Raw genomic sequence first — 57,671 nt, 5'->3', positions numbered from 1 at the left:
CCGCGTCCGGCGGTGCAGTCCTTCGCGGGCGGGCAGGTGCCGCTGCGCGTCGACGCCGCCACACACGCCGCGCTCTCGGATCTCGCCCGGGCGCACGGCGCTACGCTGTTCATGGTCGTGCACACCGCCCTCGCGGTGTTGCTCGCGGAACTGTCCGGCACCGACGACATCGCGGTCGGCACCCCCGTCGCGGGTCGCGGTGACGCCGTGCTGGACGACCTGATCGGTATGTTCGTCAACACCCTGGTCTTCCGCACTCACGTGGATCACGACGCCGATTTCACCGAACTCCTGTCCCGCCAACGCGATTCCGACCTGCGCGCCTTCGCTCACGCCGACATCCCGTTCGAGCGCCTGGTGGAAGTGCTCAACCCGGCGCGTTCCACCGCGCGGCACCCGCTGTTCCAGGTGGGCCTGTCGTTCCAGAACCTCGCCCTCGCGCCGATGACGCTGCCCGGCCTGACCGTCTCCCCGTGGGAGACCGATCGACGACTCTCGCAGTTCGATCTGCACGTGATCGTGGCCGACGGCTACGACGAGCAGGGGCGCGCGATGGGCATCACGGGCCACATAACCTACGCGACAGCACTTTTCGACGAGTCGACCGTGCGAGAGTTCGCCGATCGATTCACCAGGCTGCTGGAGATCGTCGCGGGCCGACCGCGCGTGCGCGTGGGTGACATCGACCTCCTCACCCCGCGCGAGCGCGCCCTGATCCTCACCGATCGCAACCGCACCGCGCACCCGGTCCCCGCCGCCACCCTGGTCGCCCTGCTGGACGCGACGGTCGCCGCGACGCCCGACGCGATCGCGCTGGTGGCGGCCGACGGCACCGCGACCGCCTACGCCGATCTGGACGCGCGGGTGAATCGCCTGGCGCGCTACCTGATCGCCACGGGCGTCCGCGCCGAATCGCGAGTCGCGCTCGCGCTGCGGCGCTCCGCGGACCTGGTGATCGCCATGTACGCGGTGAGCAAAGCGGGCGGCGCGTACGTGCCGATCGACCCCGACCAGCCCGCGCTGCGCCACGACCACATCCTCGAGACGGCCGAGCCGATCTGCGTGCTCACCGACGCCGACGCCGCGTTCACCACCGCGCGGGTCCCCGTCGTGCGCCTCGACCGGCTGCATCTCGCGGCGGTGGACGCCGGCCCGGTCACCGACGCCGACCGGCTCGTGCCGCTGCGGCAGGCACACACGGCCTACGTGATCTTCACGTCCGGTTCGACCGGCCGCCCGAAGGGCGTCGCCGTTACGCACGAGGCGATTGTCAACCAGTTGCGCTGGAAGACAGCCGAATTCGGCATGACCGCTGACGACGCCGTGCTGTTGAAGACGGCGGCGACCTTCGACCTGTCGGTCTGGGAGTTCTGGTCGGCGGCGGTGTGCGGCGGACGGGTGGTGCTCGCCGCGCCGGACGGCCACCGGGACCCCGAGTATCTGAACGAGCTGATGGCGCGCGAGGACGTCACCACCCTGCACGCCGTGCCGTCCATGCTGGACGCCCTGACAGCGGGCGCGCTCCCGAAGTCGCTGCGACGCATCCTCGCGATCGGCGAGGCGCTGCCGCCGGTGCTCGCGGAGCGAGTCGCCCGCGTCGCGCCCGACGCCGCGCTGTACAACGTGTACGGTCCCACCGAGGCGGCCGTGTCGATCACCAGCCATCGCGTGCGGTGCCCCGGCAACCTTCCGATCGGGACGCCGGTGTGGAACAGCCAGGTCTACGTGCTGGATGCCCGCCTGCGCCCGGTGCTGCCCGGCGTTCCCGGCGAGTTGTACGTGGCCGGTGCGCAATTGGCGCGCGGCTACTTCGGCAGGCCCGACCTCACGGCCGAGCGGTTCGTCGCGAACCCGTTCGAATCCGGCGCGCGGATGTATCGCACCGGCGACATGGTGGTCTGGAATGCCGAGGGCGAGTTGGAGTATCGCGGTCGCGCCGACTTCCAGGTGAAGATCCGCGGGTTCCGCATCGAGCTCGGCGAGGTCGACGCCGTGCTGTTCGACCACCCGGACGTCGCGGTGGCCGTAACCGTCGGACGCGAGAATCAAGCGGGTGCAACGGTTCTGGTGTCCTACGTGGTGCCCGCTCCCGGTCGCGCGCTCGAGGGCGATGAGCTGCTCACCTGGGCGGCCCGCAGTCTGCCCTCCCATATGGTGCCCGCCGCGATCGTCGTGCTCGACGAACTCCCGTTGAACTCCGTCGGCAAGCTCGACCGTGCCGCGTTGCCCACGCCGCCTCTGGCCACCCGCGCCTACCGCGCTCCCGGCACCGCGCTGGAGATCGCGGTCTGCGCGGCCTTCGCGGACGTGCTGCGGGTGGATCGGATCGGCCTGGACGACAACTTCTTCGAGCTGGGCGGCACGTCACTGCTCGCGACCACGCTCGCCGCTCGGTTGAGTGATGTTGTCGCCGAACGGGTTCCGGTCTCCCGGATCTTCACCGCGCCCACTCCGGCGGCCATCGCGGCCGAATGCCGCTCGACAGCACCGGACTCGGCATTCGACATCCTGCTGCCCCTACGCCCGTCCGCCACCGGGGAACCGCTGTTCTGCGTCCACCCGATCGGCGGGATCGCCTGGTCGTTCGCGGGTCTCGCCGCCCACCTGGACCGCCCGATCTACGGACTCCAATCCCCGGCGCTGGGATCGGAAGCGCCCCTGCCGGATTCGATCGAGGACTGGGCGCGCGTCTACGTCGACCACCTCCGCACCGTGCAGCCGCACGGTCCGTACCACCTGCTGGGCTGGTCCCTCGGCGGCGTACTCGCCCACGCGATGGCGGTTCAGCTCCAGGACGAGGGCGAACAGGTCGCCCTACTGGCCATGCTCGACAGCCGCCTGCGTCACGTCGGCGACTACACCGCCACCGGGGTAACGCTCGCGGACCTCCTGGGTGGCCTGGCGGGAGTCGGCGTCCCCGGCTCCCCCGTCCGCGATGTGTCCCTCTGGGATCTCCGGCGCACTCACGGGGGCGCCTGCTCCGATCTGGAAGCCGCCGACGTGGGACCGTCGGATGACCCTGGCGCCGAAAGCATTCCGGCGACGGTCGCGCGAGTCGTCTCCCGGCGTCTGCCGGAACCGTTCGCGTCCATGGACCCCGCCCATCTCGAGCGCATCGTCACTGCCGCGCTCGCCTCGGCGAGCCTCGATGCCGAGTACCGCCCCCGTCCCTTCGACGGCGATCTCCAGTTCTTCACGGCGGCCGCCGACCCGCCGGCCGACCCGCCGGCCGATTCGTGGCGATCCTCGGTGACCGGTCGAATCCACGACCACCCACTCCCGGTCACCCACTGGCAGATGACTTCCCCGACAGCATTGGAGCGGATCGCCCGAGTGCTGGCGGGCATTCACGACCGCTGAACGACCGGTCCGCCCGCGCCGAGGCCGGATCGGCGTGGTGACCGCGACGCGCGCTGCGCGCCGACGCCCCGGCCGCGTCTCGCGTCAGTCGCCGGACATCGGCGGGAAGCGCGGCCGGAGCCCGCGTGAGAAGCGGCGGCCCGCCCTGGTGACGGTCGGCTGATATCCGAGAACTCCTGGTCACGTCACGGTCACCTTGCCGTCCGTCAGTCGGCTACGCAGATCGCGGTGTCGAAGACCCTTTGGGCGGTGGCGGTGATGGCGGGGTCCTCGGGGCGCAGATTGGCGATGACGGTGACCGCGCGGCCGGTCGGCGTGACGCCGTTGAAGGTACGGAAACCGGGCACGGAACCGCCGTGACCCCAGACTTCCAGCTCGCACGGGACCGGGAGACGGGACAAGCCCAGACCATACGCGTAGCCGGGACGGTTGGTCAGCGGGCGAGGGTCGGCGCGCATGTCGGCGAGTTGGTTCGGCGCCACCAGGCTTCCGGTCAGCAAGGCGGTGAAGAATCGGTTGGTCTCGGATCCGGTGGAGATCAGTGCGCCCGCGCTGCCGGCCCAAGACGGGTCGAAATGTGTCAGGTCGAGGGGTCTTCCACCGACCTGTTCGTAGCCTTGTGGATGCGGGCTGCGGATTCCAGTATCACCGGCGGCGGGGAAGTACGTTTCGCGCAACCCCAGCGGGTCGGTGATGCGGCGAGCGACCTCGTCGGCGATCGTATGGCCGGTCACGCGCTCCACCAGCAAGCCGACTACGAGGTAGTTGGTGTTGGTGTACTCCGCTCGGTCGCCCGGCCGGAAACGCGCGGGCATGGCCATGGCGCGGCGGACCAAGTCGGCGGTATCGAAGTATCTGGTCAGCAGGTCATCCGAATCACCCTGGAGCTCCGGCAATTCGAGATACTCCGGCAAACCGCTGGTGTGTTGCATGAGGTTTCGCACGGTGATGCGATCGCCTTCGATACCCTCGCCCTCGACGACGCCGGGCAGATAGCGCGCGATGGGTGCATCCAGCTCCACCGAGCCCTCCGCCACGAGTTGCAGCACGACAGCGGCGACGAACGCCTTGGTGTTGCTGCCGATTCGTACGTGCGCGTCCGCGGGAAACGGGGCCGCTGTGGCGAGGTCGCCGACTCCTGCGCTCGTGCTCCACTCCCGCCCCTGCTGTGTGACGACGATCTGAACCCCCGGGATTCCGGCTTCTACCGCGGCGTCCAGCACCTGCCGCACCGCCGCGCGCGCGGTGTCCGACAGCGGCCCGCGAGATGGCGATGCCGGACTCGCATCACAGGCCACCGCCCCGCCTGCCAAGCCGATGACCGCGATGAGCGGCATGATGCGACGAAACGCCATAGATGCCATGAACTCTTCTCCACTGTCGTCAACACGAGACTCCCCGGTCGCCCGGTCGAGCGGGGATATCGGACGCGGGCCCGCAGTCTCCATCGACCGAACGGTAATTCGCCGGACGGCCGCTGGGCATCGCCCGCGAGACGCACACCGGATCATTCGCCAGATGTAGCCCCGGTCAGGGAAAACCCGCGCTGAGCGGCCCGTCCGCCGTACCCGCACCCCTTCGGTCGCTCCCGGCGGCAGATCTGCCGACCACGGCCGATGTGACCGAACGGCACCGTGCCGGTCCCGGTGATCCGCGACATGGTCCGCTCCCACGAGCCATTCTGTTGCGGGTGATCAGGTGTGCAGGTCGCGACGGTGGTGGCCGATCAGCCCGAGGATCGTCAGCGCCGCGGCGACGGCGGTCAAGGACAGGGTGGCGATCCACTCCGGCGCATCGTCGGGCACGGCCGCCAAGTGCGCGAACGGGGTGACCGCCCGCGCCCAGGCGGGCGCGTCGATGCTGTGAGCGAGGACGTCGTAGAGGAAGCCGCCGACTACGGGCAGCGCGCCGACGGCGGCGGCGGCTCTCGGGTACCAGCCGTACGCGGCGGTCGCGGCACCGAGTCCGAGCCAGGCGACCGGGGCGGTGTTGAGTGCGCCGGCGAGCGCGTCACCCGACGTCAGCGAAGTCCCGGCCACTCCTGCCCCCACCCACATGCTCAGTGCCGCGGTCAGCAGAAGCGCGACGACGCCGATGGCGGTGACCAGGAGCTCGGCGCCGACGACGTGCGGACGGCCCACAGGCAGCGAGTAGACAGTCGTCCAGCGGCGCGCCTTCTCGTCGTCGGCCAGGACGGCCACGCGAGTGACCGCGTAGAGGCCTACGGCGACGGCGAGAAGACCGAACATCGCCGCGGCGAGCCCGGTGGCTGAGTCCAGCCCGGCGAATCCAGCGTCGGCGGCGAGTTCGGCGAAGCGCGGGTTCTCGCCCAGGAAGGTCACGATCGAGGCGATGAGCACGCCGACCAGGCCGAAGTACACTGCGACCCCGATCGCCCACGCGGTGGTGGGTGCGAGGGCGCGGCGCAGCGCGAATCCGGTGAGTGAGCCGAGTAGACGCGTCCTGGGCGGCCGGGTGCCGGACAGTGCGATCACGCCGCCGCCGAGATCGCGCCGCCGGGCGATGAACATGGCCGCGGCCGCGGCCGCGATACCCGCGACGATCAGCAGGACCACGGGTGCGTACCGATTCCCCGCGTAGGGTGCCGAGAGCGCGTGGAGCCCGAAGGGCGACAGCCACCCGGCCCACGCCGCGGCGGGAATCCCGTCGGCGAGCATCCGGACGAGCAAGCTCGTGCCCACGACGGCGGCGAGGGCGGTGACGGCCGCGGTGCGGGCGGCGAACAGCTGCGCGGCGAGCAGTCCGAGCGCGGCGAAAGTGAGGGCGGTGCCGAACATCCCGGCCGCATGGATAAGGGCGCCGGTGGCGTCGGTGCCGGCCGCGACGAGCGCCGTGGCGACGGCGATCGCGATCACCGACGCGGCGATGGTCAGGGTGATCAGACACGCGCGGACGAGATCGGTGAGGCGTACCCGGCCACCGGCCAGCAGTTCCCAGCGCCCGGCCGCTTCCTCACCGCGGCTGATCCTGGTGCCTACGAGCAGTGCCCAGACCGCGACCAGCACGAGTAGTGGCGTACCGGTGCGCCAGACGGTGAACCCGCCGGGGTCGTCCAGGGCCAGCGGTGCGCCGAACAGGGTGCGGATCGCCGGGTTGTCGGCCAGCGCCCGGATCGAGTTCTGATCCAGCGCTTCGGCGAAGGTGGTTCGATACTGGGCCGCGACGAGCGCCGACATTCCCGCGGCGACGACCGTGACCAGCGACGTGCTCACCCAAACTTGCCGCATGCACGCGCCGATCACCGCCCGAACCGGATCGCCGAGCCGTGCCGAGGCGGTCATGGGCGCGCCTGACCGTAGTAGCCGAGAAAGATCTCTTCCAGCCCCGGTTCACGCAGCGACAGGGCGGTGACCTCGGTGTCGGCGAGTGCGCGCAGCATAGGCGCCGGTGGTCCGTGGAGGGTGAACCGCAGCCGGTCCTCATCGAGCTGTTCCACGTCCTGTACGCCGTGCGAGTCCGCCAGTCGCGGCGCGCTGCCGCGGTAGGTGACCTCAACGACGGTGCGGCGCAGTTCACGCAGTTCGGGCAGCCCCGCGATCTCCACCAGCCGCCCGCTCCGCAGGATCGCGACGCGGTCGCACACCGCTTCGACCTCGGCGAGCTGATGGGAGCTGAGGAACACGGTCTGACCGCGGTCGCGGGCTTCGCTCAGGCAGTGCCGGAACTCCCGCTCCATCAGCGGGTCGAGGCCGCTGGTGGGCTCGTCCAGCACCAGCAGCGGCGCGCGGGTGGCGAACGCCGCCACGAGGGCGACCTTCTGCCGGTTCCCGGTGGAGTAGGCGTGGCCGGGCTTGTCCACGTCGAGGGCGAACCGATCGATCAGCTGGTCCCGATACCGGACGTCGACATCCGGGCCGACCCGGGCGAGCAGCTCCAGGGTTTCGGCGCCGGTGAGCCGCGGCCACAGCGCGACATCGGCGGGCACGTACGCGAGCAGCCGGTGCGCCATACGGACGTCTCCGGCGTCCACGCCGAACACACGGACCGCGCCTCGGTCCGGGCGGATGAGCCCCAGCACCACCCGGAGCGTGGTCGACTTACCCGCGCCGTTGGGGCCGAGGAAGCCGAACACCTCACCCGGTCGCACCCGGAAGGTGACGTCGTCCAGCGCGACAGTCCGGCCGAAGCGTTTGCTCACGTGCTCGACGCTGACGGCGTCGGCCGATGTGGTCTTGCTCGGATCGATGGCCACGGCGGTCCTTTCGATGGAAGGTGACGTCGGACGAGGTGGCGTGGTGCGCGTCCGCTCGGCCGAGCGGACAGGCTGGTTCGACGGGCTACTTCATGTCCAGGTCTCGTCGGCCGAACCCGGCGCGACCCGCCGCCGCGGCGGCCGCGGCGAGCGCCGTCAGGGTCAGCGGCCCCTGCCACCGCATCGGCTCCATCGGCAGCCGCGCGACGTGCTCGAGCGGCGAGAGGCCGGACACCCAGGCGGGCAGGTCCATGATCGGTCCGAAGAACCCGAGAATCATGCCGAAGCCGAGCAGCGCCCACGTCACTCCGATGCCCGCCGGGGCGACACCGTAGAGCAGCGCGGCCACACCCGCGATCAGCAGGACGGCGGGCGCGTACACCACATGGGCCGCGATGGCCTCCCACAGGTAGTCCGCGTCGCCGACCGACAGCGCGATGCTCGAGCCCAGTACCGCACCGGTGACCAGCAGGAGTGTGACGACTCCGGCGGCGGTGACCAGGAGATGGGAGGTGAACCAGCTCCGGCGGGAGACCGCGGTGGCCAGTACCGGCTCGGCTCGCCCCTTCGTCTCCTCGGTGCGTAGGCCCTGTACGGCGAGAATCGCGAAGACGGCAACCAGCAGAGCGTCGAACAGCGCCATGGTGCCGACGTATCCGTCGAGCATTCGGCTCGCGTCCCCGCCCATGACGGCGACGACTTCCTCGGGCAGATCGTCGAACGAGTCGACGACGGCGTCGCCGATGCCGCCGTAGAGCGCGCCGCCGGCGGCCAGCGCGGCTCCCCATCCGAACAAGCTGGCACGCTGCAACCGGAAGGCCAGCGCGACAGGGGAATTCAGCCACCGCGCCGCAGTCGGCGACCCGGGCCGCGGGGGCACCAGACCCGCGCCCAGATCGCGCCTGCGCGACAGGGCGTACGCCAGCGCCGCAGCGCCGAGGGCGAGCGCCACCGACAATGCCAGTGGCCACCAGCGCCCGTCGGCATAGGCGCGCGTCTGCTGCGACCAGGCCAGCGGCGACAACCACGACAGAGCACTGCCGCCTTCGCGCAGTGCGTCACCGGCGGCGCGGATCACGTAGGCGCCCCCGAGCGCCGCTCCCGCCAAACCGGCTGCCGCGCGCGAGTATTCGGTGATCTGCACGGTGACGGCGGTGATGGCCGCGAACACCAGTCCCACCGCGCCGACGCCGGCGCCGAAGAGCAGGGCGTCCGCGCCCGACGCGCCGGTGAGTGGGAAGACCGCCGCGATCGCAAGGGCCAGCAGCGCGTTCGCGAGCGCCGCGACCAGCAGGGCGGCGGTGAGCTGGGCGTGGCGACCGACGACGTCGGCGCGCACCAGTTCGGCCCGGCCGCTCTGTTCCTCCACGCGCGTGTGCCGCGAGACCAGCAGGATGTTCATGAGGGCGGCGAGCAGCAGGAAGTACAGCCCGTAGATGCCGACGATCACGGATTCCACGCTGGGATCGGACAGACCGTAGCCGGGCCCGGAAACCAATGCTCCGACCACGCCCTGGCCGAACCGACCGACCGCGCGCAAGTCCTCGTCGGTGCGGTAGATCTGGGGAAGTGCCGCGGCGTAGTACAAGCCCATGAACGCGATGCCGGCGATCCACGCGGGCAGCTTCACGCGGTCGCGGCGCAGCGCGAACCGGACGAGCACGACCGTGCCGGTCAGCGCTTCCTCCTCGGTGGGGAGCCTGCGCCGTGCCGCGCCGGGTGCGAAGGTGGTGGTCATTTGCCCGCTCCGTTGCCACTCGCGGCGAGTTCGTCACCGTAGTGGCGCAGCATGAGTTCCTCGAGAGTCGGGGGATGGCTGGTCAGCGACCGGATGCCGGCCGCACCGAGTCGTGCGATCGCCTCGTCGAGCGCGGCGCCGTCGACGTCGAAGCGGATACGGTCGTCCTCCGTCACGACGCCGTACACCCCCGCGAGTGCGTCCAGGTTCTCCACCGGGCGCGCGGTGACCGCCTCGACGGAGGTGCGGGTGAGATGCCGCATCTCGGCGAGGGTTCCCGACTGCACCGTGCGCCCGCGCCGGATGATGCTGACCCGGTCGGCGAGCTTCTCGACCTGGGCGAGAATGTGGCTGGACAGCAGAACCGTGGCACCGGCGGTCTTCAACTCGTGCACCACGTCCTGGAACACCACCTCCATCAACGGGTCGAGGCCCGCGGTAGGTTCGTCGAGCAGATACAGCTCGACCTCGGCAGAGAGCGCGGCGATCAGCGCCACCTTCTGCCGATTGCCCTTGGAGTAGGTGCGGCCCTTCTTGGTGGGGTCGAGGTCGAAGCGCTCGATCAGCTCCTCGCGTCGCGCCGCGTTCTGCCCGCCGCGCAGCCTGCCGAACAGGTCGATCGCCTCACCGCCGGTGAGGTTCGGCCAGAGCTCGACGTCTCCGGGAACGTACGCCAGCTTGCGGTGCAGTGCGACCGCGTCCGCCCACGGGTCGCCGCCGAGTAAGTTCACCGATCCGGAGGTCGGCCGCAACAGGCCGAGCAGGGTGCGGATGGTCGTGGTCTTGCCCGCCCCGTTGGGGCCGAGGAAGCCGTGCACTTCGCCACGAGCGACGTCGAGATCGAGTCCGTCGAGGGCCACCGTCGAACCAAAGGACTTGTGCAATCCGGAGATTGCGATCGCGGTATCCATGAGAGTCAACGCTACAGTCTTTTCACGAATTTGTGAACTATCTGAACTGTATGATGTACCTGCACGCATCGGTGGATCGGGACGGAGGCGCAAGCGTGGACCAGCAGGAGGAGGCCGTCCTCCGCTTCGTGGAGCAGTTCGCGCTGCTGCTCACCGAATCGGGCATGCCGCGGATGTCCGCCCGGGTGTTCGCGTACGTCCTGGCTGATGACGCCGACCGCTACACCGCGCAGGAGCTGGCCACGGGGCTGCGGGTCAGCGCCGCCGCCATTTCGGGTGCGGTACGCCACCTGGTGCAGATCGGTTTGCTGGGTCGCGAGCGTGAGCCTGGCGCGCGCACCGACACCTACCGCGTGTACGACGACGACGTCTGGTACGCCATCACCATGCACCGCCAAGAGGCGCTCGATCGTTCGATCCGTTTCTTGAGCGACGGGGTGGAACTTCTCGACCACGCGCGACCGGGTGGCCAGCGGGTACGCGAGACGCTGGAGTACTACCGTTTCATGCGGGCGGAGGTCCCCGACGCGATGCGCCGCTGGCAACGGCGGCGCGCGGAACTGTTCACTGACACACCCGGTTGACGAAAGGCGCTGGCATGGCGGACGACACGGGCTCACCTACCTCCGACGACCGGGTGCGGTTCATCGAGAAACTGGCCCTCGGTCTGGCCGAGATGGGGTGGCCGCGCACGCCGGCGCGGGTCTTCGCCGCCATGATCGTCGCCGACAGCGGCCGGCTCACCGCGGCGGAGCTGGCCGAGACGCTGTCGATCAGCCCGGCCGCGGTCTCGGGTGCGGTGCGCTACCTCGACCAGGTCGGCATCGTCGCCAGGGAACGCGTCCCCGGGCAGCGCCGGGACAGCTACCGCCTGTACGACGACCTCTGGTACGCCAGCTTCGTCAAACGAGACCGCCTGATGAAGATGTGGGCGGAAACCGCCTCGGAGGGCATCGGACTCGTGGGCGCGGACACCGATGCGGGGCACCGGCTGGCCGACATGCGCGACTTCTTCGAATTCTTCGCCGCCGAGTTGCCCGTCATGTTCGATCGATGGCACGCCCAGCGGCCCAGTCGCGATCGGTGACAACGGCGTTCGTCGCCGGGGCGGTTTCCTTACGCCATCCTTACGCGCGAAAGCGTCAGTGTTGCGGTAGCGTCGCCTCCGGTGTGCCGGGAAGCCTGGTCGGCGAGGTTCTGCGCGAGAACGAACAACCGAGACCGATCGAGGGAGGTGCGCGTGCGCCACGGCGGTATCGCCCGGGCCTGGGGGCCACGGTACGACGGGGTCCACGCGGGATCGGCCGAACCACCTCTCGGCAGCCGTGTCTCGGCGCCCTGAGTCCGGACCCGGGACGACGGCCCCGGACCTCACCGCCGGGCAGGGGCTGCTGCGAATCCCGGATGCCCAAGTCAATCCGGTGCGCGCCATCGTGCGCAGACTCGGTTACGCGCTCGCCGCGCTGGGCCTCGCGACCCTCGCCGTCTACCTCGACCGCGACGGTTACACCGACCACGACGACCACGTGTCCCTGCTGGACGCGGCCTACTACTCGACCGTGTCGCTGTCGACCACCGGCTACGGGGAGATCGCGCCGTTCACCCCGCGAGCGCGACTCGTCAACGTCCTCGTCGTCACCCCGTTGCGCCTGTTCTTCGTGATTGTGCTGGTGGGCACCACTTTGGTCGCCCTGACCGAGAACTCGCGCGCGGCGTATCGAATCCACCGGTGGCGCGGGAGGATTCGCGATCACACCGTCATCGCGGGTTTCGGGACGAAAGGCCGGGCCGCCGCCGATGCCATCATGCTCGACGGTGCCGACCCCTCGCGAATCGTGGTCGTCGACCCCGACCCCGATGCCGTGGAACGGGCGACCGCGCGCGGATTGATCGCGATCCACGGCTCCGCGGCGGCCATCGAAGTGCTGCGTCTCGCGGGCGCCGACACCGCTCGCAGTCTGATCGTTTGCCCCGATCGCGACGACACCGCCTTGCTGATCACGTTGACGGCGCGGCAATTGACCGTCACCGCGCGGCTGGTGTCGGTGGTGCGCCACGCGGAGAGCGCCCGTCACTTGCGACGGGCCGGCGCCGACGCCGTGGTAGTGGGTTCCGAAACCGCGGGTCGCCTGCTGGGGGTGGCGATATCCAACCCGCACGCGGTCCAGATCATCGAGGACCTGCTGACGCCCGCCTCCGGGCTCGCTCTGGGAGGCAGGCCTGTCGAACCGGGCGAAATCGGCGATTCGGTGGACAATTCGGACGACACAGTCCTCGGCGTCGTCCGTGCCGAGCGTTTGCTGAGGGTGGGTTCGCATGAGATCGGGCCCCTGCGAGCCGGTGATCGACTCCTGGTCGTCCAATACGCCGATACCTCGCGCGCGACCGGCGAACGCGGAGTATGACGTCGCCGGGCCGGGGCGCGCCCACCCGGTGGCAGCGGCGCGGGTGCTCTCCGGCGCCGGACACACTGTGAAGCCGAGCGGGGGCCGCGTACGCCGTCGTGACGTGGAGCACAACTGACCATCCGGTTTGCGCATCGACCGATGTATACGGCATCTTTACAGGCGGAGCGCCGGGAAGTCTGGTCGGCAACCCGACCCGAGACGGGCCCGGGTAGGACTGGCGAAAGGTTGTTCATGGCCATCACGGGCGCATCTCGCGCGTTGTCCGCCGAACCCACGACTCGACGCCTCGCATGAATCGACCTACTTCTCGCCCACGTCTCTTCGCGCCGGGCTCCTGGCCCGAAGCGCAGCGCGTCGCCGCGATCCTGCGCACCGAGACCGTCGGTGGCGCGCTGCTGATCGTCGCCGCCGCCGTCGCCTTGATCTGGGCGAATACGCCGTGGTCGGCCGCCTATGACACGATCCGCGACATCCGCGTGGGACCCGAGAGCCTGCACCTGGACCTCACGCTGGGCACGTGGGCCGCGGACGGCTTGCTGGCCATCTTCTTCTTCGTCGTCGGGCTCGAGCTCAAACGCGAGTTCGTGGCGGGCGATCTGCGCGATCCCCAGCGCGCGGCGCTGCCGATCGCGGCCGCGGTCGGCGGCATGATCGTCCCGGCTCTCATCTTCGTCGCGATCAACCTGTCCTCCGAAGGGGACGCGCTGTCCGGGTGGGCCGTGCCCACCGCGACCGATATCGCCTTCGCGCTGGCGCTTCTCGCCGTTCTCGGTTCGCACCTCCCCGCCGCGCTGCGGACGTTCCTGCTGACCCTGGCGGTGGTGGACGACTTGCTCGCCGTCACCGTCATCGCGGTCTTCTACACCGACGACCTGAACACCACCTATCTGGCGCTGGCCGTGCTGCCCCTGGCCGCGTTCGCGGTCGCCGTGCAACGTCGTATCTCCAGCCCGTGGCTGCTGATACCGTTGGCGGCGCTCACGTGGTTCCTCGTCCATGAGTCCGGTGTTCACGCGACGGTGGCCGGGGTGTTGCTGGGATTCACCGTGCCGGTCCTCGCCCGCGACGGCGGGGAGGGCACGGACCAGCACCACGGCTTGGCCGAGCGCTTCGAACACCTCATCCGCCCGTTCTCCGCGGGCGTCGCCGTTCCGGTGTTCGCGTTCTTCGCCGCCGGCGTCACCATCGGCGGTGCCGACGCGTTCGTCACGGCGCTCGGCGACCGCATCACCCTGGGCATCATCGCGGGTCTGGTGCTCGGCAAGGCCATCGGCATCACCCTCACGACCTACCTCGCCGCCAAACTCACCCGGGCTGAACTGGACGACGACCTCGCCTGGGTCGACATCATCGGCATCGCGTTGCTCGGCGGCATCGGGTTCACCGTCTCCTTCCTCATCGGCGCGCTCGCTTACGATGACCCGACCCGCGGCGACTACACCCGAATCGGCGTTCTCATCGGCACTCTCACCGCCGCGGCCTTGGCCGCCGTCGTCCTCACCAGTCGCAACCGCACGTACCGCCGCATCACCGAGCGTCAATCTCGCGACGACGACCACGACGGCATCCCCGACGTGTACCAGAAGCCCTGAGCGGGTTCGTCTCTCGTTGCACTGCGCCGGGATGGCGCCGGCGTGTGCTTCGGTGTCGAAGTGCTCCGGATCGGCGACGCCGCCGGTATCCTTGCCGCGGTGTCGCGTGCCGGTCCGATCGGATGATCCGACCGAGTTCGTGATGTCCGGGCGACTCCTTTCCGGGTCGCCACTGCTGTCCCATGCACCGCCCCGTTCATCGCCCGACCGAGGAGGACATCAGCATGAGTACCGGCGGACCCACCCTGGCATCCGAATACGCGACCCTGTCGCCCTTGCAGGTACGGATCGACACCCACCGCGAACACAGCGAGCGCCCGGACGACCCGGTGTCGGCGGTGCTGGGTGCGTTGGCGCTGAAGGGATCCGAGGCGCTGGCCGATATCGGCTGCGGTGACGGACGATTCCTCGCCGACCTGCGCGAGCGGGGGCACCGGGGGCGGCTGGTCGGCCTCGACAGCTCCGCCGCGATGGTGACGGCCACCGCGCAGCTGCCCGACGTGCGGGCTGTGCTCGGCGAGGCCGAGGCGCTGCCGTTCGATGACGCCGAGTTCGACGCCACCACCGCCCGCCACATGCTCTACCACGTCCCCGACCCGCAGCGCGCCCTGCGCGAGCTGCGCCGCGTCACCCGGCCGGGCGGCCGCGTGGTGGTGGTCGTGAACCACGCCGGAACCTGCGCCCGCACAAGGCAACTCGTCCTCGACCGGGCGGCCGAACACGGCATCTCGCCCACCCCGGGCCTGCTCAACGCCGTCGACTCGACCACCCTGCCCGACATGATGGGCGAGGTGTTCACCGACCTGCACATCCGCCGCTACGACAACGCCCTCGTCTTCCACACCCCCGACCCCCTCCTCCGCTTCGCCGAAGCCCTCTTCTCCTTCTGCGGCATCACCCCCGACCACCCCCACCGCAGCGCCATCCTCGCCGCCCTCACCACCGACATCCACACCTGGTTCACCACACACCCTGGTCAACCCTGGCGCGACCCCAAGGGGTATACGGTGGCTACGGCGACCGTCGAATAGCCTTCCCCAGCAGGGGAATTCGACTGCATCGAGGCCACTGGACCCGGTGGCTTCCTCGGGGCGCCAACACCTCGTCCGCCGCGCGCCCGGCCTGATCGCGGCCTCGGCGTCCCTCCGTGAGCACAGCGGCCGCCGCGGGCGGGGCGGGCGCGCTACCCGCGGGCACGCTGACGCCACTGCTGAACACCTTGCAGGCCAAGCGAATTGTCGCGGCGGACGTGCCCCTGTCCACACATCCCGACGGCAAGAACAAGCGTTATCGAATAGCGGACTCCTACCTCAGATTCTGGCTGGCCTTTCTGGCACGCGGGATTCCGCTCGTCGAACGTGGTCGCGGGGATGTGGCGCTGGAGCGGATCGAGCGGTCCTGGACATCGTGGCGCGGCCGCGCGGTGGAGCCGGTGATCAGGGAATCCCTGCTCCTCCTCCTGCCCGACGCCCGCTGGCCGGAGACCGAAGCGGTGGGCGGCTGGTGGAACCGGCAGAACAATCCGGAGATCGATCTGGTGGGTGCCGACCGCGAACCCGTCGCCGGCTCAGTGCATTTCGTCGGATCGATCAAGTGGCTGGAGGACCGGCCCTTCGATCGCCATGACTACGACGCCCTGACCCGCGGCGTACTCTCGGTGCCCGGCACGCGGTACGAGACACCGCTGGTGGTGGTCTCGCGCTCCGGGGTGGAGGAGGGCCTGCCGATCGCCGCGCACTGGGGGCCAGAGGACCTGCTCCGCGCTTGGCCGTGAACCCGATCGAAAAGTCTTGTGCTGTAGTCGTTTACGCGCGGACGCGGTGTCCGAGTTTTGCTCAGGTCGGGCAGCCGACGGCCGAGGAAGACCCGGTCGTCAGGGCGGCGACGAGCCCGGCGAGCAGCCCCGCGGCGCATTCGGCGGAGTAGGTGGCGAGGTCGGTGGCGGCGGGGGTCACCGGCACCGCCGGTTCGGCCGCGGCCGTGGGCGCGGCGGTGAGCACCGCCCCGATCACGAGTGCCCCGGCGGCGATCGCTCGGATCCTGGTCATCGGCTCGCTCCCTCTGTCGGTCCCTGCGCGCTATCCGGGTCGGCTCGTCGCACCGACGCTATCCCGGTGAGCCGGACCCGCGGCAGCCCACAGTTATGAGGGGCGAAACGTCGCTTCCCCACGGACGCTCCACAGGGGCTACGGTTGTGATGGTTCTGACGGTTTCAGGGCGCGAAACGCGGCGAAATCGCAGGTAGGCACCGCTGGCCGGGTCGCGCGCGCGGCGGTGTGACGCAGTCCCCACCGGCGATCGGGCGAAGGGGACGTTAGGCTAGGCTATGCTTAGCCGACTTTGGGGTCGGTTTTCCGCCGGCACCCCGTCGGCTCGGTTCCGCGCGGTAACTCCCGCGCCGGCCAGGGCGGTCGCTCAACGGACGAGAGACGAAGTCACGCTGGGTGCGCCGTTCGCGGCGCTGGGTGAGGAGTACGTCGTTTGCAGGGACTGTATGACCGGGATCAAGAGAAGAGCAGCTGTGGTGTCGGGTTCCTGACCCGCAAGGACGGCGTCCAGACCCACGAGGTGATCCGCAAGCTGCACGAGGCGCTGTGCGCGGTGCCGCACCGCGGCGGTATGTCCTCCGAGGGCGTCGGCGACGGCGCGGGCGTGAATCTGGATCTCTCGGTGCGCTTCTTCTCCGAGGTCACCGGCCACGAGCTGCGGCTCGGGCACTTCGGCGTGGGCAATTTCTTCCTGCCCACCGACACCGCCTACCACCCCGAGGCCGAGGCGGTCATCGAGGACGCGCTGCTGGCGCAGGGTTTCGCGATCCTGGCCAAGCGCGACGTGCCCGTCGACAACACCGCCATTCGCCCAGCGGCGGTCAAGTACCAGCTGCCCATCCGGCAGTGGGTCTTCCGCGCCGACTCCGACCGCAAGATCCACGACGCGCTGATGGACATCGAAGCCGTCGCCTACACGCGCCCGGAATTGCTGGGGCTCTACCCGCTGTCGCTGAGCGCGCGCACGCAGGTGCTCAAGGGCCGTCTCAACTCCCACGAAGTGGTGCCCTACTTCCGCGACCTGTCCGACCCGCGGATGGAAGTGCACTCGATGTTCTTCCACACCCGGTTCTCCACCAACACCGCGCCCAACGCGACCATGGCGCAGCCGTTCCGCCTGATGGCCCACAACGGCGAGCTCAACACCGACAAGAAGAACCGGCTCTCCGAGAACGCCCTCGCGCGCGCTCGCAACCGCGCCATCGTGCGCCCGGTCGGCCAGTCCGACAGCTGTCGTCTCGACCAGACCTTGCAGAACCGGGTGCTCGAGGAGGACCTGGACCTGGTCACCGCAGTCGTCGCGATGATGCCGCCCGCGTGGGAGAACGACAGGACGCTCTCGCCGCGCGTGACGGCCATGCTGGAGTACTTCAGCCTCTACGAAGAGAAGAACGACGGCCCCGCGGCGCTGATCTTCGGCGACGGCACCATCATCGGCGCGCGCCTGGACCGCCTGGGCCTGCGCCCGCTGCGCACCGTGGAGACGGCCGAGTACTTGGGCGTCATGTCCGAGGCCGGTCAGGTGTACTTCTCGCCGGAGGAGGTGGTGCAGCGCGGCCGCATCGAGGCGGGCGGCATGCTCTACTACGACCACGCCGAGAGCCGCTCCTACACCACCACCGAAGCGCTGGAGATGCTCGCCGCCCGGCACGACTACCCGGCCATGCTGGCCGAGGCGCGGGTGAACATCGCCGATCTGCCGCCCGTGCCGCCCGCGAACCAGGGTTCGCCCGCGCGCTACGACGGCGATCTGGACCGCCACCAGCGCTACGTCGCCTACTCGCTCAACCAGGAGAGCTTCAAGTTCCTGATGGATCCGATGCTGGCCACCGGCCAGGAGAAGATCTCGGCGATGGGTTACGGCGCGGCGATCAACGCGCTCTCCGATCAGGAAGGCGGTGTCGCCAAGTACTTCTCGCAGCGGTTCGCGCAGGTCACCAACCCGCCGCTGGACAGCATCCGCGAGGCCGACGGCATGACCCTGCGAGTCGCGCTGGGCGCCAAGCCCAACAGCGGCGCGAAGCCCGCGCCGCAGATCGTGGTGCCCTCGCCGATCCTGACGCACCTGGACATGCTCGGGATCCGCGAGCAGGACCACACCCCCGTGCGCCGGTTCGGCATGCGCTACCGGGTGGACACCACCGACCCCGCCGCGAACGCCGAGGCGCTGGTGCGCGCCATCGACGAACTCTGCGACGAGGTGGAGGCTTTCGCGCGCGAGACCGGCGGCATCGCCGTGGTCACCGACCGCCACGTGTCGCGCGAGCGGGCCGCCATGCCGCTCATCATGGTGATCTCCGCGCTCAACCAGCGGTTGATCGAAGAGGGCCTGCGCCTGCGGGTTTCGGTGATCGCGGAGAGCGGCCAGTTGTGCTCCTCGCACCACGTCGCCGCGGTGCTCGGCTTCGGCGCGTCGGCGGTGTATCCGCTGGCGGTGCGGATGCGCGCCGAGGAGAAGTACGGCGCCGAGGCCGATCAGGCGTTCAAGCATTTCGCGAAGGCGGCCGAGAAGTCGCTGATGAAGACGATGGGCCGGGTCGGGCTCTGCACCGCCGAGAGCTACATCGGCGGCGAGTTCTTCGAGCCGAACTACCTCGACACCGCGGATCCGGTGCTGCACAAGTACTTCCCGAACGTCATCTCGCCCGTCGCGGGCGTCGGGTTCGGCACCATCGCCGCCGCCGTGGCCGACTGGCACGCCCGCGCGCTCGAAGTGACGGGGGAGAAGGACGTCCCGCTGCTGGGCCTGTTCAAGGAGCGCGCGGAAGGCGCGGGCCACTCCTACGGCACCACCGCCGTGCGCGGATTCGTGGACATGACCGAGGAATCCATCTCCTTCGGCGACGAAGCGCGCCCGGACAACCCGGATATGGCCGACGCCACCTTCCTGCGGCTGCTGCCGCTCAATCAGCTCGAGGGCGCGTTCGGTCTCGACGACGACGCGTACCGCAACACCAGTTTCGACGAGCTCACCCCGCGCGCCATCGACAGCTTCGACATCACGCCGGGCTACCGGAACTTCGTGCGGTCGATGAACGCCGAGCGCGCCCGCCGTCCCGCGGCGCTGCGCGACGTGCTGGCGCTGCCCGCCGACGTGAACTTCGTCCACACCGCCGACGAATTCCGCAGCGAGATGGGGCACTTCGCGCGGTTCGGCAATAACGACTTCCAGGCGCGCGGCCTGTCCTGTGAGAACCGCGAGGGCGCCTTCGTACTGCGGCTGAGCCACGGCCCGGAACGCCTTGCGGCGCTGGCGCATTCGCTCGAGGCGCGGTTCGGCGACGAGATCCAGAGCTTCGAGATCGTGGACGCCGAGCTGCGGTTGCACGCGACCGGTCAGGCCGAGCGCTACCTGGCGAAGATCCGCACCGCGCCGGATTCCATTCCGCTCGCCCAGGTGCAGCCGGCCAGCGAGATCACCCGCACCCTGGCCTCAGGCGCGATGAGTCACGGCGCGCTGGTGGCACCGGCGCACGAGGCGGTGGCGCACGGCACCAACATGGTCGGCGGCATGTCGAACTGCGGTGAGGGCGGTGAGCACCTCACCCGCTACGGCACCATTCGCGGTTCGCGCATCAAGCAGTTCGCGTCGGGCCGGTTCGGTGTGTGGGCGGGGTATCTGGCCGACCCGATGCTCGAGGAACTCGAGATCAAGATCGGCCAGGGCGCCAAGCCCGGTGAGGGCGGCCAGCTGCCCGCGCCGAAGGTCACCGTGGAGATCGCGGCCGCGCGCGGCGGCACACCCGGGGTCGAATTGGTCTCGCCCCCACCGCATCACGACACGTATTCGATCGAGGACCTGGCTCAGCTCATCCACGACTGCAAGGCCGCCCGCGTGCGGGTGATCGTGAAACTGGTGTCCTCCGAAGGCATCGGCACCATCGCGGTGGGTGTGGCGAAGGCGGGCGCCGACGTCATCAACGTCGCGGGCAACACCGGCGGCACCGGCGCCGCGGCCGTGACGAGCCTCAAGTACGCGGGCCGCTCCGCCGAGATCGGTGTGGCCGAAGTGCATCAGGCCTTGTGCGAGAACGGTATTCGCCAGAAGGTGACCCTGCGATGTTCGGGCGCGCACCAGACCGCCAGTGATGTCGTGAAATCGGCGCTGCTGGGCGCCGACAGCTTCGAGTTCGGCACCACCGCGCTCATGATGCTCAAGTGCGTCATGGCGAAGAACTGCAATATCAAGTGTCCCGCCGGGCTCACCACCAATGCCGAAGTGTTCGAAGGTGATCCGCGCGCGCTCGCGCAGTACTTGCTCAACATCTCGCACGAGGTGCGCGAGATCCTGGCCACGCTCGGCCTGCGGTCGCTGCGCGAGGCGCGCGGGCGCAGCGACCTGCTGCATCTGCTGGACCACCCGTCCAGCATCGGCAGGCTCGACCTGCGCCGGATGCTCGCCGTCGCCGAGGAATTCGTCGTCGAGAACCCGATCTACATGGAGAAGGACTACTCGATCGACGACGCGTTCCTCGCGCGCCTGGACTTCGGTGGCGTGGACCTGCCCCCGGTAGAGCTGACCAACCGGAACAAGAGCGTCGGCGGACAGCTCGCCATCGATATCGAGCGGATGCTCAATCACGAAGGCGCGGACGGTCCCGCCGTCGCCACCGACGATCGCGGGCGCCGCTACCTGCTGCCCGACAGCGTGCGGATCACCACCACCGGATCGGCGGGCCAGAGCTACGGCGCGTTCTGCAACGACGGAATGGTGCTCACCCACACCGGTACCTGCAACGACGGCGTCGGCAAGGGCGCGGGCGGCGGCACCATCGCGGTGCGCTCGCCGGGCGGCGGCTCGGACGCCCACGGCGGCAACGTGCTCATCGGCAACTTCGCGTTGTTCGGCGCCTCGGGCGGAAGGCTTTTCGTCGAGGGGCAGGCCGGTGACCGGTTCGCCGTGCGCAACTCCGGTGCGAGCGCCGTGGTCGAGGGCGCCGGTGAATTCCTGTGCGAGTACATGACCAACGGCGCGGTACTCAATATCGGCGGCTTCGGCAAGGGCGTCGCCAACGGCATGAGCGGCGGGTTCCTCTACCAGTACGACCCGGAAGGTCAGCTGCCGTCGAAGGTCAGCGCCGACTCGGTGCTGGTGCTGCCGATCGCCGACGCGCCCTTCCACGAGGTCGCCGCCCGCACCCTGCTCGAATGGCACACCGACGTCACCGGTTCGGTGAAAGGCCGTGCGCTGCTGGAGGATTGGGAGACCACCCGCACACACCTGGTCTACGCGATGCCGCGCGCTCTGCTCCAGTACCAGGACGCCGACGCGATCCTCGCCGCCAAGACCCGCAAAGAACTGCTGGACGAACTCGCCGCCGCGCTCTCGGGCTATCAGGTGCGCAAGTTCAAGGTGTCCTACCGCGACAGCGGCGTCGTCCTCGGCGGTGCGGTGCCGGGATACGGCGACACCGACACCGAGGAGATGTACGCGTTGCTCAACACCTACACGGTGCTGAATATGGCGCAGCAGCTGGCACTTTCGCGGATGCCGGGGGTGGGCGACGTGCAGGACCCGCGCATCGGCAAGGCGGTGCGCAACCTGATCCTCACCGAGGACTTCTTCCTCATCCAGAAGTTGCAGAAGTACGCCCGCGAGGCGATCGACGGCTTCAGCGACGAGGATCTGGCCGTCCTCATCGCGAACAAGCGCCTCACCGACTACAAGGAGGCGCTGAGCAAGCGCAACGTCCGATCCATGGACAGTCCGGGCACCTACGGCTGGATCCTGTTCCAGAGCACCAAGAACACCGACAGGATCGGCCGCCTGCCCTCCTTCGAGGAGTTGTTCTGCCACCAGGCCATCCCCGTCGTCGCCATGTCCGTCCCCGCTGACCCCGTGAAGAGCGCATGAAGATCGCCTACATTCCCGAAGACGCCCCGTTCAACGAGGACCAGCGCGCCTGGCTCGCCGGCTTCCTGGCGGGGTTGCACTCGCGCATCGCGATGAACGTCGCGTCGCCGCCCGCGGCCGTGGCCGACACCTCGGCGCCCCGCCCGCCGCTGCGCGTGCTCTACGGAACCCAGACCGGCAACGCCGAGGGCGTTGCCAACGACGTGGTGGCGGCCGCGAAGGCGCAGGGTTTCGACGCCACGGTGAGCGGGCTGGACGAGATCGCGCTCGACCAGTTCGCCGGGCTGAAGTACGTCCTCATCGTCACCTCCACCTACGGTGAGGGTGAGATGCCCGATAATGCCGAATTGTTCTGGGAGGCACTGTCTTCCGATATGGCGCCGCGACTCGGGGGCGTCGCCTACGGCGTGCTCGCGCTCGGTGACACCGGCTACGACGGGTTCTGTCAGGCGGGCAAGCTCATCGACACCCGGCTCGAACAGCTCGGCGCGCACCGCGTGATCGGCCGCGCCGACTGCGATATCGACTACGAGACGCAGGCCGCCGAATGGGTGCGCAGCGCCGTCGGCACGCTGGTCACCCTCGCGGGCGCCAGCGGCACTCCGGGCACGCCGCCGCCGAGCACGGTGGCGCGGTCGGGCTGGACCCGCAAGAATCCGTTCCCGGCGCAGGTGCCGGTGAACCGGGTGCTGTCGGGTCCCGGTTCGGGCAAGGAGATCCGGCACTATGAATTCGCCTTGGCGGACAGCGGGATTCACTACGAGGCCGGCGACGCGCTCGCCGTCTTCCCGGAGAACGACCCCGCGCTCGTCGAGGCCATCGCGGAGCACTTCCGCGTCTCGCCCGACACGCTGGTCGACGGCGAACCGCTGGGCGAGCTGCTCGGGCACCGCTACGAGATCAGCACTCCCTCAAAAGATCTGCTCAGCGAAGTGGAGCATCGCGCGGAGAACGAGGAGCTCTCCCACGTGGTGCGCGGCGGGGTGAAGGATGTGCTGGACCGCTGGCTGTACGGGAAGGACATTCTCGACATCCTGCGTATCGGCGGTGACACGCTGAGCCTGGAGGAGTTCGTCGGACTGCTCAAACCGCTTGTGCACCGGGCGTATTCGATTTCGTCCAGTTCGCTGGCCCATCCGGAGCGGATCCACCTCACCGTGGCCGGCGTCCGCTACCACAACGCGGGGCGCGAACGCGGCGGTGTCTGTTCGACATTCCTAGCTGACCGATGTGCGGGCGCGAAGATCTTCTTGCAGCCCAACAAGTCGTTCCGTGTGCCCGCCGACGACGTGCCGATGATCATGGTCGGCCCCGGCACCGGCATCGCGCCCTTCCGCGCGTTCCTGCAAGAGCGCGAACAGCGCGGCGCGGGTGGGCGCAACTGGTTGTTCTTCGGCGACCAGCACCGCGAACACGACTTCATCTACTCCGACGAGCTCACCGGCTGGCACGAAGCCGGGCTGCTCGATCGGCTCGACCTCGCGTTCTCCCGCGACCAGGCCGAGAAGATCTACGTGCAGACGCGCATGCTCGAGCACGGCGCGGATCTGTACGCCTGGTTGCAGGACGGCGGCCACTTCTACGTGTGCGGCGACGCGACGCGCATGGCCAAGGACGTGGACAAGGCGCTGCACCAGATCGTCGCCACGCACGGCGGATTGAGCGCCGAGGACGCCGACGAGTACGTCAACAGCCTCAAGCGCGAGAAGCGATACGTTCGCGATGTGTACTGACGGCCGCCGCTGCGAGCACTGCCCAGCGCAGCCGCTCGGCGCCGGGCCCAGGACGGTCGCCGAAGCATTGCCCGCGTTGGGCACCGTCGTGTCGGTCACCGCGAACGACGCGGCGCTGCTCAGCCACACCGGCGAGTACGAACCGCCCGCGCTGCCGAGTGAGGCGCTGCGGTGCGGGGAGCGCAGCATCGCGCTGCGGGTGAATCCCGGGCTGGTGGGCGACATATTCCTCACGTCGCGCGCGCTGACGCTGGCCGACCGGGCCGGCACCCACCGCGCGTACCTGACGCCCATGTCGGACCGCATGGTGGTGCGAGCGCTGGAGGCGACGCCCGCGCAGGAACCCGAGACCGCCGACGTGCTGGACTGGTCGACCGTCGACTGGAGCGACGCCGACCAGATCACCCACCTCGACGCGCTCACCCCTGAGCGCTACCGCGTGCTGCCCTTCACCGGCGCCCGCCGCATCGAATCCCGTGTCGTCCCACACCTTTTGGCGCGCCTCACCGAGATGAGCCTGGCCTTCACCCTCGCCGTCCCCGGCGGCGGCTGCCTCCAGCTCCACCGCGGCCGCGCCGCCATGGTCGACTTCGCCGCCACCCACTTCGCCGTCGTCTTCGGCGCCGCCCGCTACGCCCTCGACCCCACCTTCGTCGCCGAATGCTGGGTCACCCACACCCACGGCACCGCCGGCCCCGCGTCTTCGGTGGAGCTCTACGACCACAGCAACCGCTGCGTCACGGTGCTGACCCAGACCGGGCCCATCTGCCCGCATGCGAGTGCGGCGTGGGAGGCGATCACGGCGTCACTACCGGAGGGGTAGGGGACCTCTCCCGGCGACGCGTGGGTCACACGAATAGCTCGGGCTGTGCACCCCGCCGGTTCGAATGGCGGTTCGGTGCGGATTCGCGGGAACCAGCGTGCGGCTCCGATATCTGGCCAGGGGTGGGTTCGATACGGCTCACCTGGGCCAAGGATGCGACACAGATCAGGACAAGTGGCACAGATCACAAGTTTCCGCCGCGACTCGCCAGTTTCCGATGTTGTGGGCCTCTGGTATTGTTCGTAACAACGATGCCCGCCAAGGCTAGAGCGCAAGCTTCCTTACTTCGGCGGGCTTTCTACTACCCTCACCGTGGTGAAGCCCTTTCTGAGCCTTGACCAGCAGGTTCAAAAGCTGCGCGACAACGGGTTGTCGCTCACCGACGCCGAAGCCGTCGACGCTCGCCGGTTCCTCCAGGACCACAACTACTACCGGGTGAGTGGCTCTTTTCGGTACTTTCAGGCCGATCCGGTCAACCAGCAGAATCGGTTCACCGCTGAGGCGAGTTTCGCCAAGATCCGGCAGGCTCACGACTTCGACCGGCACCTGGCCGTCCGGCTGCAAGCCGGCCTGGCAGAGTTCGAGATCGTGTTCCGGTCCCAGCTGGCCTACTTGGTGGCGAAATCGACCGGACCTGACTCCTACCTATACGAGACCACTTACGACGGCGGCGACTCTACGAAGAAGGCACTGATCAAGAGCATCAACGATGAGCTCGAACGATCGACGGAGCGGTTCGTCCAGCACCATCGGCGGCTGGGCCAGCCGGTGCCGATCTGGGCGGCGGTGGAGGTCTTCTCCTTGGGGACAAGTTCCAAGTTGTACGGCCTGATCGCGGACGCCGAGGGTGTGTTCAAGCCGCTTGCGGAGCGGTTCGGGATCAGTCATCGCGCGTCGCGCAAGATTTTCCGGTCGATGTCGGTGCTGCGCAACGTATGTGCGCACCATGGCCGGATCTGGAATCGCAACCACGGTATCGATGTCGAGGCGCCGCCGCAGGTGCGCAGCGGGTCCGACAAGGCGATCTTCACGAACACGCCGTGGGCTTGGGTGCTTACGGTGGGGTATCTCACCGACCAGGTTCGCGGGGACGCGAGCTATTCGGAGTCGTTGTGGGACTTCATCGACGCTCAGCCGGACTGGCTGTGTGAGGGGCTGACGTATCCGTCGCCGAAGTAGTGCCGAGGGTGACGCTCACCGGCGAAGTTCGCTGAGCGGTTTCGACGCGCGGCTCGACGGCTCGGGGCTGGGTGCTCAGGTGTCGGTCCGTGGGACTTCGCAACCGATCAGGAATCGAGAAGCGCTGGTCAAGGGGACGTCGCTAGCGTCGTTCGTATCGAAGTCCCGCCCGGTGCTGTGCCGGAGCGCGGGTTTGCCGGTCGGTTGAGGAGGTTCCGATGAAGCGGGTTCGTCAGACGCATCGATGGATGGGCGTCACGTTCGCGGTGGTTGTGGTCGTGACCGTCGTGGTGTTGGGTGCCGGGGGACCCGAGTGGATGTCCTACGTGCCGTTGCTTCCGCTCGCCGTGCTGTTCGTCTCCGGGGTGTCCCTGTTGGTGGGGTGGTGGCGTGGTGGACGGGCGGTGAGTGGGGTGCGGCAGTGGCATCGTTGGCTCGCAACGGCCTTCGTGATCTCGGTGCTCGTCACCACGGTCACGCTGGCGGCGAGTGGGCCGGCGTGGGTTTCGTACATTCCGCTGCTTCCGCTGCTCGGACTGTTGTTCTCCGGGCTGTACATGTTCATTCGGACGTCGGGCGCGGCGCGGGGTATTCCTGTGGCCCGGTAGTTTTCGGTGCTCGAGTATCCGAACGCGGAGGAGCGACTTACGATGGGAGTCGAAGTATTCGGCGGTCGTCGGGGGTTGCGGTGAGCACGACGTTCCTGGTTGTTCACGATGTCGCCGGGTGGTCCTGGCGCAGGACTCGGTGCCGGAGGCGCCACCGCTCTCGGACAAGGCGCTTCAACTGATGCGCTATCTGCGGTGGCTGGCCATCCTCGTGATCGTGCTCGCGGTTCCGGCCGTGATCATCGTCGCGATCCGTGTGCTGAGTTCCCGAGGGAGCAGGAGGGACCCGGCCGGTCCGCCGCCGGGATACCAACCGCCATCGCTCTACCCAGGCGCGGCGGCGCACCCGGGTGCCGCTCAGCCGCCCGCGGCCCCGCCGTGGGCGCAACCGGCTCCGCCGCCGAACCCCGCCGCCTTCCAGGACGATGCCGTTTGGCGTCGCCCTGACCGGCAGTGAGCGGAGCGGACTTCTCGCCATGTCGACGGTGTACGTCGGGCAGTGCCCTTTCAGGATGCCGCCTGCCGTCGCCGTGACCGGCAGTGCGCAGGGCCGGCTTCGCGCTGTTTCGACGGCGAGCGTCGGTCGAAAGCCTTGCGGGACAACGTCGTCTGGCTCGGTCTCGATCGGCGGAGGCCGAGTCCCACGGCACGTATCGGTTGAAAGTCTTGCAGGGCAAGCAAGCTGATTGACTCAGCCTGGGTGCCCCGGCCGCCAATCGTGCGGCGGATCCTCCCCGACGCGCCCGTCCACAGCCTCGCGGAGAAGGTCGGCGTGCCCGGTGTGGCGGCCGTACTCCTCGATGGCGTCGCAGACGAGTCGCCGGAGGCTGACCGCGGCGCCGTCCGGGGGCGTGAGGGCGATCGGCTGGTCCAGACCACCGTCGGCCAGAGCGGCGGCGAGGGTCGAGCGCGACCACTCGACCGTCTCGTCCCACAGCGCATAGAGATACTCGGGGGAGTCGTCGGCGGCGGAATCGAAATCCCAGTCCGGATCGCCGCGCCAGTCCGCGGTCTCCCACGGCGCGCCGGGCGACGCACCGTGCAGTTTCATCGCGAAGCATTCGCGCTCGACCCGCGCCATGTGCTTCAGCAACCCGCCGAGCGTGAGGGTTGAGGCGCCGATCCGGGCGTTCAACCCGGCCGCGTCGAGCCCGTCGGTCTTCCAGCGGAACGTCGCGCGCAACCGGTCGAGCGCGCCGACGAGATGTTCGGCTTCGCTGCCCGCGAGTGGCGGCTCCCAGGGCGGGTCTTCGGGCGTCATCCGCCCACGATATTCCTGGTCCGAGCGGTTCGCCGCCCAACTCCGCACTTCGCGCGGCCACGCACAGCGATGGAGTCTGCGAAGCGACCCACCCCACCGCGCCCGCATTGTCCAGAATCTGAACACGGGATCGCCGCGAAAACGGCGGAGTATCCGTGGTGTCACATCAACACCAGGGAGGTCTTCGATGACGGTCGTCTCCGAATATCCGATCCGGGCGGATATCCGCTCCTTTCTCGCCGAGCGGAAACGGTTGCTGATCGACGGCGAATGGGTCGACGCAGCCTCGGGCCGCACCTTCGAAACCACCAACCCGGCCGACGGCGAGAAATTGGCCGACGTGGCGCACGGCGGTGCCGCCGATATCGACCGCGCGGTGCGGGCGGCGCGCACCGCGTTCGACAGCGGCCCCTGGCAGTGGATGAAACCCAATGAGCGCGAACGCCTGATCTGGCGCGTCGGCGACATCCTCTCCGAACGCGCCCTGGAATTCGGCGAACTCGAATCCCTCGACAACGGGAAGTCGGCGGGCATCGCCACCGCGGTCGATACCGCCTGGGCGGCCGACGTTTTCCGCTACTACGCGGGCTGGGCGACCAAAATCGAGGGCGCCACGGTGAACGTGTCCATGCCGTTCGCCCCGCCCGGCAGTCGATTCCACGCCTACACGCTGCGCGAACCCGTCGGCGTGTGTGGGCTGATCATCCCGTGGAACTTCCCGCTGCTGATGGCGGCGTGGAAACTGGCGCCCGCGCTGGCGGCGGGCAACACGGTGGTGCTCAAGCCCGCCGAGCAGACCCCGCTCACCGCATTGCTGCTGGGCGAGGTGTTCCAGGAGGCCGGATTCCCGCCGGGCGTGGTCAATATCGTCACCGGTTTCGGTGACGCCGGGGCGGCGCTCGCGGCGCACGACGGCGTCGACAAGGTCGCGTTCACCGGGTCGACCGAGGTCGGCAAACTGGTGGTCGACGCGGCCAAGGGCAATCTGAAGAAGGTGTCGCTGGAACTCGGCGGCAAGAGCCCCAACGTGGTGTTCGCGGACGCCGATTTCGACGCCGCCGTCACCGGCTCGCTCAACGCGTGGCTGTTCAACCACGGCCAGTGCTGCGTGGCGGGCACGCGACTGTTCGTGGAAGACAAGATCTTCGACGATTTCACCGCGGCCGTCGCCGAGGCGGCCGCGGCGGTGAAGATCGGGCCGGGACTGGACCCGGAAACCCAACTCGGCCCGCTGGTTTCGCAGGAACAATTCGACCGCGTCACCGGATATCTGGAGGCCGGACTCGCGGCCGGTGCCCGCGCGCTCACCGGAGGAAAGCGATTCGGCGACAAGGGTTATTTCGTGCAGCCCACCGTATTCGTCGATGTGCGACCGGAATTCAGCATCGTGCGCGAGGAGATCTTCGGGCCGGTCGTCGCGGCGCTGCCGTTCGACGCCGAAACCGGGATCGCCCCGGTCGCGCGAGCGGCCAACGATTCCGTTTACGGTCTGGCCGCGGGCATTTGGACCCGCGACATCTCCAAGGCGCACCGCGTCGCGCGGGATCTGAAAGCCGGTTCGGTGTGGGTCAACCAATACAACGGCTTCGATACCGCGCTGCCGTTCGGCGGCTACAAGGAATCCGGTTGGGGCCGCGAACTCGGCGCCGCCGCGATGGACCTCTATCTGCAAACCAAAGCCGTCAACGTCGCCCTCTGACACCCGGGAGTACACCGTGAAAACCACCGCCGCCGTTCTGCTCGATGCCGGAAAGCCTTTCGAGCTCATGGAACTCGACCTCGACGGGCCCGGCCCCGGCGAAGTCCTCATCCGCTACACCGCCGCCGGCCTGTGCCACTCCGACCTGCACCTCACCGACGGCGACCTGCCGCCGCGTTATCCGATCGTCGGCGGGCACGAAGGGTCGGGCGTGATCGAGGACGTCGGACCGGGCGTCACCAAGGTCGCGCCCGGCGACCACGTGGTGTGCAGCTTCATCCCCAACTGCGGCACCTGTCGCTACTGCTCCTCGGGCCGGCAGAACCTCTGCGATATGGGCGCGACCATCCTGGACGGGTGCATGCCCGACGGCACCTTCCGATTCCATTCCGGATCAACGGATTTCGGCGCGATGTGCATGCTCGGCACCTTCGCCGAGCGGGCCACCATCTCGCAGCACTCGGTGGTGAAGATCGACCCGTGGCTGCCGCTGGAGACGGCCGTCGTGGTCGGCTGCGGTGTGCCGTCGGGCTGGGGCAGCGCCACGAACGCGGGCAATGTGCGGGTCGGCGACATCACCGTCGTCTACGGGATCGGCGGACTCGGCATCAACGCCGTGCAGGGCGCCGTGCACGCGGGCGCGAAGTTCGTGGTGGTGGTCGACCCGGTGGCCTTCAAACGCGACACCGCGCTGAAGATGGGCGCGACCCACGCATTCGCGACGGCGGAGGAGGCCGCGGCGAAGGTGACCGAACTGTCCTGGGGACAGGGCGCCGACCAGGCGATCATCACCGTCGGCACGGTCACCGAGGAGGTGGTGTCGGCGGCGTTCGACGCGATCGGCAAGGGCGGGACCGTGGTGGTCACCGGGCTCGCCGACCCGGCCCAGGCCACCATCCACGTGTCCGGCGCCCTGCTCACCCTCGGCGGCAAGACCATCACCGGCACCCTGTTCGGCTCCTGCAACCCGCAGTACGACATCGTGAAACTGCTGCGACTCTACGACGCGGGACAGCTGAAGCTCGACGAACTGATCACCACCCGGTACAAGCTGGAGGACATCAACCAGGGCTACCAGGATCTGCGTGACGGGAAGAACATCCGCGGGATAGTCGTCCACGCGAATTAGGGCGTCTCGCCGGTCGGGCCGCCAGCCGACGGGCCGGGCTCTGGGTTCCCGCCGGAGTTCCTGCGTGCTCACCAGAGCGGTCGCCGCGCGGGGTGTTCAGGATCTGAACACCCCGCCGCCCGTCCGGTCACCCACAATCGGGGGTACGCGGTCATAGTGACGCGGAGCACAATGGAGTGCCGTGGCGCATCGGTGAGGCGAGGTGCCACGGGTGAGCGCGAGGAGTTCGCTATGACGACGCGGCACGGCGGGTCCGGGACGTCGGCGCGGCGCCCGGAGATCGAACTGTCGTGGCGCCGGTCGCGGATGTGTGGCGTGCACCCCGAGTTCCACGGGTTCACGCCTGGGGCGGTGGCCGAATTCGATCCGCGCAGCAGGCTGCTCGAGGCCGCGTCCACGGTCATCGATCAGCTGTCGGCCACGCTCGCGGGCTCCTCCTACAGCCTGCTGCTCGCCGACCGCGAGTGCCGCCTGGTCTACCGGTGGTTCGACGATCCGCGCTTCGAATCGGCGCTCGACGCGCTCGGCGTGCGTGACGGGGTGAGCCTGGCGGAGGACGTGGTCGGCACCAACGCGCTCGGGACCGTGCTGGAGACGCGGCGCGGCATCGTGGTCGACGGCGCGGAGCACTTCATCGAACCCTTCAAGCAGTTCACCTGCTACGGCCACCCGATCTGGCATCCGGTGACCCGGCGTCTGGAGGGCGTGCTCGACATCACCTGCGCCGACGCGCCCGCCTCGCCGCTGCTCGCGCCGTTCCTCACGCGCGCCGCCGCGGATATCGAGCAGTTGCTGCTCGACCAGGCGAAGGCGTCGGAGCGGGTGTTGCTGGCGGCGTTCCAGTCGGTGTCGGGCCAGCGGCGCGCGATCGCGGCCATCGGCGACGACATCGTGCTGACCAACAAGGCGGCGCTGGACCTGCTCGGCCCGTCGGACTACGCGGTGCTGCGGATCATGGCCGAGGAGGCCACCGGCCGTCCGAGCAGTACCGAGGTGGCGGTCGCGTCCGGCGCGCGGGTGCGGGTGCGGGTCATGCGGGTGCCGGGCGCCGGCGTCGGCACGCTGTTCCATTTCGACCCGGTCGAGGGTTCGCGCGCGGTGCCCGCGATCGCCCCGCGCGACCGCTGCGCCCCTGCCGTCGAGGTGGTGCCCGATCTGGTGCTCGTCACCGGCGAGCGCGGCACCGGGCGCAGCACCGAGGCGCGCCGGCTCGCCCGCGCCGACGAGGTCGAGTTCCACAACTGCTCCGATCTCGCCGCCGTCGGCGAGCGGCAGTGGGTGTGCCGGTTGACCGAGCGCCTGCGCCGCCCCACCGGCACCGTGTGCGTCGAGAACATCAACGCGCTGCCGGACGCCGTCACCGACGTGGTGCGCGAAGCGATCGAGCGCAGGCCGCGGCCCCGCCTGATCCTCACCTGCCTGCCACCCGCGACGCTGAGCGGTGGGGCCGCCGCGCTCGCGGCGATGTGCCCCGACCGCGTGGAGCTCGAGCCGCTGCGCAATCGCGGTGCGGAGGTGGCCGCGCTCGCCGATCGCATGGTGCGCGAACTAGATCCGTCGGCGGAGGTCCGGCTGCTGCCCAGTGTGCTGGAGATGCTGGGCGCGCAGAGCTGGCCGGGGAACCTACACGAGATGAAAGCCGTTCTCGCGCACGCGCTTCAACATCGCCGTCGTGGTGACATCACCGTCAACGATCTGCCGGCGCGCTATCGCACGGCGTCGCTCTCGCGCCGGTTGTCGGATCGGGAGCGCGCCGAGCGGGACGTGATCGTCGAGGCGTTGCGCCGGTGCGAAGGCAACAAGCGCCGGGCCGCCGCCGAGCTGTGCATCAGCCGGACGACGCTGTACGCGCGGATGAAGGCGCTGCGCATTATCGACGGCTGACCTGAACCGATCGGTTTGGCAAACCATTCGGTTCTGCTACTTTGGTGTGACCGCGTTCACGTCGCTGTTCGAGCGGGCGTGCGCGGTGTCGAGCCGAAGTGCGAGGAGCTGGGATGGCGGACACGTTGTGGAACAGGGGCGCGGGGGAACTCGCGCGGATGATCCGGTCGGGCGAGGTGTCGTCCACGGAGGTGATCGAGGCCCACCTGGCGCGGATCGACGCCGTCAACCCGGAGCTGAACGCGGTGGTCGTGGTGCTCGCGGAGGAAGCGCTGGCCGCGGCGAAGGAGGCCGACCGGCGCATCGCCGCCGGGGACGCCGACCTGGGTCCGCTGCACGGCGTGCCCGTCACAGTGAAGGAGAACATCGACGTGGCGGGCACATCGACCACGAAGGGTGTGGCCGCCTTCGCCGCGGCCGTGCCCGCCGTGGACGCGCCGCTGGTCGAGCGGCTGCGCGCGGCGGGCGCGATCGTGATCGGCCGAACGAACATGCCCGACATGGGATTACGCGTGTCCACCGACAGCAGTTTGCGCGGCCTGACCCGCAATCCGTGGCACGCGGGCGTGACGGCCGGCGGATCGTCGGGTGGCGAGGCGTCGGCGCTGGCGGCGGGGATGTCGGCGCTCGGCGCGGGCAACGACATCGGCGGGTCGCTGCGCAATCCCGCGCACTGCTGCGGAATTTCGGCGCTCAAGCCCACGCCGGGCCGGGTGCCGTGGGCGGACGCCACCCTGCCCGAGGACTGGCCGTTGTCCTTCCAGCTCATGGCCGTACACGGCCCGATGGCCAGGCGGGTGGCCGATGTCCGGCTCGGGCTGGAGATCATGGCGGGCCCGGATCGGCGCGATCCGGGTGCGCTGCCGGTGCCGCTGACGTTCCCCGATTCCGGTGGACCGGTCCGGGTCGCGTTGCTGCCGGAACCGCCCGGGGTGACGACGAATCCGGCTGTCGCCGAGATGGTTCGGCGGGCCGGCGCGCACCTCGCGGCGGCGGGCTACGAGGTGGAGGAGGCCACGCCGCCGGAATACGAAGCGGTGCGGGAACTCTGGGGATCACTGCTGATGACCGAACTCGAATCCGTGCGGCCTTTGCTCGAAAACGTCATGGGCGCAGACGGTTTACGGATGCTTCACGCGTTCGCGGAGATCGCTCCGCAACTCGATCTCGACGCCTACATCCACCTGTTCGTCACCCGGCGACGGCTCGCCCGCCTGTGGCAGGAGTTCTTCCAGACCTACCCGGTGGTGCTCTCGCCGGTGTGGCCGGAACCGGCCTTCCCGCACGGCTGGGATCTCGACAACCCCGGCGTGACCCTGGACGTCATGCGCCCGATCATGCCCGCCAACGCGCTCGGCCTGCCCGCCGTCGCGACACCCGGTGGTGTGGTCGGCGGGCTGCCGGTCGGGGTGCAATTGATCGGCGCGCCGTTCCGGGAGGACCGGGTGCTGGACGCGGCGGCGGTCATCGAGACCGCGGTGGGGATGACGGGCGTGGTGGACCCGTTCGCCGGCTGAGTCAGCGGTTCTCGTGGGGGAGCGCGTCCAGCATCGCGATCAGCGTGTCGAACGCGCTCTCCACCCGTTCCCGATCGCCCGTCGCGAGGAGGTCCAGTTGCAGGCCGCGCACCTGCGCCAGGATCAGCGTCGCGATCACGGGTGCGGTGTCGCGCGCCCACCCGTGGCGGACCAGCGCCTCCGTGATCAGGTGCAGCCAGTCGTCCACGAGCGTGCGCACCGCCGGGCCGCGCTCGTCCCCGTGCACCGCCAGCGAGACCAGTTCGAACAACACCAGGAACTGCCGCTGTTCCCTCGGCTGGCACAAGCGCTCCCACGCCCGGCGCAACAGCTCGATTCCCGAAGCGGCAGAACGCACTTCATCCGAGCGCAACCGCGCCTCGAAGTCGGTGCGGATCTTGGTGAGCACCTCGGCGACCAGCTCGTCCTTCGTCGCGAAGTGCCGGATGAGCGTGGCGTGGCCGACGCCGAGCGCGTGCGCCATCGGGCGCAGCGACAGCTCGCCGACGCCGTGCTCGAGCACGTACTCCGTCGCCGCCGCCAGCAGCTCGGGCCGCCGATGCTGGTACCGCAGCGCCCGCCCGTCGATCCGCTTCTCACTCACCGCGTGCAGCGTAGCGGGTGGTGGGCGCGTTCCGGTGCGCGACCGAGGCGGGTCGGCCGTGAGGGTGGTCGCCGTCGCAGGCGCGGCGGCCGCTGGCATCGCGCTCCTCTTGCGTGTTCCTGTCCCGGGTGCGATTCGGCGGGAGGGGCTGCGCGCACTCTTGGGAGCGCGGCTGACACGGGCCCCGCGTTACTCTGCCGCGCGACCGGCAACGCGGGGCCCCGGTGATCAGAAGGCCTTCTCGTCGACCCGCATGATCTCGGCGTCGAGCTGGGAGATCACCGCCCAGTCGCTGCTCAGGCGGGGGAGGACGGTCGTGGCGAAGAACGAGGCGACCGCGATCTTGCCCTCGTGGAAGGCGCGCTCGTCGGTGCTGAGGTCGTGCTCGAGTGCGGCGGAGGAGATATCGGCGGCGACCAGCAGTCGCCAGCCGATGAGGAGGTCGCCGACGGCGAGCAGCAGCGGCACCGCGCCGAGTCCGACCTTGTACAGCGCTGCCGGATCCTCCTGCGCCGCGAACAGGTGCTGGGTGAGTTTGCCGACGATGTCCTGGACATCGTCGAGGGCCGAGGCCAGCTGTACCTTCTCGGCTTTGAGGTGGCCGTCGCCCGTGCCGGAGTCGGTGAACTCCCGGATCCGACCCGCCAGATGGGCCAGGGCGGTGCCGCGGTCGCGGGCGATCTTGCGGAAGAAGAAGTCCTGGGCCTGGATGGCCGTGGTGCCCTCGTAGAGCGAGTCGATCTTGGCGTCGCGGATGTACTGCTCGATCGGGTAGTCCTGGAGATACCCGGAGCCGCCGAAGATTTGGAGGGATTCGGCCAGGTACTGGTAGGCGCGTTCGGAGCCGACGCCTTTGACGATGGGCAGCAGCAGATCGTTGACGCGCGCGGCCATTTCGGGATCGGCGCCCGAAACATGCTGGGCGACCAGGGGATCCTGGTGAGCGGCGGTGTAGAGGTAGACCGCGCGCAGCCCCTCGGCGTAGGCCTTCTGCGTCATCAGCGATCGCCGCACGTCGGGGTGGGCGATGATGGTGACCTTCGGCGCGGTCTTGTCGGCGATCTTGGTCAGATCGGACCCCTGCACGCGCGTCTTGGCGTACTCGAGCGCGTTCAGGTAGCCCGTGGACAGCGTCGCGATGGCCTTGGTGCCCACCATCATCCGCGCTTCCTCGATCACCCGGAACATCTGCGCGATCCCGTCGTGCACCTCGCCGACCAGCCAGCCCTTGGCGGGAATCCCGTGGCCGCCGAAGGTGAGCTCGCAGGTGGCCGAGGCTTTGAGTCCCATCTTGTGCTCGACGTTGGTGACGAAAACCCCGTTGCGATCACCGATTTCGCCGGTCTCGGAATCGAAGTGGAACTTGGGCACCAGGAAAAGGCTCAACCCCTTCGTTCCGGGGCCCGCGCCCTCGGGGCGGGCGAGCACCTGGTGCACGATGTTCTCGAACAGGTCGTCGGAGTCGGCCGAGGTGATGAACCGCTTGACGCCCTCGATGTGCCACGAGCCGTCTTCCTGCGGAAAGGCTTTGGCGCGGCCCGCGCCCACGTCGGAGCCGGCGTCGGGTTCGGTCAGCACCATGGTCGCGCCCCAGTTGCGCTCGACCGCCAGCTTCGCCCAGCGGCGCTGCTCCTCGGTGCCGAGGCCGTGGACGATATCGGCCATGCCGGGACCGGTCAGGTACATGTAGGCGGCCGGTTGCGCGCCGAGCACGAATTCGCTGATGGCCCAGGCCACTACGCGGGGCGCGGCGACGCCGCCGACCTCCTCGGACTTCCCGACCCGCCACCAGTCGCCGTCGTACCAGGCGCGCACCGATCGCTTGAACGACTCCGGCAGCCGCACCGTATGCGTCTGCGGGTCGAAGACCGGCGGGTGCCGATCGGTCTCGGCGAACGACGCCGCGACCGGTCCCTCGGCCAGGCGGGCGGCCTCGGCCAGCATCGAGCGCACGGTCGCGCCGTCCAGATCGCCGAACGTTCCGGTGCGCAGGATCTCTTCGAGTCCGAGCACGTCGAAGAGGTTGAACTCCAGGTCTCGCACGTTGCTCTTGTAATGGCCCACCGGCGCTGCCCTTCCCGACGAATCGCCCGATGGCACGGGCGGGGTGAACCCGGGGCGCGGAGGTGTGCCCCGGTGCGCACAGTCTGTCGGACGCGCGCCGGGTGTCGCAACCGTAAGTTATCGGCTACTAAGTGATCTGCATTACCGATCGTGCGAACTGCCGCACTATTCACTCTATTTTCGGGCGCAAGTTAACGAGCGCTAAACGGTTATCGCCACCGGCTGTCCGTGCGAGCGGGGCGCGGAGAACGCGATGCGGTCGCCCACCGAGACCAGCGCGTCGAGCAGATCTTCGCGGCGGGTGGCGCGCGGATTGCGCACCGTGTCGATGACCACGGTCGACATCGCCTGGATCAACACCCGCGCGGTCGGCAACGACAGCTCCGGGCGGGCGGTCTGCAACAGCCGCGCCCAGTTCAGCACGCCGTCGCGGTGGGTGCGGCGGAACCGGCTGGCTTCGGGCGCCGGAAGGTGGCCCGCCTCGCTGACGGTGGTGCCGAGCAGGTCCGGGTGGTCCATCGCGAAGCGGACGTAGGACCGCAGCAGCAGGCGCATCGAGTGCGCGGCGTCGCGGCCCTCCGCCAGCGCACGGGAGGTGTACAGGCGAATCCATTGGTCGGTGCGTTCGATGATCTCGTTCAGCACCTCCGCCTTCCCCGCGAAGTGGTGGTAGAGCGCGGGCCCGCTGACCCCGGCGGCCGCGCCGATGTCCTCGATGCCGACCGCGGCGTACCCCCGGGTGTTGAACAGGCGGGCGGCCGCACCGATGATCCGTTCCGAGCGAGTGAAGCTCTCCAGCTCCGCGGGGCCGGCGGCGACGGGACTCGGGCCGGTCGCGCGCGCGATGTGCCCGCCCGCGGGCAGGTCCGCGGTGATCACCTCCAGTACCGCGCCGTTCAGGACCGCCGTGAAGGTGGCGGCGGGTAGGTCGACGCCGTGGTAGGAGGGGCTGACGGCGACCGACAGCGCGCACCAGCTCAGCAGTTCCACCTCGGGCTCGGCGACGTCCGGTCGGCGCAGGCGGATGACTTCGCGCAGATAGCCGGTCAAGCGCGCGGCCCGCACCAGCACCGCCCGGCGGTCCCGCGCGGACACGTTGCGGAACTCCAGCTGCCACAGCTTCGGCAGCCCGCGCAGCTCCAGCGCCATCGCGACGAGTTCGGTCAGTACTCGCTCGCCCCCGGGGTCGTCGGCCGCCGCGCTGTCGAGCCGGGCGATGGTGGCGTCGAGCCCGCTCAGCAGGCACTGGCCGAGCAGATCCTGTTTGTTGCGGAAGTGCCGGTAGAGCGCGGCCGACGAGATGCCCACCGCGGCGGCGATATCGGCCATCGACGTCTCGTGATAGCCGGACCGGGCGAACGCCTCGGCCGCGGCGGTCAGGATCGTCGCCCGCCGATTGGTGGGCCGCGTGCGCTTCGGCCGGTCGGTCTTCGTTGTGCCTGTCATCGCCCACCAGTCTGACGGAGTCCGTCGCCGGTCGGGCGGCTGCGGTCGAGCCGGTCCTGTGATTGCAGCGAGTTCCGGCCCGCCGGACGGAATGGCGCGGAATCGAAATTGCTGGAGTACGTGCAGGTTCCCTGAGAGCGTGATCCAGGTCGAGTTGGTATCGCCTCATGTCAGCCTGTGCAAATCCGGCAGTTTCGAGTACGCCTTGATTTGGCTGGTAACTATCGGATTTCACCAGTTGCTATCGCCGCCGCCGGGCGTCGGGGTCGGTTGGCATGCTCGCAGTTGAGAAGCAGGCATCATTCCTTGCGGATCCAGGCAGGCGTAATCCGGATCTCGCTGAGTCGCCAGCCCGCCGAAGTCCGTACTGCGGTGCAGGTCTGCCGGAGACCGCCTGTCTGGTGGGGCGGCTGGCCGTCGCGGTAGTAGTACACGATCGAGTTCGACGAGGCAGCGGCATGGTCGCCGTTCACGTTCACCAGTAGGTCGGTGGTCGTGTGCTGGGTGTGTTCCCCGTCGACCTCGGCCTGTCGCATGAAGTCGACGACCTTGTCGATACCGCGGACTTGAATTCGGGGTGAGTCGACCTTCACATCGTCGGCGAAGACAGTGCCGACATCGTCCCACCGCCGCTCGTCGAGCAGACGGGCCAAGCGGGTGAACAGGTCGGCGATCTCGAGGCGGTCTGCGGTCGAAGCAGCGGTGGACATGGCGTCCTCTTTCGTTGTCGTGGTGGAGGTGCGGCCCTCGGGTGAGGCCGTGGGTCGGTGCCGCAGGCGGTGACGGTGAGGGCGAGAGTGAGGGCGACGGCGCAGGTTGCTGCGGCCCGGAGCATTCGGTGCATACCTTATTCGATTCCGATCGGCCTTCAGAGCCCGAGCCAGCGCTTCGGTCCGCGCCACCGGTGACACGTCGAGTCGGTCGAAACGCCAGCCGCTGGCGCTGCGGCGTGCTCGGTAGCGGTGGATCGCGGCCGCGAGGGCCTCGGTCTTGTCGTCGAGGACGTAGACGGCGACGTCGTGCGCCCGCACCGTCGCGGTGTCGCCGTCGATCTCGATGACGAGGTTGCACTTGCTGCGCAGAGTGCGGGCGTACGCGTCATGCCCCTTGCGCGCGAGGGCGGTGAGCGCCTCGATACCGTGCGCCTCCCCGCGGAAGGAGGTGACCACGACATCTCGGTGAGAAGCTGGCCGGTGTCGGCGTATCCCTCGTCGACCCACAGGCTGTGGCGGGCGATGAGCTCGGTCAATTCAGCGCGGTCGGCGAGGCTGCGGATCAACGCATCGATGCTGGTCATGAGAGTCTCCTCGCAACGACCTCGAAGACGGCGGGTGGGTTCGCCGCGCGCCCGACCCCGCTGACAAGCGTCGCAACGTCATCACCATCACCGAGCACGGCGAGCGCCGCCTCGCCGAGTTCGACCGTGTCCTCGACGGCGTCAACAAACACATCATGACGCCGCTCGACCACGACGAACGCGCGCAGCTGTTCAACCTGCTCAACCGCATCAACACTCATCTCGCCACAGCAGCGGGTGGCACCCGTCCGCCGGGCCGGCAAATCCCCTAGCGGTACGGACCAATCAGGTCGAGTTGGACCATCTCGACCAAGGTCTCGGGGCAGTGCAACCAGCAGCCGAACCCACATCCCACACCTGGTATTCAACCCAGTGCCAACGCGAGTTCCACGCCCACCACCTCCGAGAATCGGCGAACCCGCCCGGTTTCGTCCGCACCGAACCGGAACCCGCCCTCCGGGAGACCGTGTGTCGGCGCGCTCGCCCAGCGCGGGCTGTCGAGCGCGGCCGACGAACCGGGCTCGGCCGGTGCTGGGCGAGCCGAGCACGGTCGGCCCGATCAGGCGGCCTGGGTGACGCGTCCGAGCTTGCCGGTGAGCGCGCGGGCCGCCTCGTCGTACTGTTCGGTGAGGGTGGCGACGAGTTCGGCGACCGTGCCGTTCGCCTTGATCGCGCCGACGCCCTGGCCCGCGCCCCAGATGTCCTTCCACGCCTTGGCATCGGTGTTGCCGCCGGAGCCGAAGTTCATGGCCGACGGGTCGGAGACCGGCAGCGCGTCGGGGTCGAGACCGGCGGCGAGGATGCTGCCGCGCAGGTAGTTGCCGTGCACGCCGGTGAACAGGTTGCTGTAGACGATGTCCTTGGCGGTGGAGTCGACGATCATCCGCTTGTAGCCGTCGACGGTGTTGGCCTCGGCGGTGGAGAGGAAGGCCGAACCGATGTAGGCGAGGTCGGCGCCCGCGGCCTGGGCGGCGAGGATGGAGCGGCCGTGCGCGATGGCGCCCGAGAGCAGCAGCGGCCCGTCGAACCATTCGCGAATCTCCTGGACCAGCGCGAACGGCGACTGGGTGCCGGCGTGCCCGCCCGCGCCCGCGGCGACGGCGATCAGCCCGTCGGCCCCCTTCGCCACGGCCTTGCGCGCGAACTCGTCGCTGATCACGTCGTGCAGCACGATGCCGCCGTAGGAGTGCACGGCGTCGTTGATCTCGGGGCGCGCGCCGAGGGAGGTGATCACGATCGGGACCCGGTGCTCGACGATCACGGCCATGTCGTGGTCGAGGCGGTCGTTGCTGCGGTGGACGATCTGGTTGACGGCGAACGGCGCGACGACGGCCTCGGGATGCGCGGCGGCGTAGGCCGCGTTCTCCTCGGTGATGCGGTCCAGCCAGTCGGTGAGCAGGGCGGCGGGGCGGGCGTTGAGCGCCGGGAAGGAGCCGACGATCCCGGCCTGGCACTGGGCGATGACGAGTTCGGGGCCCGAGGCGATGAACAGGGGCGAGCCGACGACGGGCAGGGCGAGCCGGTCGGACAGGACGGCGGGGAGGGCCATGGGATGTCCTTCGAAAGTCGTGGTGGGAGGCAGCGCGCTCCCTCGACGGTAGGGCGCGCGCACCCATTGTGCAACTAGTTGCACAATGATGTGGCGGCCGTCACCCGGAGCGCCCCGCGCACCCCTTTACGATGGGCGGGTGGCCCTCCAGTTCGCGATCCTGACCGCGTTGACCGAGCGTGAATCGACCGGTATCGAGCTGGCTCGCCGCTTCGACCGCGCGTTCGGGTACTTCTGGCCCGCCACCCACCAGCAGATCTACCGGGAGCTCGACCGGCTCAAGACCGGCGGGCTGGTCACCGAGGTCCCGCAGCCGGAAGCGCCCGGCCGCGGGCAGCCGAAGATCTTCGCGATCACCCCCGCGGGCGCCGAGGCCCTGCGCGACTGGGTGAGCGAGACCGACGATCCGTCGCGCCTGCGCGACGGTTTGATCGTGCGGTTGCGGGCGGCCGCCGCGACGGGCGATTACGAAAGCGTCCGTGCCGCCGTCGAACACCACTTGGACGTGCACGAGCGGACCTACGCGCTCTACCGCGAGATCGAGGACCGCGATTTCGCGGCGCCGGCCGACGGCGGCGACGCGCTGCGGCACATGGTGTTGAAGGCCGGGCTGTCGATGGAGCGGAGCTGGGCCGACTGGTGCCGCGAAGTGCTCGAGACCCTGGACTCGATCCCGGCCCCGAGCGAATCGCGCTGAGCCGCAGGGCTATCGGAGCGCGGGCGGCCGGATCCGGGCGTACCAGTCGAGCAGGGCGGGCTCGTCCACCGCGCTGCGTTCCACCACCCGGGCCGGATCGGCGCCCTGGAACAACTTCTTGATCGGCACTTCGAGCTTCTTGCCGGTGCGGGTGTGCGGAATGGCGGGTGCGACGAGGATTTCGTCCGGGACGTGCCTCGGGGAGGCCTCGGCGCGGATGACCTCCTTGATCCGGGTGGTCAGCTCCTCGTCGAGGGTGCTGTCGGGGGCGAGCACCACGAACAGCGGCATCCAGTAGCCGCCGCCGGGCTGTTCGACGCCGATGACCAGCGCTTCGGCCACCTCGGGCAGGCGTTCGACAGCCTGGTAGATGTCGGCGCTGCCCATGCGGATGCCGTGGCGGTTGAGGGTGGAGTCGGAGCGTCCGTGCACGACGATGCTGCCGTGATCGGTGATCGTGATCCAGTCACCGTGCCGCCACACGCCGGGATAGGTGTCGAAATACGCGTCGTGATAACGCTTTCCGTCCGGATCGTCCCAGAACTGGACCGGCATGGACGGCATCGGCGCGGTGACCACGAGTTCGCCGACCTCGCCGCGCACCGGCTCACCCGTACTGTCGTAGGCGTCGAGCGCGACGCCGAGGTAGGGCGCGGAGAGTTCGCCCGGCCATACCGGCACCGTGCGGACGCCACCCGCGAAGGCCGACACCACATCGGTGCCACCGCTGATCGAGTTCACCGGAATGTGCTCGCCGACCTTGTCGCGCAACCAGAGTGCCGAACTCGGCGGCAGCGCGGAGCCGGTGATGCCGATCTGCCGCAGCGCCGAAAGGTCGTGGTCGCGACCGGGTTCGGCGTCCGCCTTGAGGCAGGCCAGCACGTAGCCGGGACTGGTGCCGAGCACGGTGACGCGGTGTTCGGCGGCGATCCGCCACAACGAATCCGGCGCCGGATGGGTGGGGCTGCCGTCGTAGGTGACGATGGTCGCCCCGGCGAGCAGGCCGGCCACCTGGAAGTTCCACATCATCCAGCTGGGGCTGGTGTACCAGAGGAAGGTGTCGTCCGGTCCGATATCGGATTGCAGGGCAACGGCTTTCACGTGTTCGACGAGAACGCCGCCGTGGCCGTGGACGATACCCTTCGGCAGGCCGGTGGTGCCGGAGGAGAACACGATCCACAGCGGGTGGTCGAAGGCGAGCGGTTCGGTGACGACGGCCCGTCCCGGCGAGCCCGCTGTGGCCTCCGCGAAGGGCACGGAGTTCGGAATCCGGTTGCCCAGCCGGGTGATCGCCACCGTGGTGTGCACCGAGGTCAGCCCGTCGCGCAGGGCGGCGATATCGGCCCGCTTGTCGAACACCTTGCCGCCGAAGCGGTATCCGTCGGCGGTCACCAGCACCACCGGCTCCAGCTGACCCAGCCGGTCCAGTGCCGCCTTCGCCGAATAGTCCTGCCCGCACGCGCTCCACACCGCGCCGACCGCCGCCGTGCCGAGGAAGGCGATGACGGCCTCCGGAATGTTCGGCAGGTAGCCGACCACACGGTCGCCGGGGCGCACACCCTGCGATCGCAGGGTGTGTGCGAAAGAAGCTGTCGCACTGAGAAGTTCGTCCCATGTAATCTCCTGCGCGGGGGCGTCCACGCGGAGTGCGATGAGTGCGGGCCGATCGGTGCGGGCCTGTCGCACGACTCGGTCGACGTAGTTCACCCGGGTGCCCGGGAACCACCGCGCGCCCGGCATGGCGGGATCGGCGAGGACCTCGCCGGCGATGTCGCCGAGCTCGAAGTACTCCCACAGCGTGCGCCAGAATCCGGTCGGATCGTCCACCGACCAGCGCCACAGCGCGGCATAGTCGGGAGCCTCGATGTCGTTGCGGCGCTCGGCGAATCGCGCGAAGTCGGTGATCGTCGCCTCGGTGAGGTCGCGGTCGGACGGCGTCCACTGCGGTCGCATCGGTGTTCCTCCTGAGTTTCCCGGGCGGCGCCTCAGCGGGCGCTCCACCCGCCGTCCATCGTGTACGACGCGCCGGTGACCATCCCGGCGTCCGGCCCCGCCAGCCACGCCGTGAGCGCGGCGACCTCCCCCGGTTCCACCAGGCGCTTGATCGCGCTCTCGGTCAACAGGATTCGCTCCACGACCTCGCTCTCGGCGATGCCGCGGGTGCGGGCCTGATCGGCGATCTGCTTGTCCACCAACGGTGTCCGCACGTAGCCGGGATTGACGCAGTTGCTCGTCACGCCGTGCGGGCCGCCCTCCAGCGCGGTCACCTTCGACAGCCCCTCCAGGCCGTGCTTGGCGGTCACATAGGCGGCTTTGTAGGGCGAGGCGCGCAGGCCGTGCACCGAGGAGATATTGATGATCCGGCCGAAACCGTTGGCGTACATGTGCGGTAGCGCCGCGCGGATCAGCAGGAACGGTGCTTCGACCATCAGGGCCAGCAGCGCGCGGAACCGCGCGGGATCGAATTCGGGGATCGGGTCGATGTGCTGGACGCCCGCGTTATTGACCAGGATGTCGACATCGAGGGCCAGGTCCTCGAGAGCGTCGGTGGCCAGCAGGTCGACGGCCCACGCGGTGCCGCCGAGGGCGGTGGCGACCTCGTGGGCGCGGTCGGCGTCGATATCGGCGACCGTGACCTTCGCGCCGCGCTCGGCCAGCGCCTTCGCGCACGCCGCGCCGATCCCGCTGCCGCCGCCGGTGACCAGGGCGTGCCTGCCGTGCAGCGTGCTCATTCGACGCTCACCTGCGCCGCATCGCGCCGGGCCGAATCGCGCTGGGCCGCACTGGCTGTCGTCACCGCGGCGGGCGTTTGTCCCGAGGCCAGCGCGGCCGCGTCGGCCTCGTCCACGTCGGTGAGATCGACGCCGCGGGTCTCCCGGGCGACGATCACCGCGATCGCCGTCACCGCGCACGCCGCGGCCAGGTACCAGGCGATCGGCACCGCCGAGTCGAACGAGTCCAGCAGGCGCACCGCGATGATCGGCGCCAGCGAGCCCGCCACGATGGAGGTGACCTGATAGCCCAGGGACACACCGGAATACCGCATCCGGGTCGGGAACATCTCGGCCATGATCGCCGGCTGCGACGCGTACATGAGCGCATGGAAGACCAGGCCGATGATGATCGCCGCCATGATGACGGCGTTGTGCCCGCTGTCCATCATCGGGAAGGCGAAGAAGCCCCAGGAGCCCGCCGTGATCGCGCCCGCCAGGTACACCGGCCGCCGCCCGATCTTGTCGCTGAGCCGCCCGGCCAGCGGGATCGCGAAGAAGTGCACCGCGTGCGCCGCCAGCAACCACCACAGGATCACCGAAGTGTCCACGCCCACCTGGACTTTCAGGTAGGTGATGGTGAACGTGACCACCAGGTAGTACATGATGTTCTCGCCGAAGCGCAGGCCCATCGCGGTGAAAACGCCACGGGGATACCGCTTCAGCACCTCCACCACGCTGAACGAGCTCGCCTTGGCCCGCTCGGCCTGCTGCTGGGCCTCCACGAAGATCGGCGCGTCGGTGACCTTCGTCCGGACGTAGTAGCCGACCAGCACGACCACCGCCGACAGCCAGAACGCGACCCGCCAGCCCCAGCTCAGGAACGCCGCCTCCGACAGGGTGGAGGTGAGCGCCAGCAGCACCAGCGTGGCCAGCAGGTTGCCCATCGGCACGCCCGCCTGCGGCCAGCTGGCCCAGAATCCGCGGCTGCGGTTCGGGCTGTGCTCGGCGACCAGCAGCACCGCGCCGCCCCATTCACCGCCCACCGCGAAGCCCTGGATGAAGCGCAGCAGCACCAGCAGGGTCGGCGCCCAGTAGCCGATCTGGCCGAAGGTGGGCAGGCAGCCCATCAGGAAGGTCGCGCCGCCGACCAGGAGCAGGCTGAATTGGAGCAGCTTCTTGCGGCCGTACCGGTCGCCGAAGTGGCCGAAGACGATGCCGCCGAGCGGGCGGGCGGCGAATCCGACGGCGTAGGTGACGAACGCGGCCAGGATGGCGTCGAGCTCGCTGGTGCCCTCGGCGAAGAAGATCTTGCTGAACACCAGGGTCGCGGCCGTGCCGTAGAGGAAGAACTCGTACCACTCCACGACGGTGCCCGCCATGGAGGCGGTCACCACCCGCCGTAATCCGGTCGGCGCCGTTGCCGGCTCGCCGCTACGCCCCGGTGCGTTCTGCGCGCGCATCCTGCTCTCCTCGTGATCCGAACCACGGTCGCCGATCGAATGTGATCGGCGACACGTCTATCTCGGATCGAGTATCGGTGCGCATTTACGCCCATGCAATGGCCAGATGTGCAGGACATATCTGCGAGAATGCAGATATGTCCGCGAGTTCGCCCGGGTCCGCGCGCCCGCCCAGCGCCGACGATCTGCTCGTCCTGCTCGCGGTCGGGCGTTCCGGGCGGTTCGTCACGGCCGCGGCCGAGCTGGGCATCAACCACACGACGATCTCCCGGCGCATCGCCGCGCTGGAGGCGACGCTCGGCGGGCGCGTGCTCACCCGCGTCACCGGCGGCTGGGAGCTCACCGATCTGGGGCGCGCCGCGCTCACCGCCGCCGAGGCGGTCGAATCGGCGGTGCGCTCGCTCGCCGCCGATCCGGCCGGGCCGCCGGTGCTGCGGGGCGTGGTGCGGATCGCCGCCACCGACGGGTTCAGCGCTTACGTCGCGGCGCCCGCCGCCGCCGAGGTGCAGCGGGAACATCCGGAGATCCAGGTGGAGATCGTCTCGACCCAGCGCCGCGCCTCCCAGCAGCGGTCGAGCCAGGACATCGAGATCGTGGTCGGCCAGCCCGACGTGCCGCGGGCGCGGGCCGAACGGCTCGCCGACTACTGCCTGGGCCTGTACGCCGCGCCCGACTACCTACGCCGCCACGGATTCCCGCGGACCGAGGCCGAACTCGCCCGCCACTCCTTCGTCTACTTCATCGACGCCATGCTCCAGGTCAAGGCCCTCGACCTGGCCGCGCGCTTCACCCCGCCGATGCGCGAATCCGTCACCTCCACCAACGTTTTCGTGCACGTCGAAGCCACCCGCGCCGCCGCGGGCATCGGCCTGCTGCCCTGCTTCATGGCCGACCGCCACCCCGACCTGGTCCGCGTCCTGCCCGACCAGGTCACCGTCGGGCTCACCTACTGGATGGTCGCCCGCGCCGAAACCCTGCGCCGCCCCGAGGTGGGCGTGGTCCTCGACGGCATCCGCGCCCGCGTCGACGACTTGCACGACGTTCTGCTGGGGTTGGATCGCTGAGTCGCCGCGGCCACTCGGCCCGCGCCGCCAGGACCCGTCTCGGCATCTGTCAGAAGTTCCGGGAGTAGACCGGGAACTGGCCGCCGAGCACGAAGGCACTGACGAGGAGCACCGTCGTGACCATGACCAACGCGATGTCCGCCGGCCCCACCCGGAGTCCGCTCAACCGGATCTCGCGCCCCAGCGCGCTCTCACCGGCGAATGTGAAACCACGTGTTTCCAGGGCTTCCACCGTGGTTCGAGTGCGCTTGGCGGTGTTGAGCATCATCGGGTAGAAGCTGCGCACCAGCATCATCGCGAGGTGGTGCAGGGAGCGCCAGCCCAGGATGCCGCGGCGGGCCGGCGGCGCCGAGCGGAGCCGATAGCCGTCGATGATGGTGTTGAACTCGTCCATCATGACCGGCAGCATGCGGTAGCCGTAGCTCACGCCGAAACTGAGCAGCGGCGGCGCGTGCAGGCTGACCAGAGCGTTGGACAGCTTCTCCGGATCCAGCGAGACGAACGCCGCCATGCTCGCCAGGGAGATGACGCCCAGCTTCAACGTGAGGGTGAGCAGCGACATGATGGTGCGCAGATCGCCGTCGAACAACCATGCCGCGGCGAACAAGTAGACGCTCTCCATGACGAGGCCGAAGGTGAACAGCCCCAGCACCAGGGGGCCGACCCGGCTGAGCAGCACCATTACCGCGGTGAGGGCGAACAGCGCCCCGAGCGTGACGATATTGTGCGTCAGCCACGGCACCACCGCGAACACCAGGTACCAGCACAGCACCACCCGCGGATCGCGGCGCGAGAGCAGACCGCCGCGGGTGGCGTAGGCGGTGCGGAGGAGCTCGAGCTTGACCCACTCCACCGACAGGACATCGCGTGGTTTCCGGTTCACGTCGTGGTTCCGATCAGGTCGGCGGGCGAGCAGGCGGCGACGAGGGCATCCACCGACAGCGGTGGCGGGCTCATGCCGAGCGACCTGCCCAGCAGACTGATCTGCGGGGGGATCAGCCGCACCGCCTCGGTGAGCTCAGGAGTGTCGAACAGCGCGGCGGGCGTGGTGTCGGCGACGACGCGGCCGCCGTCGAGCACCAGCACCCTGGTCGCCCACTCGGCCACCAATTGCATGTCGTGGGTGGCCACCATCACACATCGGATGTGCTCGGAGAGGGTGTCCAGCATGGCGGTGACATCGTGGCGGGTGCTCACGTCCAGGCTGGAGGTGGGTTCGTCGAGCAGCAGCAGCGAGGGGCTCATCGCCAGTCCGATGCCGAGCGTCACGCGGCGCTGCTGGCCACCGGACAGCGTTCGCCCGTCGCGTTCGGCGAGTTCGGTGAGCCGCAGTTGACGCAGGACCCGATCCACCAGCTCGGCGGTGCCGGGGCGCCCGCGCTGGGCCGGGAACATCGAGATCTCCTGGCGCACGGAGTCCTTCAGGAACATCTGCTCCGGATGCTGATACAGATAGCACACGTGCTCGGCAAGCTCCGCCGGCCGGACCGAACGGGTGTCCACACCATTGACCTCGACGGTCCCCGTGCGAGGGACGATGATTCCGGTGAGCAGCCGCAGCAGCGTCGACTTGCCCGCCCCGTTGGATCCGACCACGGCGACGCGTTCGCCCGCGCGCAGGCTCAGGCTCACCTCGTCGAGGACCGCCGACCGCGCGCCGTGGACATCGCGGTACCCGTGACCGACCCCCGTCAGCGTGGCCACCACCGGATCGCTCGCCGAGGTTCCGGCCGCGGCTTCGGTCGTAGCCGCGGCTTCGGTCGTACGTCCCGCGACGGGTCTCCGGCCCGCGGCGACGAGGGCGTCGCGCGCCTCCTCGATGGTGAGCGGCACCTCGGCCTCGGGTGCGAGCCGCGCGACGGCGGACACGATCTGCGGGGCCGGGATTCCGTGCCCGGCCAGCTCACCGGTGCGCGAGAGTGCTTCGCGCACCGGCAGATGCCACCGCACCGCGCCATCGGCCATGAGCACGACGCTGCGGGCGTACCGGGCGATGAACTCAGCGTGATGCTCGATGACCACGATGGTGGTTCCGCGTTCGGCATTCACGCGCGCCAATATCCGGTAGGTCTCCTCCGCCCGTGCCGGGTCGAGTTCGGCGACCGGTTCGTCCACCACGATGACCGCCGGTTCCATGGCCAGCACACCGGCGAGGGCGGTCAAGTGCTGCTGCCCGCCCGACAGTTCCCAGATGTAGCGGGGCGCGAGGTGGTCGATGCCCAGCAGCCGCATGGCGTCTTCGGCCCTGGCCCGGAAGTCGGGCAATCCGAAATTGAGCGGGCCGAAGCAGACGTCGTCGCGCACCGAGGGCCGGACCAGCTGATTGCCGAAGTCCTGGTACACGTACCCGACGCGATGCGAGAGCGCCGCGACCGAGGCGTCGAGGGTGTCGACGCCGTCGACGGTGACCTTGCCGCTGAACTCACCCGACCAGAAATGCGGTATCAGCCCGTTGAAGCTCTTGCACAGCGTCGTTTTGCCCGAGCCGTTGCTCCCGACGACCGCCACGAAATCACCGCGCTCTATCGCGAGATCCACCCCGGTCAGACTCGTCTGCTCCGCACCGGGGTACTGGAAGGACAATCCCTCCACCCGGATCACGTCGGTCACTGATCGGTCTCCCGTTCCGGCCTGTTCTCGCGTGCCACAGCCCGCGCGGCGACGACGATCCCACCGAATACGAGCAGCGCGGCCGCGACGCCGACCCACAGGAAGTTCGGTCCGTACTCGTCGAGGAAGTCCGGTTCCCAGACGCCGAACTGCACGTCCGCCGCTTCCAGCAACGCGAAGAACGCCGAGCCGAGCATCAGGAGGATCCCGAGACCGATGAACGCGGCGCTCGGGCGGGCCCGCCCGGCCAGCGGCTCCGCGGGATCGCGGGGCCGCATGCCCATGAGGGGTTCGATCTTGCCGTACAGACGCGCCGCCAGATACGCGGCCGGGATCGCGCCGAACACGACACCGCTGATGAGGAAGTCCGACGCGAAGGCGAAACCTTCCAGCAGCAGAATCGATTCCGGCAGGCCCTCCACGTATTCGGCGTCCTCCACACCGACCCAGACCTTGGTGATGTCGACCAGGCCGCCGATGCCCTTGTCGATCGCGACCGCGACCATGGCGGCGGTGGCGACCTGCCACTTGCGGCGGGGATCGCGCACCAGCGAGCCCGCGACGTACAAACCGAGGGCGAGCTGGAGGTAGCCTTCCACCTCGCCGATTCCGGAGAAGTTGCCCATCAGGAGATCGACGAAGACGATCTCACCGAGGGGCGCGCCGAGCGCGGCGTAGAGCGGGTTGAACAAGCTGACCATCACGACCGGGACGAATGCCAGGTAGGAGACCGACAGCTCGACCGGGCCGACCCGGAACTCGGGCAGCACCTCGGTGAGGATGTTGGCGAGCCCGAACAGCGTCATCGACAGGACGAACACCATCAGCTTCTGCGAGGACGTCATGTCCTGGGGACGCGGCACGGTGCGGGAACGGGCGGAGATGTCACTCATGACTGACTTTCTGCACTGGTGGGTCGAGCGGGAACAGCGGTGGCCGGTGAGCCTTCGATCGCGGCGCGCAACGCTTCGTGCACCGCGGTGATCGAGTCGAGCAGCAGATCGGGCCGATCGGCGGCGAGCCCGTCGGCGAGCGCGTCGTCCGCGGGCGCGCCGCCGCGCACGACGACCGCCGTGCCGACACCCGCGGCCCGGGCCGCGGCTACGTCGCGCCAGGGCTTGTCGCCGACGAACCAGCAGTCGGCCGGGTCGACGCCGAGTGCCCGGGTGGCGGCGAGCACCAGCGCGGGATCGGGTTTGCGGTAGCCGACTTCGTCGGAATAGGCGAACGCGCCGATCAGTTCGATGACGCCGGCCTCGCGCAGGCGACGGCGCCCGCTGCGGCCGCAGATCGTGTTCGACACGATCGCCACCGGGATCGCCGCTTCCCGGCACCAGGCCAGCAGTTCGGACACGCCGTCGCGCACCTGGCAGCTGCTCTTGGCCTGGGCGTAGCCGAAGGTGAGTTCCGTCGATTCGGCCAGGAGCCAGTCGCGCGCCGTCGCGGGCAGGTGCGGTGCGACGAACTCGCCCCAGAACTTCGCCGGGGTGACCTCGGGGTAGCGGTCACCGATCCGCTCGGTTCGCTTGCCGGCCTGGTAGGCGCGGCGCGCGTGGTCGAGTGCCGCGACCATCTGGTGATCGGGGACCGCATGTCCGGCGGCGCGCAGCCGAATCGCGACCTCGGTGGCGAAACCGGCGATCGCCTGCGGTGTCTTCACCGACGAGGTCAGGACACCGCCCTGGTCGAGCAGCAGCGCTTTCGGCGTACCCGGCCGCCGGGGTGACACCGGTCGCGGTGGCGTCTGTGGTCCGGGCCGCGCTTCGAGGAGCAGGGGGAGCAGCTGCTCCGGCGTGTCGAAGATCGCATCGGGACGCTCCACCACGGCGAAGGGCGGGCTGTCGGTGTGCTTGCTCCGGGTGAGTATCACCGCGCCCACCCCGGCCCGGCGTCCGGATTGCACGTCCCGATCCTGGGTGTCGCCGACATACCAGCACCGGTCCGGCGTCGTCGCCAGCGCGGCGGCGGCGCGGTGCATCATGCCGGGGTGGGGCTTGCGGATGCCCGCCTCGTCGGAATAGAGCTGGACCGCGAGGAGATCGGCGAGCCCGAACTGGCGCAGGAGCCGGCGATGCGCCAGGCCGGAATGGGCGTTGCTGACGATGCCGACCGGAATGCCGAGATCCCGTGCTGTGCTCAGCAAGTCGCGCACGCCGGGCCGCACTTCGTGATCGTTGAGCAGCGGATTGATCGCGGCCATGAGGTGCAGCGCATCGCCCGCGGCCCTCGCCCGGATCGATGCGGGCTGATCGGCGAGCAGGAAGTCCTCCCACAGCGCACGATGGGTCAGCTCCGCGGGTTCGCGGGTGCGACTCATGGCGTGCTTCCAGTGGCGGAGTGCGGCCAGCCCCGCGGCCAGCGAGGCGTGCACGCGCTCCGGGTCGAGCGCGTGGCCCGCCCGGCGCAGCTCGGTACACACCAGGGCGGCCGCGTCACGCAGGCCTTCCGGGCGCTTGCGGGTCTCGAAGACCACCCCGCCGAAGTCCAGCAGCAGCGCGGCCGGTCGCACGCGCAGCGCGTTCGGCACCGGCTCCGCATCGAGCGCGGGGGAGTGCAGGGGTGGGCCCGAAGTCATGGTGGCGTTACTCCAGATGTGTTCGTGGGCTGGGACTTGACGAGCGTGGAGCCGTTCTCTGAACGGAAAGGGGGACTCCTGTAGACGAGGAGTGAACCCGACTGGAACGTTCCAGTAGCCGTCGGCGCGGCCGGGCTCCCGCACGCCGCGCGCGAGGGATCGCCAAGATAGGGCTATGACCATCCGCCGAACGCGCCGCCCGACGATCGTCGACATAGCCGCTCGGGTGGGCGTCTCGAAATCGCTGGTATCCCTTGCCCTGCGCGGTGACGAAGGGGTCAGCGACGCGACGCGCGCCCGTATCGTGCAGGCGGCCGACGAACTCGGCTACCGCTCCAACTCGCTGGCGCGAGCGTTGGTGCGCGGCCGGACCGGTCAGATCGGCGTCCTGGTCACCGACTTGCGCAACCCGTACCACACCGAGGTCGCGCTGGGCGTCGAGACCGCGGCGGAGGCCGTGGGCCTGGAGACCTTCCTGGCCAACGGCCGTCGCGATCCGAACCGGATGGCCGCACACCTCAACGCCATGCTCGGCCTCAATATGGAAGGCATCGTCGTGGTGAGTTCGCGTGTCGAGTACGCCGTACTGGCCGCCGCCGCGAAAGAGACGCCGGTGGTGGTGGTGGGCCGTCCCGAGGACACGCCGCCCGGCCTCGATTCGGTAGCCAACGAGGACGAGGCGGGCATCGGGCTCGCCGTCGATCACCTGATCGGGCTGGGGCACCGCCACATCGCGTTCGCCTCGGCATCACGGCGCCCGGCGGCACTGGCGCGGCGCCGTGGCTACGAGGCAGCGCTCAGGCGCGCCGGTCTGGAGCCGCTCGATGCTCGACCGGTCCCGCTCGGCGCGGGCCGAACCGAAGCGATCGACGCCATCCTGCGGGGGCGGGCCACCGCCGTCGTGACCAACAACGATCTGCTCGCCGTCGACGTCCTCGACCGGGCCTTCGATCTGGGCGTGGACGTCCCCGGGCGGATATCGGTCGTCGGTTACGACAACACAGATCTGGCCGCCCGCGTGCGCCCCCGTCTCACCAGCGTCGACCAGTGCGGACCGGCACTCGGCGAAACGGCGGTGGCGTTGCTGCTGGAGCGGGTCGCGGGCCGGGACGCCGACCGGCACGAGGTGCTGTTCCCGAACCTGGAGGTCCGCGACTCCACCGCATCTCCGGCTTTCTGATCCCGGCCCGTACCTCGCTGACCTCGGCTCCCGTCATGGTTCGCTCGGGGTTGTTTGCCGATTCACCTCGGGTATGAGTGCTGATTGTTTGCCGTTCGCTTTCATGGAAGACGCTCCCCAGGTCCTGAAATGGGGACGCGTCGGTCTCGACGGCCGAGGCTGAGCAAGAAAACCTGATGAGGTGGCAATTACATGAGGGGAACGACCCGTCGCGGCAGCCGCAACGTGTTCCGCATGCTGACCGTAGCGACCGCAGCTGCGATCGGCCTGACGCTGGGCAATGGCCCGGCATCCGCTGAGATCGACAGCAGGGCGCATATCGTCGACAGCGCCGGTCTGACGATCGAAGCGATCCAGGAAGACACCCTGATCGAGTTCATCCCGCCGCTGGATGGCAACCCGCTGACCCGTGAGTGGTTCCACAACGGGACCGCCGCCTTCAAGATCAGCGGCGACGGCGCGGAGGACTTCGAGGGCGAGATCACCATCGGTTACCAGGTCGGCTTCCCGGCCTCGTTCGACGGCAAGCTCTCGTTCGGATGGTCCACCCCCGGTCTGGAGCTGGAGCTCGGCCTCGACGGTGGCGGCGCTGTGACTCTCGACAGCCTGATCCCGCAGGCCGGTGTCGAGCTCGAGGTCGGTTTCGGCCCGGGTATCGAGACCATCGAAGCCGCTACCGGCGAGATCTCCGGTGACGAGGGCTTCATCCGCATGCACGGCTTCCACGGCACCGTCACCGGTGTGGTCGGCCCGACCAACATCCGGCCGTTCGTCACCGTGAAGAGCTCCGACGGCGGCACCGTCACCACGTACGGCAAGCCCTGGACGCTCTGATTCGGCGGTCACCTTTACGGTGACCACAGCGGATCGTGCGGCGGCGGCCTACCGGACGTAGGCCGCCCCAGCTGAACAAATATCGGGCGGGGTGTGCGAATGCGCACCCCGCCCTTGCTGTTTCCGCGAGTGGGCGACAGGCGGCACTATCCCATCCGGCTTCGGTGAGCGCGCGGACTCCGCTCGGCCGGCGACGGGATTCCGCGCGCTCAGTCGCCGGTCCCGAAACTGCCTTCCAACCGGTTCCGCGACCCCGGATGCACCAGCCGCGCGGCGCTGACCAGCCCGCCCGCCGACCAGGTGCGGCGACGAATCAGCAGACACGGTTCACTCTCGGGGATGCCGAGCAGGCGGCACTCCTCGGCGCTGCCCAGCACCGCCTCCACGATGTGCTCGCCGCGCACCAGCGGGGCCACCTGGCTGAGGTAGGTGTTGGGGGTGGTGGCGGTGAAATCCTGCTCCAGGTACTGCGGCACCTCGGCGGGGTTGACGTAGCGGTCCTCCACCTGGAGCGCGACGTCGTCCTCGAAGTGCACCATCAGCGAGTGGAACACCTTGCCGCGCACGGTGTTCCGCAGCACGGGCGGCGCTTCGTCGGCGTCCTCGGCGCGCACGAAGATCACCTCGGTGCGGTGCCGGTGCCCGCGCTGGGAGATCTCGTCGGCGATATTGCGCACCTCGAACAGCGGCGAGGCCTTCTTCGTCGGCGCGACGAAGGTGCCCACGCCCATGACGCGGTTGAGCACGCCCTCGGCGGTGAGGTCGCGCAGCGCGCGGTTGATCGTCATCCGCGACAGGCCCAGCGCGCTCACCAGCTGGTTCTCGGACGGTATCTGATCGCCCTCCTGCCACCGCCCGCCCTTGATCTGCGAGGTGATGAGCTGCTTCACCCGTTCGTAGGCGGCGACCTCGGTGCCGAGCCCGCCGTACAGCGCGGCGAGTTCCGCGTCGACCACTTCGATCCCCACCACCGGCATCCGTTCTCTCACCGCACGCGCGCGTGCTCCCGATGGCTCCGGGGCGGCGTGCCCCGTAGCCGTTGCGCTCCTCTGTGCGCCCATCATCGCACCAGCGCCCGCAGTTGCCGGGTCGCGACCGACAACGCCGCCAGATCGTCCTCGCCCGATTCGGCGATCGCGCCGAGGATGCGCCGGGTGCGGTCCAGCCGGGCGGCGCTGCGCTGCTCCCACCGGCCCACCACGGGTTCGGCCGGCTCGCCGGGATCGCTGTCGAGCAGCACGTCCCGGCAGATGGCGCGGGCGGTGGCGTACAGCTCGTCGCGCAGCGCCACGCGGGCGAGCGCGTTCCATTTCGTGCCGCGTTCCAGTCGCGACACCGCGACCAGGTGCGGCACCACCTCGAGCCGGTCGCCGAGCAGGTAGTACACCTCGGCCACGTCCCGCGGTGGGCGCCCGGACAATTCGGCGACCTCGATGATGTCGAGCAGCGCGAACTGGTCGAGCAGCAGCGCGAGCCGTCGGGCGAGGTCCGCGGGCACGCCGCGCGCGGTCAAGGCGTCGGTGCGCGCGGCGAGCGATTCGGCGTCGCGACCCGTCAGCCAGCTTGCGATGTGCGGGGTGAGCGCGGCGACGGTGTCGCAGAACCGGCGGATCTCCGCGCCGACGGCGAGGGGTTGCGGCCGCTGCGTCAGCATCCAGCGCGCGCCCCGGTCCAGCAGCCGCCTGCTGAGCACGATCAGTTCGTCGGTGAGGTCGGCGCTCAGGCCGGCGGCGCGGATGTCGCGCCACAGCGCGGGCAGGTCGAAGACCGCCGCCACCACCGCGAACGCGCGCACGGCGTCGGCGTTGTCGGCCCCGGATTCCTCGGCGAGCCGGTAGGCGTAGGTGATGCCGCCGTGGTCGACGACGGTGTTGGTGAGCACGGTCGCGACGATCTCGCGGCGCAGCGGATGCGCGGCGATGGCGTCGGCGTAGTTCTCGCGCAGGCGCGCGGGGAAGTAGGCGGCGAGGTCGTCGGCGAAGGCGGCGCTGTCGGGCAGGTCGCCGGCCAGCAGATCCGCCGCGAGCGCGAGCTTGACGTGCGCGAGCAGCGTGGCGAGTTCCGGGGAGGTCAGCCCCTGCCCGGCCTTGCGGCGCGCCGCGATCTCCTTCTTGGTGGGCAGCGCCTCGAGCGTGCGGTCCAGCCCCCGGGTGGCCTCCAGTTGTTCGATCAGCCGCCCGTGCACGGCCAGCGTCGCGGCCGCGCGCGCCCGGCCGGTGCCCATGAGTTCGTTCTGGGATTCGTTGTCGGCCAAGACGAGTCGCGAGACCTCCCCGGCCGTCTCCGCCAGCAGCGCGTTGCGCGCCGCCGCGTCCAGGCGTCCGGAGCCGACCAGTCCGTCCAGCAGGATCTTGATATTGACCTCGTGATCGGAGCAGTCCACACCGGCGGAGTTGTCCAGCGCGTCGGTGTTGATCCGCCCGCCCGCGCGGGCGAATTCGATGCGGCCCAGCTGGGTGAACCCCAGATTGCCGCCCTCGCCCACCACGCGGGCGCGCAGCTGCGCGCCGTCCACCCGCACCGCGTCGTTGCCCTTGTCGCCCACGTCCAGGTGGGATTCGGTGGCCGCCTTGACGTAGGTGCCGATGCCACCGTTCCAGAGCAGGTCGACGGGAGCGCAGAGGATCGCGCGCACCAGCTCCGGCGGCGTCAGTGTCGTGACGCCGTCGGCCAGCCCGAGCGCCGCGCGCACCTGCGGCGCGATCGGCACGGCCTTGGCGGTGCGCTCCCAGACGCCGCCACCCGGGCTGATCAGCTCGGGCGCGTAGTCGGCCCACGACGAGCGGGGCAGCGCGAACAGCCGCGCCCGCTCGGCGAACGACCTCGCGGCGTCGGGATCGGGGTCGAGGAAGATGTGCCGGTGGTCGAACGCCGCGACCAACCGGATGTGCGGGCTGCACAGCATGCCGTTGCCGAACACGTCCCCGCTCATGTCGCCGATCCCGGCGACCGTGAAATCCTTTGCCTGCGTATCGATTCCGAGCTCGCGGAAGTGCCGCCGCACGCTGCGCCACGCGCCCTTGGCGGTGATGCCGAGCGCCTTGTGGTCGTAGCCGACCGAGCCGCCGGAGGCGAACGCGTCGCCGAGCCAGAACCCGTATTCGGCGGCGACCTCGTTGGCGAGGTCGGAGAAGGTGGCGGTGCCCTTGTCCGCGGCGACGACGAGGTAGCTGTCGTCGCCGTCGCGACGCACCACCCGCGCCGGGGGAAGCACCGCGCCGTTCGCCAGATCCACGTTGTCGGTGAGGTCGAGCAGTCCGCCGATGAACGTGCGGTAGCAGCGAATCCCTTCCTCGCGCAGCGCTTCTCGATCGGCGGCGGCGTCACCGGTGGGCGCTGGCGGACGCTTCACCACGAATCCGCCCTTCGCCCCGACCGGGACGATCACCGCGTTCTTCACCGCCTGCGCCTTCGCCAGGCCCAGCACCTCGGTCCGGAAGTCCTCCTTGCGATCCGACCAGCGCAACCCGCCGCGCGCCACCTTGCCGAACCGCATGTGCACGCCCTCGACCCGCGGCGAGTAGACGTAGATCTCGAAATGCGGCCGCGGCAGCGGCAATTCGGGAATGCGGCGGGGATCGAGCTTGAACGACAAGCATTCCCGGCCCTCGGTGACGTCG

42 protein-coding genes and 1 pseudogene (2 of these 43 cut by a window edge) are annotated in these 57,671 nt (G+C 69.5%); 21 read left to right on the top strand and 22 right to left on the bottom strand.

The genetic code is table 11. The features are described from left to right. Window positions 1-3,360, top strand: the end of a protein-coding gene (locus DFR74_RS37340) for an amino acid adenylation domain-containing protein (protein WP_067508602.1). The gene continues 13,116 nt to the left of window position 1, outside the view; 3,360 of the gene's 16,476 nt are visible here — the last part of the coding sequence; its start codon lies beyond the left edge, outside the window; the stop codon is at window positions 3,358-3,360. 206 nt (window positions 3,361-3,566) lie between these two features. On the opposite strand, the gene DFR74_RS26705 is transcribed toward DFR74_RS37340, so the two are convergent. From DFR74_RS26705 to DFR74_RS26685, 5 genes are all read right to left on the bottom strand, one after another. Beyond that, window positions 3,567-4,724: a serine hydrolase domain-containing protein gene (locus tag DFR74_RS26705; protein WP_067508600.1), complete on the bottom strand. Its 1,158-nt coding sequence runs from the start codon at window positions 4,722-4,724 to the stop codon at window positions 3,567-3,569. A gap of 330 nt (window positions 4,725-5,054) precedes the next feature. Continuing rightward, on the bottom strand, window positions 5,055-6,662 hold the full coding sequence (locus tag DFR74_RS26700; RefSeq protein WP_067508598.1) for a polyketide antibiotic transporter: 1,608 nt from the start codon (window positions 6,660-6,662) through the stop codon (window positions 5,055-5,057). Further along, complete coding sequence (locus DFR74_RS26695) at window positions 6,659-7,573, bottom strand: ABC transporter ATP-binding protein (protein ID WP_232331732.1); 915 nt, start codon at window positions 7,571-7,573, stop codon at window positions 6,659-6,661. Before DFR74_RS26695 ends, DFR74_RS26700 begins: the two co-directional genes overlap by 4 nt. A gap of 85 nt (window positions 7,574-7,658) precedes the next feature. Beyond that, window positions 7,659-9,311 carry an ABC transporter permease gene (locus DFR74_RS36245; protein WP_067508596.1) on the bottom strand — a complete coding sequence of 551 codons (1,653 nt, stop codon included), beginning with the start codon at window positions 9,309-9,311 and terminating at the stop codon, window positions 7,659-7,661. Further along, window positions 9,308-10,222 carry an ABC transporter ATP-binding protein gene (locus DFR74_RS26685; protein ID WP_067508594.1) on the bottom strand — a complete coding sequence of 305 codons (915 nt, stop codon included), beginning with the start codon at window positions 10,220-10,222 and terminating at the stop codon, window positions 9,308-9,310. The genes DFR74_RS36245 and DFR74_RS26685 overlap by 4 nt, the downstream gene beginning before the upstream one ends. A 95-nt stretch (window positions 10,223-10,317) precedes the next feature. Here DFR74_RS26685 and DFR74_RS26680 point away from each other — a divergent pair, with 95 nt between their 5' ends. The 6 genes from DFR74_RS26680 (at window position 10,318) to DFR74_RS26655 (ending at window position 15,996) form a co-directional block, all read left to right on the top strand. After that, window positions 10,318-10,806 (top strand): GbsR/MarR family transcriptional regulator, encoded by a 489-nt coding sequence (locus tag DFR74_RS26680; protein ID WP_233444462.1) that lies wholly within the window; start codon window positions 10,318-10,320, stop codon window positions 10,804-10,806. A 14-nt stretch (window positions 10,807-10,820) separates the two neighbouring features. Next, window positions 10,821-11,309: a GbsR/MarR family transcriptional regulator gene (locus DFR74_RS26675; protein WP_067508592.1), complete on the top strand. Its 489-nt coding sequence runs from the start codon at window positions 10,821-10,823 to the stop codon at window positions 11,307-11,309. 238 nt (window positions 11,310-11,547) lie between these two features. After that, entirely contained in the window at window positions 11,548-12,627 is a 1,080-nt protein-coding gene (locus tag DFR74_RS26670; RefSeq protein ID WP_067508589.1) for a potassium channel family protein, read from the top strand. Window positions 12,628-12,920: 293 nt separating this feature from the next. Next, complete coding sequence (gene nhaA, locus DFR74_RS26665; protein WP_084537552.1) at window positions 12,921-14,222, top strand: Na+/H+ antiporter NhaA; 1,302 nt, start codon at window positions 12,921-12,923, stop codon at window positions 14,220-14,222. Window positions 14,223-14,446: 224 nt separating this feature from the next. Further along, window positions 14,447-15,253, top strand: coding sequence for a class I SAM-dependent methyltransferase (locus DFR74_RS26660; protein WP_084537562.1), 807 nt, complete (start codon window positions 14,447-14,449; stop codon window positions 15,251-15,253). Between the two features lie 116 nt (window positions 15,254-15,369). After that, the gene (locus tag DFR74_RS26655; protein ID WP_113975305.1) at window positions 15,370-15,996 is read left to right on the top strand and encodes a DUF234 domain-containing protein; all 627 of its coding nucleotides are present in this window, start codon (window positions 15,370-15,372) and stop codon (window positions 15,994-15,996) included. A 61-nt stretch (window positions 15,997-16,057) separates the two neighbouring features. Here DFR74_RS26655 and DFR74_RS26650 read toward each other — a convergent pair whose 3' ends face one another. Beyond that, window positions 16,058-16,270, bottom strand: coding sequence for a hypothetical protein (locus tag DFR74_RS26650; protein WP_067508583.1), 213 nt, complete (start codon window positions 16,268-16,270; stop codon window positions 16,058-16,060). Between the two features lie 433 nt (window positions 16,271-16,703). Here DFR74_RS26650 and DFR74_RS26645 point away from each other — a divergent pair, with 433 nt between their 5' ends. The 6 genes from DFR74_RS26645 (at window position 16,704) to DFR74_RS26620 (ending at window position 26,924) form a co-directional block, all read left to right on the top strand. Continuing rightward, window positions 16,704-22,124: a glutamate synthase-related protein gene (locus DFR74_RS26645; protein WP_067508580.1), complete on the top strand. Its 5,421-nt coding sequence runs from the start codon at window positions 16,704-16,706 to the stop codon at window positions 22,122-22,124. Further along, the gene (locus DFR74_RS26640) at window positions 22,121-23,857 is read left to right on the top strand and encodes a diflavin oxidoreductase (RefSeq protein ID WP_067508578.1); all 1,737 of its coding nucleotides are present in this window, start codon (window positions 22,121-22,123) and stop codon (window positions 23,855-23,857) included. Before DFR74_RS26645 ends, DFR74_RS26640 begins: the two co-directional genes overlap by 4 nt. Beyond that, entirely contained in the window at window positions 23,847-24,680 is an 834-nt protein-coding gene (locus DFR74_RS26635; RefSeq protein ID WP_067508576.1) for a ChuX/HutX family heme-like substrate-binding protein, read from the top strand. Before DFR74_RS26640 ends, DFR74_RS26635 begins: the two co-directional genes overlap by 11 nt. Before the next feature lie 315 nt (window positions 24,681-24,995). Further along, window positions 24,996-25,859 (top strand): Abi family protein, encoded by an 864-nt coding sequence (locus DFR74_RS26630; protein ID WP_170160802.1) that lies wholly within the window; start codon window positions 24,996-24,998, stop codon window positions 25,857-25,859. A 218-nt stretch (window positions 25,860-26,077) separates the two neighbouring features. Beyond that, complete coding sequence (locus DFR74_RS26625; protein WP_084537551.1) at window positions 26,078-26,467, top strand: hypothetical protein; 390 nt, start codon at window positions 26,078-26,080, stop codon at window positions 26,465-26,467. Window positions 26,468-26,585: 118 nt separating this feature from the next. After that, window positions 26,586-26,924 carry a hypothetical protein gene (locus DFR74_RS26620; RefSeq protein WP_067508573.1) on the top strand — a complete coding sequence of 113 codons (339 nt, stop codon included), beginning with the start codon at window positions 26,586-26,588 and terminating at the stop codon, window positions 26,922-26,924. 234 nt (window positions 26,925-27,158) lie between these two features. On the opposite strand, the gene DFR74_RS26615 is transcribed toward DFR74_RS26620, so the two are convergent. Then, complete coding sequence (locus tag DFR74_RS26615; protein WP_067508571.1) at window positions 27,159-27,728, bottom strand: mycothiol transferase; 570 nt, start codon at window positions 27,726-27,728, stop codon at window positions 27,159-27,161. A gap of 187 nt (window positions 27,729-27,915) precedes the next feature. Here DFR74_RS26615 and DFR74_RS26610 point away from each other — a divergent pair, with 187 nt between their 5' ends. The 4 genes from DFR74_RS26610 (at window position 27,916) to DFR74_RS26595 (ending at window position 33,957) form a co-directional block, all read left to right on the top strand. Further along, window positions 27,916-29,427, top strand: a complete 1,512-nt coding sequence (locus DFR74_RS26610; protein WP_067508569.1) for an aldehyde dehydrogenase family protein — start codon at window positions 27,916-27,918, stop codon at window positions 29,425-29,427. Between the two features lie 16 nt (window positions 29,428-29,443). Next, window positions 29,444-30,556: an NDMA-dependent alcohol dehydrogenase gene (locus tag DFR74_RS26605; RefSeq protein ID WP_067508567.1), complete on the top strand. Its 1,113-nt coding sequence runs from the start codon at window positions 29,444-29,446 to the stop codon at window positions 30,554-30,556. Between the two features lie 231 nt (window positions 30,557-30,787). Beyond that, complete coding sequence (locus DFR74_RS26600; RefSeq protein ID WP_067508565.1) at window positions 30,788-32,440, top strand: sigma-54-dependent Fis family transcriptional regulator; 1,653 nt, start codon at window positions 30,788-30,790, stop codon at window positions 32,438-32,440. A gap of 113 nt (window positions 32,441-32,553) precedes the next feature. Next, window positions 32,554-33,957, top strand: coding sequence for an amidase (locus tag DFR74_RS26595; RefSeq protein WP_067508563.1), 1,404 nt, complete (start codon window positions 32,554-32,556; stop codon window positions 33,955-33,957). Between the two features lies 1 nt (window position 33,958). On the opposite strand, the gene DFR74_RS26590 is transcribed toward DFR74_RS26595, so the two are convergent. The 6 genes from DFR74_RS26590 to DFR74_RS26560 all read right to left on the bottom strand — a co-directional run bounded on the left by DFR74_RS26590 (window position 33,959) and on the right by DFR74_RS26560 (window position 40,917). Further along, on the bottom strand, window positions 33,959-34,561 hold the full coding sequence (locus DFR74_RS26590; protein ID WP_232331730.1) for a TetR/AcrR family transcriptional regulator: 603 nt from the start codon (window positions 34,559-34,561) through the stop codon (window positions 33,959-33,961). Window positions 34,562-34,789: 228 nt separating this feature from the next. After that, the gene (locus tag DFR74_RS26585) at window positions 34,790-36,625 is read right to left on the bottom strand and encodes an acyl-CoA dehydrogenase (protein ID WP_067508561.1); all 1,836 of its coding nucleotides are present in this window, start codon (window positions 36,623-36,625) and stop codon (window positions 34,790-34,792) included. Between the two features lie 201 nt (window positions 36,626-36,826). After that, complete coding sequence (locus tag DFR74_RS26580; protein WP_067508559.1) at window positions 36,827-38,071, bottom strand: TetR/AcrR family transcriptional regulator; 1,245 nt, start codon at window positions 38,069-38,071, stop codon at window positions 36,827-36,829. A gap of 299 nt (window positions 38,072-38,370) precedes the next feature. Further along, complete coding sequence (locus tag DFR74_RS37335) at window positions 38,371-39,240, bottom strand: nuclear transport factor 2 family protein (RefSeq protein ID WP_232331729.1); 870 nt, start codon at window positions 39,238-39,240, stop codon at window positions 38,371-38,373. A 124-nt stretch (window positions 39,241-39,364) separates the two neighbouring features. Then, complete coding sequence (locus DFR74_RS36240) at window positions 39,365-39,589, bottom strand: hypothetical protein (protein WP_157115828.1); 225 nt, start codon at window positions 39,587-39,589, stop codon at window positions 39,365-39,367. Window positions 39,590-39,927: 338 nt separating this feature from the next. Further along, window positions 39,928-40,917 carry an NAD(P)H-dependent flavin oxidoreductase gene (locus DFR74_RS26560; RefSeq protein ID WP_067508557.1) on the bottom strand — a complete coding sequence of 330 codons (990 nt, stop codon included), beginning with the start codon at window positions 40,915-40,917 and terminating at the stop codon, window positions 39,928-39,930. A 139-nt stretch (window positions 40,918-41,056) separates the two neighbouring features. Here DFR74_RS26560 and DFR74_RS26555 point away from each other — a divergent pair, with 139 nt between their 5' ends. Further along, window positions 41,057-41,614: a PadR family transcriptional regulator gene (locus DFR74_RS26555; RefSeq protein ID WP_067508555.1), complete on the top strand. Its 558-nt coding sequence runs from the start codon at window positions 41,057-41,059 to the stop codon at window positions 41,612-41,614. A 9-nt stretch (window positions 41,615-41,623) separates the two neighbouring features. Here the strand turns inward: DFR74_RS26555 and DFR74_RS26550 are convergent, their stop codons facing one another. From DFR74_RS26550 to DFR74_RS26540, 3 genes are read right to left on the bottom strand one after another with little or no spacing between them, the layout of a single operon-like run. Beyond that, window positions 41,624-43,567 (bottom strand): acetoacetate--CoA ligase, encoded by a 1,944-nt coding sequence (locus DFR74_RS26550; protein WP_067508553.1) that lies wholly within the window; start codon window positions 43,565-43,567, stop codon window positions 41,624-41,626. A gap of 32 nt (window positions 43,568-43,599) precedes the next feature. Further along, window positions 43,600-44,346 (bottom strand): 3-hydroxybutyrate dehydrogenase, encoded by a 747-nt coding sequence (locus tag DFR74_RS26545; RefSeq protein WP_067508551.1) that lies wholly within the window; start codon window positions 44,344-44,346, stop codon window positions 43,600-43,602. After that, on the bottom strand, window positions 44,343-45,788 hold the full coding sequence (locus DFR74_RS26540) for an MFS transporter (RefSeq protein ID WP_067508547.1): 1,446 nt from the start codon (window positions 45,786-45,788) through the stop codon (window positions 44,343-44,345). The genes DFR74_RS26545 and DFR74_RS26540 overlap by 4 nt, the downstream gene beginning before the upstream one ends. A gap of 137 nt (window positions 45,789-45,925) precedes the next feature. On the opposite strand from DFR74_RS26540, the gene DFR74_RS26535 reads away from it, so the two are divergent. Continuing rightward, window positions 45,926-46,852, top strand: a complete 927-nt coding sequence (locus DFR74_RS26535) for a LysR family transcriptional regulator (RefSeq protein WP_084537549.1) — start codon at window positions 45,926-45,928, stop codon at window positions 46,850-46,852. A 49-nt stretch (window positions 46,853-46,901) separates the two neighbouring features. On the opposite strand, the gene DFR74_RS26530 is transcribed toward DFR74_RS26535, so the two are convergent. From DFR74_RS26530 to DFR74_RS36235, 4 genes are read right to left on the bottom strand one after another with little or no spacing between them, the layout of a single operon-like run. After that, window positions 46,902-47,735, bottom strand: coding sequence for an energy-coupling factor transporter transmembrane component T family protein (locus DFR74_RS26530; protein ID WP_067508542.1), 834 nt, complete (start codon window positions 47,733-47,735; stop codon window positions 46,902-46,904). Continuing rightward, complete coding sequence (locus tag DFR74_RS26525) at window positions 47,732-49,462, bottom strand: ABC transporter ATP-binding protein (RefSeq protein WP_067508541.1); 1,731 nt, start codon at window positions 49,460-49,462, stop codon at window positions 47,732-47,734. Before DFR74_RS26525 ends, DFR74_RS26530 begins: the two co-directional genes overlap by 4 nt. After that, window positions 49,459-50,355, bottom strand: coding sequence for a cell division protein FtsQ (locus tag DFR74_RS26520; RefSeq protein WP_067508539.1), 897 nt, complete (start codon window positions 50,353-50,355; stop codon window positions 49,459-49,461). Before DFR74_RS26520 ends, DFR74_RS26525 begins: the two co-directional genes overlap by 4 nt. Next, window positions 50,352-52,037, bottom strand: coding sequence for an HAD-IA family hydrolase (locus DFR74_RS36235; RefSeq protein ID WP_067508538.1), 1,686 nt, complete (start codon window positions 52,035-52,037; stop codon window positions 50,352-50,354). Before DFR74_RS36235 ends, DFR74_RS26520 begins: the two co-directional genes overlap by 4 nt. 175 nt (window positions 52,038-52,212) lie before the next feature. On the opposite strand from DFR74_RS36235, the gene DFR74_RS26510 reads away from it, so the two are divergent. Further along, window positions 52,213-53,217: a LacI family DNA-binding transcriptional regulator gene (locus DFR74_RS26510; protein WP_067508536.1), complete on the top strand. Its 1,005-nt coding sequence runs from the start codon at window positions 52,213-52,215 to the stop codon at window positions 53,215-53,217. A gap of 234 nt (window positions 53,218-53,451) precedes the next feature. Next, window positions 53,452-54,051: an MspA family porin gene (locus tag DFR74_RS26505; protein ID WP_084537561.1), complete on the top strand. Its 600-nt coding sequence runs from the start codon at window positions 53,452-53,454 to the stop codon at window positions 54,049-54,051. A 209-nt stretch (window positions 54,052-54,260) separates the two neighbouring features. Here the strand turns inward: DFR74_RS26505 and hutC are convergent, their stop codons facing one another. Next, window positions 54,261-55,028 (bottom strand): histidine utilization repressor, encoded by a 768-nt coding sequence (hutC, locus tag DFR74_RS26500; protein ID WP_067508532.1) that lies wholly within the window; start codon window positions 55,026-55,028, stop codon window positions 54,261-54,263. An 83-nt stretch (window positions 55,029-55,111) separates the two neighbouring features. Next, window positions 55,112-57,671, bottom strand: a pseudogene (locus DFR74_RS26495) (NAD-glutamate dehydrogenase domain-containing protein) (its annotated part continues 782 nt past the right edge of the window); the annotation flags it as partial.

Source organism: Nocardia puris, from assembly GCF_003315035.1.
Taxonomy (GTDB): Bacteria; Actinomycetota; Actinomycetes; order Mycobacteriales; family Mycobacteriaceae; genus Nocardia; species Nocardia puris.
The sequence above is the reverse complement of the archived record's forward strand: the minus strand, read 5'-3'. Positions and strand labels throughout refer to the sequence as shown.

Coding starts and splice junctions, on each gene's coding strand:
- hutC (WP_067508532.1), bottom strand. CDS start 55,028: ATGCCGGTGGTGGGGATCGAAGTGGTCGACGCGGAACTCGCCGCGCTG.
- DFR74_RS36240 (WP_157115828.1), bottom strand. CDS start 39,589: ATGAGTGTTGATGCGGTTGAGCAGGTTGAACAGCTGCGCGCGTTCGTC.
- DFR74_RS26640 (WP_067508578.1), top strand. CDS start 22,121: ATGAAGATCGCCTACATTCCCGAAGACGCCCCGTTCAACGAGGACCAG.
- DFR74_RS26650 (WP_067508583.1), bottom strand. CDS start 16,270: ATGACCAGGATCCGAGCGATCGCCGCCGGGGCACTCGTGATCGGGGCG.
- DFR74_RS26700 (WP_067508598.1), bottom strand. CDS start 6,662: ATGACCGCCTCGGCACGGCTCGGCGATCCGGTTCGGGCGGTGATCGGC.
- DFR74_RS26580 (WP_067508559.1), bottom strand. CDS start 38,071: ATGACAGGCACAACGAAGACCGACCGGCCGAAGCGCACGCGGCCCACC.
- DFR74_RS26685 (WP_067508594.1), bottom strand. CDS start 10,222: ATGGATACCGCGATCGCAATCTCCGGATTGCACAAGTCCTTTGGTTCG.
- DFR74_RS26535 (WP_084537549.1), top strand. CDS start 45,926: ATGTCCGCGAGTTCGCCCGGGTCCGCGCGCCCGCCCAGCGCCGACGAT.
- DFR74_RS26505 (WP_084537561.1), top strand. CDS start 53,452: ATGCTGACCGTAGCGACCGCAGCTGCGATCGGCCTGACGCTGGGCAAT.
- DFR74_RS26520 (WP_067508539.1), bottom strand. CDS start 50,355: ATGAGTGACATCTCCGCCCGTTCCCGCACCGTGCCGCGTCCCCAGGAC.
- DFR74_RS26625 (WP_084537551.1), top strand. CDS start 26,078: ATGAAGCGGGTTCGTCAGACGCATCGATGGATGGGCGTCACGTTCGCG.
- DFR74_RS26540 (WP_067508547.1), bottom strand. CDS start 45,788: ATGCGCGCGCAGAACGCACCGGGGCGTAGCGGCGAGCCGGCAACGGCG.
- DFR74_RS26615 (WP_067508571.1), bottom strand. CDS start 27,728: ATGACGCCCGAAGACCCGCCCTGGGAGCCGCCACTCGCGGGCAGCGAA.
- DFR74_RS26545 (WP_067508551.1), bottom strand. CDS start 44,346: ATGAGCACGCTGCACGGCAGGCACGCCCTGGTCACCGGCGGCGGCAGC.
- DFR74_RS26600 (WP_067508565.1), top strand. CDS start 30,788: ATGACGACGCGGCACGGCGGGTCCGGGACGTCGGCGCGGCGCCCGGAG.
- DFR74_RS26660 (WP_084537562.1), top strand. CDS start 14,447: ATGAGTACCGGCGGACCCACCCTGGCATCCGAATACGCGACCCTGTCG.
- DFR74_RS26705 (WP_067508600.1), bottom strand. CDS start 4,724: ATGGCATCTATGGCGTTTCGTCGCATCATGCCGCTCATCGCGGTCATC.
- DFR74_RS26675 (WP_067508592.1), top strand. CDS start 10,821: ATGGCGGACGACACGGGCTCACCTACCTCCGACGACCGGGTGCGGTTC.
- DFR74_RS36245 (WP_067508596.1), bottom strand. CDS start 9,311: ATGACCACCACCTTCGCACCCGGCGCGGCACGGCGCAGGCTCCCCACC.
- DFR74_RS36235 (WP_067508538.1), bottom strand. CDS start 52,037: ATGACTTCGGGCCCACCCCTGCACTCCCCCGCGCTCGATGCGGAGCCG.
- DFR74_RS26610 (WP_067508569.1), top strand. CDS start 27,916: ATGACGGTCGTCTCCGAATATCCGATCCGGGCGGATATCCGCTCCTTT.
- DFR74_RS26635 (WP_067508576.1), top strand. CDS start 23,847: ATGTGTACTGACGGCCGCCGCTGCGAGCACTGCCCAGCGCAGCCGCTC.
- DFR74_RS26550 (WP_067508553.1), bottom strand. CDS start 43,567: ATGCGACCGCAGTGGACGCCGTCCGACCGCGACCTCACCGAGGCGACG.
- nhaA (WP_084537552.1), top strand. CDS start 12,921: ATGAATCGACCTACTTCTCGCCCACGTCTCTTCGCGCCGGGCTCCTGG.
- DFR74_RS26560 (WP_067508557.1), bottom strand. CDS start 40,917: ATGGCCCTCCCCGCCGTCCTGTCCGACCGGCTCGCCCTGCCCGTCGTC.
- DFR74_RS26510 (WP_067508536.1), top strand. CDS start 52,213: ATGACCATCCGCCGAACGCGCCGCCCGACGATCGTCGACATAGCCGCT.
- DFR74_RS26595 (WP_067508563.1), top strand. CDS start 32,554: ATGGCGGACACGTTGTGGAACAGGGGCGCGGGGGAACTCGCGCGGATG.